The 55540-nt window shown below is 60.0% G+C and carries 55 protein-coding genes and 1 pseudogene (1 of these 56 only partly in view); 36 read left to right on the forward strand and 20 right to left on the reverse strand.

Annotated features, from left to right (window positions below; all coding sequences use genetic code 11):
• Window positions 1–13: 13 nt before the first annotated feature.
• Both AACV02_RS18805 and AACV02_RS18810 read left to right on the forward strand, forming a co-directional pair.
• A complete protein-coding gene (locus AACV02_RS18805; protein ID WP_003187305.1) occupies window positions 14–229 on the forward strand; it encodes a dodecin in 216 nt (71 codons plus the stop codon).
• Window positions 230–344: 115 nt separating this feature from the next.
• Entirely contained in the window at window positions 345–572 is a 228-nt protein-coding gene (locus AACV02_RS18810) for a DUF1161 domain-containing protein (RefSeq protein ID WP_106576003.1), read from the forward strand.
• A 61-nt stretch (window positions 573–633) separates the two neighbouring features.
• Here the strand turns inward: AACV02_RS18810 and AACV02_RS18815 are convergent, their stop codons facing one another.
• Window positions 634–1635 carry an LLM class flavin-dependent oxidoreductase gene (locus tag AACV02_RS18815; protein ID WP_106576004.1) on the reverse strand — a complete coding sequence of 334 codons (1002 nt, stop codon included), beginning with the start codon at window positions 1633–1635 and terminating at the stop codon, window positions 634–636.
• Window positions 1636–1851: 216 nt separating this feature from the next.
• Between AACV02_RS18815 and AACV02_RS18820 the strand changes: the two genes are divergently transcribed.
• Both AACV02_RS18820 and AACV02_RS18825 read left to right on the forward strand, forming a co-directional pair.
• Complete coding sequence (locus AACV02_RS18820; RefSeq protein WP_027608131.1) at window positions 1852–2283, forward strand: OsmC family protein; 432 nt, start codon at window positions 1852–1854, stop codon at window positions 2281–2283.
• A gap of 251 nt (window positions 2284–2534) precedes the next feature.
• A complete protein-coding gene (locus AACV02_RS18825) occupies window positions 2535–2774 on the forward strand; it encodes a DUF1161 domain-containing protein (protein ID WP_119741290.1) in 240 nt (79 codons plus the stop codon).
• On the opposite strand, the gene AACV02_RS18830 is transcribed toward AACV02_RS18825, so the two are convergent.
• A complete protein-coding gene (locus AACV02_RS18830) occupies window positions 2775–3197 on the reverse strand; it encodes a PA0061/PA0062 family lipoprotein (RefSeq protein ID WP_106576005.1) in 423 nt (140 codons plus the stop codon). It lies immediately after the preceding gene.
• Between the two features lie 142 nt (window positions 3198–3339).
• On the opposite strand from AACV02_RS18830, the gene AACV02_RS18835 reads away from it, so the two are divergent.
• Window positions 3340–4383: an aminopeptidase gene (locus AACV02_RS18835; protein WP_119741292.1), complete on the forward strand. Its 1044-nt coding sequence runs from the start codon at window positions 3340–3342 to the stop codon at window positions 4381–4383.
• A gap of 94 nt (window positions 4384–4477) precedes the next feature.
• Here AACV02_RS18835 and AACV02_RS18840 read toward each other — a convergent pair whose 3' ends face one another.
• Both AACV02_RS18840 and AACV02_RS18845 read right to left on the reverse strand, forming a co-directional pair.
• On the reverse strand, window positions 4478–5137 hold the full coding sequence (locus AACV02_RS18840; protein WP_119741294.1) for an HAD family hydrolase: 660 nt from the start codon (window positions 5135–5137) through the stop codon (window positions 4478–4480).
• Window positions 5134–5676 carry a gamma carbonic anhydrase family protein gene (locus AACV02_RS18845; protein WP_119741296.1) on the reverse strand — a complete coding sequence of 181 codons (543 nt, stop codon included), beginning with the start codon at window positions 5674–5676 and terminating at the stop codon, window positions 5134–5136. Before AACV02_RS18845 ends, AACV02_RS18840 begins: the two co-directional genes overlap by 4 nt.
• A gap of 54 nt (window positions 5677–5730) precedes the next feature.
• Between AACV02_RS18845 and prlC the strand changes: the two genes are divergently transcribed.
• Window positions 5731–7830, forward strand: a complete 2100-nt coding sequence (gene prlC / locus AACV02_RS18850) for an oligopeptidase A (RefSeq protein ID WP_177413704.1) — start codon at window positions 5731–5733, stop codon at window positions 7828–7830.
• A complete protein-coding gene (locus AACV02_RS18855) occupies window positions 7827–8099 on the forward strand; it encodes a YheV family putative zinc ribbon protein (RefSeq protein WP_065902760.1) in 273 nt (90 codons plus the stop codon). Before prlC ends, AACV02_RS18855 begins: the two co-directional genes overlap by 4 nt.
• Window positions 8100–8105: 6 nt before the next feature.
• Here the strand turns inward: AACV02_RS18855 and AACV02_RS18860 are convergent, their stop codons facing one another.
• The gene (locus tag AACV02_RS18860; protein WP_119741300.1) at window positions 8106–8792 is read right to left on the reverse strand and encodes a dual specificity protein phosphatase family protein; all 687 of its coding nucleotides are present in this window, start codon (window positions 8790–8792) and stop codon (window positions 8106–8108) included.
• Between the two features lie 273 nt (window positions 8793–9065).
• On the opposite strand from AACV02_RS18860, the gene AACV02_RS18865 reads away from it, so the two are divergent.
• From AACV02_RS18865 to AACV02_RS18890, 6 genes are all read left to right on the forward strand, one after another.
• Window positions 9066–9818, forward strand: a complete 753-nt coding sequence (locus AACV02_RS18865; protein ID WP_119741302.1) for a gluconate 2-dehydrogenase subunit 3 family protein — start codon at window positions 9066–9068, stop codon at window positions 9816–9818.
• A gap of 2 nt (window positions 9819–9820) precedes the next feature.
• Window positions 9821–11605, forward strand: coding sequence for a GMC family oxidoreductase (locus AACV02_RS18870; RefSeq protein ID WP_106576012.1), 1785 nt, complete (start codon window positions 9821–9823; stop codon window positions 11603–11605).
• 12 nt (window positions 11606–11617) lie between these two features.
• Window positions 11618–12916 carry a cytochrome c gene (locus tag AACV02_RS18875; RefSeq protein WP_119741304.1) on the forward strand — a complete coding sequence of 433 codons (1299 nt, stop codon included), beginning with the start codon at window positions 11618–11620 and terminating at the stop codon, window positions 12914–12916.
• A 70-nt stretch (window positions 12917–12986) separates the two neighbouring features.
• The gene (locus AACV02_RS18880; protein ID WP_119741306.1) at window positions 12987–14045 is read left to right on the forward strand and encodes a PA0069 family radical SAM protein; all 1059 of its coding nucleotides are present in this window, start codon (window positions 12987–12989) and stop codon (window positions 14043–14045) included.
• Window positions 14046–14273: 228 nt separating this feature from the next.
• Complete coding sequence (locus AACV02_RS18885; protein ID WP_106576015.1) at window positions 14274–15005, forward strand: carbonic anhydrase; 732 nt, start codon at window positions 14274–14276, stop codon at window positions 15003–15005.
• Between the two features lie 85 nt (window positions 15006–15090).
• Entirely contained in the window at window positions 15091–16632 is a 1542-nt protein-coding gene (locus AACV02_RS18890) for a SulP family inorganic anion transporter (protein ID WP_106576016.1), read from the forward strand.
• A 131-nt stretch (window positions 16633–16763) separates the two neighbouring features.
• Here AACV02_RS18890 and AACV02_RS18895 read toward each other — a convergent pair whose 3' ends face one another.
• Entirely contained in the window at window positions 16764–17411 is a 648-nt protein-coding gene (locus AACV02_RS18895; protein ID WP_106576017.1) for a hypothetical protein, read from the reverse strand.
• Window positions 17412–17780: 369 nt separating this feature from the next.
• Here AACV02_RS18895 and coxB point away from each other — a divergent pair, with 369 nt between their 5' ends.
• The 4 genes from coxB (at window position 17781) to AACV02_RS18915 (ending at window position 22178) form a co-directional block, all read left to right on the forward strand.
• Entirely contained in the window at window positions 17781–18908 is a 1128-nt protein-coding gene (coxB, locus tag AACV02_RS18900; RefSeq protein ID WP_119741308.1) for a cytochrome c oxidase subunit II, read from the forward strand.
• A gap of 58 nt (window positions 18909–18966) precedes the next feature.
• The gene (gene ctaD / locus AACV02_RS18905) at window positions 18967–20553 is read left to right on the forward strand and encodes a cytochrome c oxidase subunit I (RefSeq protein ID WP_106576019.1); all 1587 of its coding nucleotides are present in this window, start codon (window positions 18967–18969) and stop codon (window positions 20551–20553) included.
• 150 nt (window positions 20554–20703) lie between these two features.
• A complete protein-coding gene (locus AACV02_RS18910) occupies window positions 20704–21255 on the forward strand; it encodes a cytochrome c oxidase assembly protein (protein WP_106576020.1) in 552 nt (183 codons plus the stop codon).
• A gap of 35 nt (window positions 21256–21290) precedes the next feature.
• Window positions 21291–22178 carry a cytochrome c oxidase subunit 3 gene (locus AACV02_RS18915; protein ID WP_106576021.1) on the forward strand — a complete coding sequence of 296 codons (888 nt, stop codon included), beginning with the start codon at window positions 21291–21293 and terminating at the stop codon, window positions 22176–22178.
• A 6-nt stretch (window positions 22179–22184) separates the two neighbouring features.
• Here the strand turns inward: AACV02_RS18915 and AACV02_RS18920 are convergent, their stop codons facing one another.
• On the reverse strand, window positions 22185–22388 hold the full coding sequence (locus AACV02_RS18920) for a twin transmembrane helix small protein (protein ID WP_016969525.1): 204 nt from the start codon (window positions 22386–22388) through the stop codon (window positions 22185–22187).
• Window positions 22389–22416: 28 nt separating this feature from the next.
• On the opposite strand from AACV02_RS18920, the gene AACV02_RS18925 reads away from it, so the two are divergent.
• Genes AACV02_RS18925 through AACV02_RS18945 form a run of 5 tightly spaced genes read left to right on the forward strand, consistent with a single transcriptional unit; the run spans window position 22417 to window position 26340 of the window.
• A complete protein-coding gene (locus AACV02_RS18925; RefSeq protein WP_119741312.1) occupies window positions 22417–23181 on the forward strand; it encodes an SURF1 family protein in 765 nt (254 codons plus the stop codon).
• Window positions 23147–23731, forward strand: a complete 585-nt coding sequence (locus AACV02_RS18930; protein WP_119742781.1) for a hypothetical protein — start codon at window positions 23147–23149, stop codon at window positions 23729–23731. Before AACV02_RS18925 ends, AACV02_RS18930 begins: the two co-directional genes overlap by 35 nt.
• Window positions 23732–23741: 10 nt before the next feature.
• Window positions 23742–24821 (forward strand): COX15/CtaA family protein, encoded by a 1080-nt coding sequence (locus tag AACV02_RS18935; protein ID WP_106576023.1) that lies wholly within the window; start codon window positions 23742–23744, stop codon window positions 24819–24821.
• A complete protein-coding gene (gene cyoE, locus AACV02_RS18940; RefSeq protein WP_119741314.1) occupies window positions 24809–25708 on the forward strand; it encodes a heme o synthase in 900 nt (299 codons plus the stop codon). Before AACV02_RS18935 ends, cyoE begins: the two co-directional genes overlap by 13 nt.
• On the forward strand, window positions 25705–26340 hold the full coding sequence (locus AACV02_RS18945) for an SCO family protein (RefSeq protein WP_106576025.1): 636 nt from the start codon (window positions 25705–25707) through the stop codon (window positions 26338–26340). Before cyoE ends, AACV02_RS18945 begins: the two co-directional genes overlap by 4 nt.
• Window positions 26341–27319: 979 nt before the next feature.
• Here the strand turns inward: AACV02_RS18945 and AACV02_RS18950 are convergent.
• The 3 genes from AACV02_RS18950 to AACV02_RS18960 are packed head-to-tail and all read right to left on the reverse strand — an operon-like array spanning window position 27320 to window position 29825.
• Complete coding sequence (locus AACV02_RS18950; protein ID WP_106576026.1) at window positions 27320–28093, reverse strand: MetQ/NlpA family ABC transporter substrate-binding protein; 774 nt, start codon at window positions 28091–28093, stop codon at window positions 27320–27322.
• 50 nt (window positions 28094–28143) lie between these two features.
• Window positions 28144–28818 (reverse strand): methionine ABC transporter permease, encoded by a 675-nt coding sequence (locus AACV02_RS18955; RefSeq protein ID WP_106576027.1) that lies wholly within the window; start codon window positions 28816–28818, stop codon window positions 28144–28146.
• Window positions 28818–29825: a methionine ABC transporter ATP-binding protein gene (locus AACV02_RS18960; RefSeq protein ID WP_119741316.1), complete on the reverse strand. Its 1008-nt coding sequence runs from the start codon at window positions 29823–29825 to the stop codon at window positions 28818–28820. The genes AACV02_RS18955 and AACV02_RS18960 overlap by 1 nt, the downstream gene beginning before the upstream one ends.
• 264 nt (window positions 29826–30089) lie before the next feature.
• Here AACV02_RS18960 and katE point away from each other — a divergent pair, with 264 nt between their 5' ends.
• Complete coding sequence (gene katE / locus AACV02_RS18965) at window positions 30090–32231, forward strand: catalase HPII (RefSeq protein WP_119741318.1); 2142 nt, start codon at window positions 30090–30092, stop codon at window positions 32229–32231.
• 100 nt (window positions 32232–32331) lie between these two features.
• Here the strand turns inward: katE and AACV02_RS18970 are convergent, their stop codons facing one another.
• Genes AACV02_RS18970 through AACV02_RS18985 form a run of 4 tightly spaced genes read right to left on the reverse strand, consistent with a single transcriptional unit; the run spans window position 32332 to window position 35137 of the window.
• A complete protein-coding gene (locus AACV02_RS18970; RefSeq protein ID WP_119741320.1) occupies window positions 32332–33051 on the reverse strand; it encodes a PA5502 family lipoprotein in 720 nt (239 codons plus the stop codon).
• A 37-nt stretch (window positions 33052–33088) separates the two neighbouring features.
• Window positions 33089–33877, reverse strand: a complete 789-nt coding sequence (gene znuB, locus AACV02_RS18975; RefSeq protein WP_106576031.1) for a zinc ABC transporter permease subunit ZnuB — start codon at window positions 33875–33877, stop codon at window positions 33089–33091.
• A complete protein-coding gene (znuC, locus tag AACV02_RS18980) occupies window positions 33870–34655 on the reverse strand; it encodes a zinc ABC transporter ATP-binding protein ZnuC (protein ID WP_119741322.1) in 786 nt (261 codons plus the stop codon). The genes znuB and znuC overlap by 8 nt, the downstream gene beginning before the upstream one ends.
• A complete protein-coding gene (locus AACV02_RS18985; protein ID WP_106576033.1) occupies window positions 34655–35137 on the reverse strand; it encodes a Fur family transcriptional regulator in 483 nt (160 codons plus the stop codon). The genes znuC and AACV02_RS18985 overlap by 1 nt, the downstream gene beginning before the upstream one ends.
• 58 nt (window positions 35138–35195) lie before the next feature.
• On the opposite strand from AACV02_RS18985, the gene AACV02_RS18990 reads away from it, so the two are divergent.
• Entirely contained in the window at window positions 35196–36125 is a 930-nt protein-coding gene (locus AACV02_RS18990; protein ID WP_119741324.1) for a zinc ABC transporter substrate-binding protein ZnuA, read from the forward strand.
• Between the two features lie 142 nt (window positions 36126–36267).
• Here AACV02_RS18990 and AACV02_RS18995 read toward each other — a convergent pair whose 3' ends face one another.
• Together AACV02_RS18995 and AACV02_RS19000 are read right to left on the reverse strand one after the other, a co-directional pair.
• Window positions 36268–37221 carry a homoserine kinase gene (locus AACV02_RS18995; protein ID WP_106576035.1) on the reverse strand — a complete coding sequence of 318 codons (954 nt, stop codon included), beginning with the start codon at window positions 37219–37221 and terminating at the stop codon, window positions 36268–36270.
• Window positions 37222–37277: 56 nt separating this feature from the next.
• Complete coding sequence (locus tag AACV02_RS19000) at window positions 37278–37568, reverse strand: DUF2782 domain-containing protein (protein ID WP_119741326.1); 291 nt, start codon at window positions 37566–37568, stop codon at window positions 37278–37280.
• Window positions 37569–37642: 74 nt separating this feature from the next.
• Here AACV02_RS19000 and polA point away from each other — a divergent pair, with 74 nt between their 5' ends.
• On the forward strand, window positions 37643–40438 hold the full coding sequence (polA, locus tag AACV02_RS19005) for a DNA polymerase I (RefSeq protein ID WP_119741328.1): 2796 nt from the start codon (window positions 37643–37645) through the stop codon (window positions 40436–40438).
• A 269-nt stretch (window positions 40439–40707) separates the two neighbouring features.
• Here the strand turns inward: polA and yihA are convergent, their stop codons facing one another.
• Window positions 40708–41349: a ribosome biogenesis GTP-binding protein YihA/YsxC gene (gene yihA / locus AACV02_RS19010; protein WP_106576038.1), complete on the reverse strand. Its 642-nt coding sequence runs from the start codon at window positions 41347–41349 to the stop codon at window positions 40708–40710.
• A gap of 192 nt (window positions 41350–41541) precedes the next feature.
• On the opposite strand from yihA, the pseudogene AACV02_RS19015 reads away from it, so the two are divergent.
• From AACV02_RS19015 to AACV02_RS19040, 6 genes and pseudogenes are all read left to right on the forward strand, one after another.
• Window positions 41542–41843: pseudogene (locus AACV02_RS19015) on the forward strand (c-type cytochrome).
• A 33-nt stretch (window positions 41844–41876) separates the two neighbouring features.
• Complete coding sequence (locus AACV02_RS19020) at window positions 41877–42503, forward strand: c-type cytochrome (protein WP_106576039.1); 627 nt, start codon at window positions 41877–41879, stop codon at window positions 42501–42503.
• Window positions 42504–42672: 169 nt separating this feature from the next.
• Entirely contained in the window at window positions 42673–43311 is a 639-nt protein-coding gene (locus AACV02_RS19025; RefSeq protein ID WP_119741330.1) for a thiol:disulfide interchange protein DsbA/DsbL, read from the forward strand.
• Window positions 43312–43321: 10 nt separating this feature from the next.
• Window positions 43322–44200, forward strand: a complete 879-nt coding sequence (locus AACV02_RS19030) for an endonuclease/exonuclease/phosphatase family protein (protein WP_119741332.1) — start codon at window positions 43322–43324, stop codon at window positions 44198–44200.
• The gene (locus AACV02_RS19035; RefSeq protein WP_119741334.1) at window positions 44197–46242 is read left to right on the forward strand and encodes a GGDEF domain-containing protein; all 2046 of its coding nucleotides are present in this window, start codon (window positions 44197–44199) and stop codon (window positions 46240–46242) included. The genes AACV02_RS19030 and AACV02_RS19035 overlap by 4 nt, the downstream gene beginning before the upstream one ends.
• Window positions 46243–46330: 88 nt before the next feature.
• Window positions 46331–47107 (forward strand): N-acetylmuramoyl-L-alanine amidase, encoded by a 777-nt coding sequence (locus AACV02_RS19040; protein ID WP_119741336.1) that lies wholly within the window; start codon window positions 46331–46333, stop codon window positions 47105–47107.
• Between the two features lie 3 nt (window positions 47108–47110).
• Here the strand turns inward: AACV02_RS19040 and AACV02_RS19045 are convergent, their stop codons facing one another.
• Entirely contained in the window at window positions 47111–48898 is a 1788-nt protein-coding gene (locus AACV02_RS19045) for a KinB sensor domain-containing domain (RefSeq protein WP_106576044.1), read from the reverse strand.
• 10 nt (window positions 48899–48908) lie between these two features.
• On the reverse strand, window positions 48909–50255 hold the full coding sequence (gene algB / locus AACV02_RS19050) for a sigma-54-dependent response regulator transcription factor AlgB (RefSeq protein ID WP_078740007.1): 1347 nt from the start codon (window positions 50253–50255) through the stop codon (window positions 48909–48911).
• 392 nt (window positions 50256–50647) lie between these two features.
• On the opposite strand from algB, the gene AACV02_RS19055 reads away from it, so the two are divergent.
• From AACV02_RS19055 to AACV02_RS19075, 5 genes are all read left to right on the forward strand, one after another.
• Window positions 50648–50932, forward strand: coding sequence for a hypothetical protein (locus AACV02_RS19055; RefSeq protein ID WP_106576045.1), 285 nt, complete (start codon window positions 50648–50650; stop codon window positions 50930–50932).
• Window positions 50933–51010: 78 nt separating this feature from the next.
• A complete protein-coding gene (locus AACV02_RS19060; RefSeq protein WP_003170804.1) occupies window positions 51011–51175 on the forward strand; it encodes a DUF1328 domain-containing protein in 165 nt (54 codons plus the stop codon).
• 2 nt (window positions 51176–51177) lie between these two features.
• Window positions 51178–51645 (forward strand): inhibitor of vertebrate lysozyme family protein, encoded by a 468-nt coding sequence (locus tag AACV02_RS19065; protein WP_119741338.1) that lies wholly within the window; start codon window positions 51178–51180, stop codon window positions 51643–51645.
• Window positions 51646–52375: 730 nt separating this feature from the next.
• Entirely contained in the window at window positions 52376–53707 is a 1332-nt protein-coding gene (gene gltP / locus AACV02_RS19070) for a glutamate/aspartate:proton symporter GltP (protein WP_106576047.1), read from the forward strand.
• A 97-nt stretch (window positions 53708–53804) separates the two neighbouring features.
• Window positions 53805–55034 (forward strand): nucleoside recognition domain-containing protein, encoded by a 1230-nt coding sequence (locus AACV02_RS19075; RefSeq protein ID WP_106576048.1) that lies wholly within the window; start codon window positions 53805–53807, stop codon window positions 55032–55034.
• 103 nt (window positions 55035–55137) lie between these two features.
• On the opposite strand, the gene AACV02_RS19080 is transcribed toward AACV02_RS19075, so the two are convergent.
• Window positions 55138–55540: the 3' portion of an ABC-type transport auxiliary lipoprotein family protein gene (locus AACV02_RS19080; RefSeq protein WP_119741340.1), read on the reverse strand. Its footprint extends 209 nt past the window's final position; 403 of the gene's 612 nt are visible here — the last part of the coding sequence; the start codon falls outside the window, past its right edge; the stop codon is at window positions 55138–55140.

The following is a 55540-nucleotide window of genomic DNA, read 5'->3' on the forward strand; positions in this document are numbered from 1 at the left end:
CAGGAGAAACGCCATGTCTGATCATCACACGTACAAGAAAGTCGAATTGGTGGGTTCGTCGGCGACCAGCATCGAAGACGCCATCAACAATGCCCTCGCCGAAGCGAACAAAAGCATCAAGCACCTGGAATGGTTCGAAGTGACTGAAACCCGTGGGCACATCAAGGACGGCAAGGCCGCGCACTTCCAGGTCACGCTCAAGGTGGGATTCCGAATCGCCAGTAGTTGATCACGTCGGTTGAACTTTGCCGACTGGCCGATTGCCATAACCTGCGCTACAACCAATGGGTGCCGATGCGAAAGCGTCGGCACGCTCTTTTCGATCAGCGCAAGGAAAGTAACGGATGAAGAAGTTCCTGTTAGCGGTAGGTTTGTTGAGCATTGCGGGCACAGCCCTGGCGGCGGGCAAGCCTTGTGAAGAGCTGAAAGGCGAAATCGCAGCGAAAATCGACGCCAAGGGCGCCTCGGGTTACTCGCTGGAGGTGGTAGACAAAGGCGCGGCACCCAGCGACCACAAAGTCGTCGGTAGCTGCGAAGCCGGCACCAAGGAAATCGTCTACAAGCGCGGTTAATCCCTTGCTCCAGACATAAAAAACGACGCACAGGTGCGTCGTTTTTTTTTGCCTGCCGATGTTAGCCCTTCATCAACTGCGCCAGCAGCTCGTAGGAATGAATCCGATCGGCATGCTCGTACAGGTCGCAGGTAAAGATCAGCTCATCGGCACCGGTCTGCTCAACCAGCACGTCCAGTTTCGCGCGGATCTTCGCCGGGCTGCCGACCATCGCCAGGCCGAGGAAGCTGCCGACCGCGTCTTTTTCATGGGGCAGCCACAGGCCGTCCATGGTCTTGACCGGCGGACGTTGCACCAGGCTTTGCCCGCGCATCAGCGCGAGGATGCGCTGGTACACCGAGGTGGCCAGGTAATCGGCCTGCTCGTCGGTATCGGCGGCCACCAGCGGGATGCCCAGCATCACGTAGGGCTTGTCCAATACGGCTGAAGGCTTGAAGTGATTGCGGTACACGCGAATAGCTTCATGCATCAGGCGTGGTGCGAAATGCGAGGCGAACGCGTAGGGCAAACCGCGCTCACCGGCCAATTGCGCGCTGAACAAACTGGAGCCAAGCAACCACACGGGCACGTTGGTTCCGGTGCCCGGCACGGCAATAACCCGTTGATCCGGCGTGCGAGGGCCCAGGTAAGCCATCAGCTCGGCCACATCATCAGGGAAGTCGTCGGCGCTGCCCGAGCGTTCGCGGCGCAGGGCGCGGGCGGTCATCTGATCAGAACCCGGCGCGCGGCCCAGGCCCAGGTCGATCCGGCCCGGATACAGGCTTTCCAGGGTGCCGAACTGCTCAGCGATCACCAACGGTGCATGGTTGGGCAGCATTACGCCGCCGGAGCCGACACGGATGGTCGAGGTGCCACCGGCCAGGTAACCGAGCAATACCGAGGTGGCAGAGCTGGCGATGCCATCCATGTTGTGGTGTTCGGCGACCCAGAAACGGTTGTAGCCAAACTTTTCCACGTGCTGGGCCAGGTCCAGGGAATTGCGCAACGACTGCGCCGGGCTGCCGTTGGCGCGCACGGGCACCAGGTCCAGGGTCGAGAATTTCACGTCGGACAGCGATTTCATAAGCCTGCTTCTCCAATAGGTGCGCAGGCTTATAGACGAACCAAAACCTGCCGCTTCATGTGCATGTTCTATGCAATGAGGGCATATACCCGAGATTCAATAGCAGGTGGGGAAATTTCCTACTGGAATGCTAGGTTTCTCCGACAAGATGAACTTTGCCAGAGCTTCTATCCTCAGAACCTTACTGAAGCAAAACCACCGTTCGAGGAGACCGCTATGAGTATCGTTAAAAAAGCATCCGCGCATTGGGAAGGTGATCTGAAGACAGGCCTGGGTTCCATTTCCACTGAAACCGGCGTACTGCGCGAAGCGCCCTACGGCTTCAAGGCCCGTTTCGAAGGCGGCAAGGGCACAAACCCTGAGGAACTGATTGGTGCGGCGCACGCCGGCTGCTTCTCCATGGCGTTTTCGATGATTCTGGGCGACGCCGGCCTCAAGGCTGACAGCATCGACACCCAGGCCGAAGTGACGCTGGACCAGGTCGACGGTGGCTTTGCGATTACTGCCGTGCATTTGGTGTTGAAAGCCAAGATCCCGGGCGCAAGCCAGGCGCAGTTCGACGAACTGAGCAAGAAGGCGAAGGAAGGCTGCCCTGTGTCCAAGGTGCTGAATGCCAAGATCAGCCTGGATGCGACGCTCGTCAGCTAAATACGGTCTGCGTAGCAGCGTAGATCCAGTGTGGGAGTGGGTGTGTGTAAGAACCGCGCTTGCCCGCGATAGGTACACCTCGGTTTTGCAGTTGCACCGAGGCGCTGCCATCGCAGGCAAGCCAGTTCTCACACACGCCCACTCCCACATTTAGTTCTGCTTTAAATCAGAACTCGTGTTTCCCCTATGTGGTCCTATAGCCTATGCAGCTAGGTGCACACTCGTGCGCATGCATTCAGGGAGCTTCACACATGAAACGTTTTACCTTGGCGATCATCTGCGGTGTTTTGGCCACTTCGGCCGTGGCCGCTCCAAAAGATTGTGAAGAGCTTAGAAAAGAGATCGAGGTCAAGATCCAGGCTAACGCCGTGCCGTCCTACACCTTGGAAATCGTCAGCAAGGAAGAAGCTGACAAGCATGACAGCGCCATGGTCGTCGGCAGCTGTGAAAACGGCACCAAAGCCATCGTTTATCAGAAGAACAACGACTGATCAGATGCAGTTCACGCTGCGTTCCTGCGCCAGCAACTGACGCGCTGAGTTATACAGCCGAATGTTGGGCGTGAAGGCCAGCGAGCGCCCTTCCAGCACATAGCGCTGGCCTGCCTGGAAATTGTCGTACTGCAGGGTCATGAAACAGGTGCGGTCGTGCGTCTGGTCCAGCCCGCCAAAGCCTGTACCCGTGTTCACTTCGAAATCAAAGCGCACCATCAGCTCGTGGCTGCCGGGTGGCACTTGGAAAAAACGCCCGTCATTCAGATTCTTGCCGTCCAGGCGCTGGGCCATCACCAGTTTGGCGCCGGGTGTCGGGGTGGCGAAGTCGACCCAGGCTTGGTGCGGATCCACCGGAGGAATCGGCGTAGAAGCACAGGCGCTGAGAAACAGGACGGTGACAGGTAACAGGAGCTGGCGCATGGCAGGCACTCAACGGTAGGAAGGAATTGAGCCCGGCGCCGATGGCAGCAGACTCCTCTTGAGTATAAACACGCTACGCCATGGAAAAATTCCGTGCAGGCAGGATAGGCTGGCGAGCAAATTACCCAGGAGCAGTCGGAGCATGTTGAGGCGTTTTCTTCCAGGGTTGATGGTGGTGCTGCTCAGCGGCTGCTCGAGTGTCAGTTATTACAGCCAGCTCGCCAGCGGCCAATGGCAATTGCTGCGGGCCCGTGAGCCGGTTGCCGCAGTGATTGCCGACCCTTCTCGCCCACAGGTATTGCGTGAGCACTTGGTGCAGTCGCAAAAAGCCCGCACGTTCGCCAGTGAGCACCTGCACTTGCCCGACAACCAGAGTTACAGGTTGTACGCGGACATTGGCCGGCCTTACGTGGTCTGGAATGTATTCGCTACGACGGAATTTTCCCTCTCCCCCGAAACCCATTGCTTCCCGATTGCCGGATGCGTCGCCTATCGCGGTTATTACAACCAGGGCGCGGCGCGCGGTGAGGCGGCGTTGCTGCAGCAACGAGGCATGGACGTGTCGATTGGTGGCGTCGAGGCCTATTCCACCTTGGGCTGGTTCAATGACCCGATCATGAATTCGATGATGAACTGGGGCGATGAGCGTCTGGCCACACTGATTTTTCATGAGCTGGCGCACCAGCGTTTTTATGTGAAGGACGACACCGAGTTCAACGAGTCATATGCCAACTTCGTCGAGCAGGAAGGCACGCGTCAATGGCGTGCGGCGCGGGGCTTGGCGCCTCTGAGCAATGCAGCGTTGCAGCAGCGTGATCAATTTATCCGATTGGTGCTGGATACCCGTAAACGCCTCGAAAAGCTCTACGCACAGCCCTTGGCAGTTGATGTGATGCGACAGGCCAAGGCGGCGGAGTTCGAGCGTTTGCGCAGCGATTACCGGCAAATGCGCGATAGCCAGTGGGGAGGTGATAAACGTTACGACGTGTGGATCAACCAGCCGATGAACAACGCGCGGTTGCTGCCGTTTGGGCTGTATGACCAATGGGTGCCGGCGTTTGCGGCGTTGTTTGCGCAGGAAGGCGGGGACTGGGTGAAGTTCTATGCAGCGGTGGAGAAGCTGGGTGGGTTGCCGGTGGAGCAGCGGAAGGCGGCGTTGCGGCAGTTGGTGGGCGGTGGCCACTAGGGCCTCTTCGCGAGCAAGCCCGCGCCCACATTCGACCGCATGCTCATGTTGAAACTCGGTCAGTGTGGGAGCGGGCTTGCTCGCGAAAGCGGTATCAAGCGCGCTGCAAAAACGCCTGGTGCATCTCATCCAGCGTCTCAAAATGCCAAGTCGGCGCCTCAGCGCTCAACTCTTCAAAACTGCCAAACCCATACCCCACCGCCGCCGAGTCAAGCCCATTGCTGCGCGCGCCGATCAGGTCATGCTTGCGATCCCCAATCATCAACGTGGTCGCCGGGTCCAGGCCCTCTTCATTCATCAAATGCGCAATCAACTCAACTTTATTGGTGCGCGTGCCGTCCAGCTCGCTGCCGTAGATCACCTTGAAGTGCTTGGCAAAATCGAAGTGCCGGGCAATCTCGCGGGCGAATACCCAGGGCTTGGACGTGGCCACATACAGCTGGCGGCCCTGGCCATTGAGTGCTTCGAGCAGCGGCATCACGCCGTCGAACACGCGGTTTTCATACAGCCCGGTAACCTTGAAGCGCTCGCGATAGAAATTCACCGCCTCCCACGCCTTGGCCTCGTCAAAACCGTAGAACTGCATGAAGGCTTGCAGCAACGGCGGGCCGATGAAGTGTTCCAGCTGGGTCAGGTCCGGTTCGTCAATGCCGAGTTTGGCGAGGGCGTACTGGATCGAACGGGTGATGCCCTCACGCGGGTCGGTCAAGGTGCCATCCAGGTCGAACAGGACGGTTTGGTAACGCTGGGTCATTGATCGAATCCTTCAGCCAGGTGCAGGTCTTTGAGCTTCACGTAGTTCGCCGCGCTGTAGGTGAAAAAGGCGCATTCCTTGTCAGTCAGCGCGCGGACTTGTTTTACCGGACTGCCCACGTACAAAAAACCGCTGTCGAGCTTCTTGCCCGGCGGCACCAGGCTGCCGGCGCCGATGATCACGTCGTCTTCCACCACGGCGCCGTCCATCACGATGCTGCCCATGCCGATCAGGATGCGGTTGCCCACCGTGCAGCCATGCAGCATGACCTTGTGGGCGATGGTTACGTCATCGCCGATCAGCAGCGGGAAGCCGTTCGGGTTGAATGGCCCGGCATGAGTGATGTGCAACACGCAGCCGTCCTGCACGCTGGTGCGCGCACCGATACGGATGCGGTGCATGTCGCCGCGAATCACCGTCAGCGGCCAAACCGAGCTGTCGGCGCCGATTTCGACATCGCCGATCACCACCGCCGAAATATCGACAAAAGCCCCGGCGCCCAGGGTTGGCGTGTGGTTCTGATAGGTGCGAAGGGTCACGATAGCCTCTCTCTCTTCTGCTGATAGCTGCGGTGGGTGTTGATTGTAATTAAGATGGCCCCATCTTTGTTCTTACATGTTTCTTCAGCCAAGGTGCCCACCGTGAGCGCGAACAACCCTCTTCTGCAGTCCTACGACCTGCCGCCGTTCTCGGCGATCCGTGCCGAGCACGTGCAACCGGCCATCGAACAGATCCTCGCCGACAACCGTGTTGCCATCGAAGGCATCCTGCAAAGCCAGGGTAAACATCCGACATGGGCTGGCCTGGTGCTGGCAATGGACGAATTGAATGACCGCCTGGGCGCCGCCTGGAGCCCGGTCAGCCACCTCAATGCCGTGTGCAACAGCGCTGAATTGCGCGAAGCCTACGAGGCTTGCCTGCCGGCGTTGAGCGCCTACTCCACCGAGATGGGCCAGAACCGCGCACTGTTCCAGGCCTTCGAAGCCTTGGCCAACAGCCCCGAGGCTGCCGATTTTGACGTGGCGCAAAAAACTATCCTTGAGCACTCGCTGCGCGACTTCCGCCTGTCGGGTATCGATTTGCCGCCTGAGCAGCAAAAGCGCTACGCCGAAGTGCAAAGCAAGCTGTCCGAGCTGGGCAGCAAATTTTCCAACCAGCTGTTGGATGCCACCCAGGCCTGGACCAAGCACATCACCGATGAAGCCACCCTCGCCGGCCTGACCGATTCGGCCAAGGCGCAAATGGCCGCCGCCGCCCAGGCCAAAGGCCTCGATGGCTGGCTGATCACCCTGGAGTTCCCCAGCTACTACGCGGTAATGACCTACGCCCACGACCGCGCCCTGCGCGAAGAGGTTTACGCGGCCTACTGCACCCGCGCGTCGGACCAAGGCCCGAATGCCGGTAAGAATGATAACGGCCCGGTGATGGAACAGATCCTCGACCTGCGTCAGGAGCTGGCCCAACTGCTGGGCTATGCGTCGTTCTCCGAGTTGAGCCTGGCGACCAAAATGGCCGAGTCCAGCGACCAGGTGCTGAGCTTCCTGCGCGACCTGGCCAAGCGCAGCAAGCCGTTTGCCGCCCAGGACCTGCAACAGCTCAAGGCGTATGCCGCCGAACAAGGCTGTGCCGATCTGCAAAGCTGGGACAGTGGTTTCTACGGCGAAAAGCTCCGCGAGCAGCGCTATAGCGTGTCCCAGGAAGCCCTGCGCGCCTACTTCCCGATCGACAAAGTGTTGGGCGGCCTGTTTGCCATCGTTCAGCGCCTGTACGGCATCGAGATTGCCGAGCAAAAAGGTTTCGACACCTGGCATCCGGACGTTCGCCTGTTCGAAATCAAGGAAAATGGCCAGCACGTCGGCCGCTTTTTCTTCGACCTGTACGCCCGCGCCAACAAGCGTGGCGGCGCCTGGATGGACGGCGCGCGTGACCGTCGCCGCACGGTTGACGGCGTGCTGCAAAGCCCGGTGGCCAACCTGGTGTGCAACTTCACCCCGGCCGACAGCGGCAAGCCTGCCCTGCTGACCCACGATGAAGTGACCACGCTGTTCCACGAATTCGGCCACGGCCTGCATCACCTGCTTACCCGTGTCGAACACGCCGGCGTTTCCGGCATCAACGGCGTGGCCTGGGATGCGGTGGAATTGCCGAGCCAGTTCATGGAGAACTGGTGCTGGGAGCCGGAAGGCCTGGCGCTGATCTCCGGTCATTATGAAACCGGCGAGCCGCTGCCCCAGGACCTGCTGGAAAAAATGCTCGCGGCGAAGAACTTCCAGTCCGGCCTGATGATGGTGCGCCAGCTGGAATTCTCGCTGTTCGACTTCGAGCTGCATGCCACCCACGGCGATGGCCGCAGCGTTGCGCAAGTGCTTGAAGGCGTGCGCGATGAGGTCTCGGTCATGCGTCCACCGGCGTACAACCGCTTCCCTAACAGCTTCGCGCACATCTTTGCCGGCGGGTACGCGGCGGGTTACTACAGCTACAAGTGGGCGGAAGTACTGTCGGCGGATGCCTTCTCCAAGTTTGAAGAAGACGGCGTGCTGAACGCCGAGACCGGCCGCGCCTTCCGCGAAGCCATTCTGGCGCGCGGCGGTTCGCAGGCACCGATGGTGCTGTTCGTCGACTTCCGCGGACGTGCGCCGTCGATTGACGCACTCTTGCGCCACAGCGGCCTGAGTGAGGACGCGGCAGCATGAGCGAAGGGCCTGTGATTACCAAAAAGCAATTTATCGCCGGGGCGGTCTGCCCGGCGTGCAGTGAGCCAGACAAGTTGAAGATGTGGACCGAAGACAACGTGCCGCACCGCGAATGTGTGGCCTGCGGTTATACCGATACGTTGAATGACCAAGGTCTGTCGGTGCCCAAGGAGTTGGGCACGCGGGTGAATACATCGGCATTGAAAGCGCCGGACCCGAAGGTGCAGGCCGTGCAGTTTTTTCCCAATCCTAAGCTGAAAAAAGACTGACGCCCATCAGGGTGTCAGCACCAGTTCAGCGTCTTTTTTGGTGTCGACACGGCTGCTATTGGCCGTGTTGAGCCAACTGTTCATCGAGCACAGGGCAAACGCACTGGTGCTGCAATCGCCATTCGCCAAGGCCGTACGCAACTTGTCGACATCGGCTTTCATCATGTAGCGAACACTGTCCCTGAAACCGTTGCTGGTACCAAAACCGCCCAGGGTCATTTCGTTCAGCGCATCTTCCTTGCTCCAGCCCTGGATCACCACGCGGTACATCGCCGCCATCAAACCTGTGCGGTCCGAGCCGTGTTTGCAGTGCATCAGCACCGGGCCTTTGGTTTCTGCATCCTGGATGGCCCTTAATGCCGCGAGCACGTCCGAATCGTCGACGTGATTGGTGCGATAAGTCAGCTGCACCTGTTTGATATCAGATGTCTTCAGCCACGCCGCATCAGATTCCGGCAGAAAGTTGATCACCGTGGCGATCTTCAGATTTTCCAATACGGGAAGCGCATTGCTGTTGGGCAGCGCGCTGCGATACAGCGTGGGCGTCATTTGGTGCAGATTGAACTGGTCGCCCACAGGCTGGGCCCACTCCGGTGAGCGTAGGGAGGAGGCGCCGTCAGCCCGGGCGTGCGCGGTGGCGAACAAGGCCAGGAACGCCATGCCGAGGGCAGGCAGCAATCGAATCTCGAACATGCGCGTTGTAACCGAATAGGGAAATGGCTGATGGGCCAAAGATTCGCCTACGCGGGGTCAATGCGGCGTGAGGTACTCGTCAAAGAATCGTGAAGACCGATCTGATCTGCTGTTTTTCTCGCTGAACCGATTCTTCTCAATTCTTAGCCTGCTATCATTTGTAACTATTGTTTGCCACTGTGTTCTATCCCTTTGGATCCCATTTCCTGGCAAGCCTTCACGCTGCTCCCAGAAGCGGCTGATAAACCCGTGACCACATGATGAGGTGCACCCATGTCTGATCAAGATCAAGACAACCCCCGGCGTGATTTTTTGCGCAAATCCTTGACCTTGATCCCGGTGGTCACGGTTGCCAGCACCGGCTTTGGTGGTTCGATGCTGATGGCCACGCCGGAACCGGTGCAGGCTGCCGAGGCTAAACCGCCGGTCAGCGACAAAGCCTACGAACCGAGCTACTTCACCGCCGAAGAGTGGGCGTTTCTCAACGCCGCGGTCGCGCGTTTGATTCCCGCCGATGCCCAAGGCCCTGGCGCCCTGGAGGCCGGTGCGCCGGAATACATCGACCGCCAGATGAACACGCCTTACGCCGCGGGCGCGCTGTGGTTCATGCAGGGCCCGTTCAACGCCGATGCGGCCCCGGAGATGGGCTGGCAGAGCAAGCTGGTGCCCAAGGATATTTATCGCCTGGGCATTGCCGCGACGGATGCGTGGTCGAAGGCGTTCAACGGTAAGGCCTTTGCCGCGCAAGACAGCGCTACCCAAGACGATATGCTGCGCCGCCTTGAAGCAGGCGGCAGCGAAGTGACTGCGCACTTTGAGACAGTGCCCGCAAAGATGTTTTTCAACCTGCTGCTGCAAAACACCAAGGAAGGGTTCTTCTGCGACCCGATCCACGGCGGCAACAAAGGCATGGTTGGCTGGACCATGATCGGCTTCCCCGGCGCCCGCGCCGACTTTATGGACTGGGTTGAACGCAACGAGCAATACCCCTTCCCGGCTGTTTCCATTCGCGGCGAGAGGGCATAAACGTGGCGACCATCATGAAGAAAGTGGACGCGGTGATCGTGGGCTTCGGCTGGACCGGCGCGATCATGGCCAAGGAACTCACGGAAGCTGGCCTCAACGTGGTAGCGCTGGAGCGCGGCCCGATGCAGGACACCTACCCGGACGGCAACTATCCGCAGGTCATCGACGAATTGACCTACAGCGTGCGTAAAAAACTCTTCCAGGACATCTCCAAAGAAACGGTGACCATTCGCCATAGCGTGAATGACGTCGCCCTGCCCAACCGCCAGCTGGGTGCGTTTCTGCCGGGCAATGGCGTGGGCGGCGCGGGCCTGCACTGGTCGGGCGTGCACTTTCGTGTCGACCCTATCGAGTTGCGCATGCGCAGCCACTACGAAGAGCGCTACGGCAAAAACTTCATTCCCAAGGACATGACCATCCAGGACTTCGGCGTCAGCTATGAAGAGCTGGAACCGTTTTTCGACTACGCGGAAAAAGTCTTCGGCACCTCCGGCCAGGCCTGGACCGTAAAAGGTCAGGTGGTGGGCGAAGGCCGTGGTGGCAACCCGTATGCGCCGGATCGCTCCAACCCGTTCCCGTTGGAGTCGCAGAAAAACACCGTCTCCGCACAGCTGTTTCAGAAAGCGGCCGCCGAGGTTGGTTACAAACCCTACAACCTGCCGTCTGCCAATACGTCGGGGCCGTACACCAACCCCTACGGCGCACAGATGGGCCCGTGCAACTTCTGCGGTTTCTGCAGCGGCTACGTGTGCTACATGTACTCCAAGGCTTCGCCGAATGTGAACATCCTGCCGGCGCTGCGTCAGGTACCGAACTTTGAGCTGCGGGCCAATTCCCACGTGCTCAAGGTCAACCTCGACAGCACCAAGAGCAAGGCCACCGGCGTGACCTATATCGACGCCCAGGGGCGCGAATGCGAGCAGCCGGCTGACCTGGTGATCATCGGCTCTTTCCAGTTCAACAATGTGCGCCTCATGTTGCTCTCGGGTATCGGCAAACCCTACGACCCGATTACCAATGAGGGCGTGGTGGGCCGCAACTTCGCCTACCAGAACATGGGCACCATCAAAGCCTTCTTCGACAAGGACACCCACACCAATAACTTCATCGGTGCGGGCGGCAACGGCGTGGCCCTTGATGACTTCAACGCGGATAACTTCGACCACGGGCCACACGGTTTCGTCGGCGGTTCGCCGATGTGGGTCAACCAGGCAGGCAGCCGGCCGATTGCCGGTACGTCCAACCCACCCGGTACGCCGGCCTGGGGCAGTGCGTGGAAACGCGCCACCGCCGATTACTACACCCACCAGGTGTCGATGGACGCCCACGGCGCGCACCAATCCTACCGGGGCAACTACCTGGATCTGGACCCGGTGTACCGCGATGCCTACGGCCTCCCATTGCTGCGGATGACGTTTGACTGGCAGGAAAACGACATCAAGATGAACCGCTTCATGATGGAGAAAATGGGCAAGGTCGCCGAAGCGATGAACCCCAAGGCCATTGCTGTGCTCGGCAAAAAGGTCGGTGAGCACTTCAACACAGCGGCCTACCAGACCACTCACCTCAACGGTGGCGCGATCATGGGCACCGACCCGAAAACCAGTGCGTTGAACCGCTACCTGCAGAGCTGGGACGTACACAACGTGTTTGTCCCAGGCGCGTCAGCTTTCCCACAGGGCTTGGGCTACAACCCTACCGGCCTGGTGGCGGCACTGACGTATTGGTCGGCGCGGGCGATCCGCGAGCAGTACCTGAAAAACCCCGGCCCACTGGTTCAGGCATAAGGAGCGATGACCATGAAAGCATTTGTTATCGCCTCCCTGGCCCTCTTGAGCAGCTGTTCGGTAAGCGCCGCTGAAACCGACCTGGTCAAGCAGGGCGAATACCTGGCCCGCGCCGGTGACTGCGTGGCCTGCCACACCGCCAAGGGTGGCAAACCCTTTGCCGGCGGGCTGCCGATGGAAACTCCGATCGGCGTGATCTACTCCACCAACATCACCCCGGACAAGACCGGCCTGGGCGACTACAGCTTCGAAGATTTCGACAAGGCCGTGCGCCATGGCGTCGCCAAGAACGGTAGTACGCTTTACCCGGCGATGCCCTACCCGTCTTACGCGCGTGTCAGCGACAGCGACATGCAGGCGTTGTATGCCTACTTCATGAAGGGTGTGGAGCCGGTCGCCCAAGAGAACAAGGACAGCGATATTCCCTGGCCCTTGAGCATGCGCTGGCCGTTGGCGGCCTGGCGCTGGATGTTTGCGCCGGCCGTTGAGGAGCATCCGGCACAGCCGGCCGCCGATCCGGTGGTCAGCCGGGGCGCGTATCTGGTTGAAGGCTTGGGACACTGCGGTGCCTGCCATACGCCGCGCGCCCTGACCATGCAGGAAAAAGCCCTCAGCGCCACTGACGGCAACGCCTTCCTGTCCGGCAGCGCGCCGTTGGAAGGCTGGATCGCGAAAAGCCTGCGTGGCGATCACAAGGACGGGCTCGGCAGCTGGAGCGAAGAGCAACTGGTGCAATTCCTCAAGACCGGCCGCAGTGATCGCAGTGCCGTGTTTGGCGGCATGAGCGATGTGGTGGTGCACAGCATGCAGTACATGTCGCAGGACGACCTGACCGCTATCGCCCGCTACCTCAAGAGCCTGCCGGCGGTGGATCCCAAGGATCAGCCGCATCAGTACGACAAACAGGTCGCCGAGGCGTTATGGAAAGGTGACGACAGCAAGCCGGGCGCGTCGGTGTACATCGACAATTGCGCGGCGTGCCACCGTACCGATGGCCATGGCTATACGCGGGTGTTCCCGGCGCTGGCGGGTAACCCGGTGTTGCAGACAGCGGATGCCACGTCGCTGATCAACATTGTGTTGAACGGCGGCACCTTGCCGGCTACGCACACGGCGCCTTCGACGTTCACCATGCCGGCGTTTGCCTGGCGGTTGTCGGACCAGGAAGTGGCGGATGTAGTCAGTTTCGTCCGCGGCAGCTGGGGAAACAAAGGCGAGCCAGTAAAAGCCAGCAACGTGGCGGACCTGCGCAAGAGCGATATGCGCACCACCTCGGGCGATGACCTGGGGCAAGTGACGCAAAAGCACTGACCGCCAGACGGCACTGGTCATAACCATCACGCCCCTTTACTGTATATAAAAACAGTATCGGGGCGTTTTCATGTCTACACCTTTACCGCCCCGTGGCCGGGGCACGGCCACCAACCTGCACAATCGCTTTGCACCTACCGTCAGTGTGGCCGAGGATGACGGCTGGTTTCAGGAAGTGCCGCCCACCCAAGGCACCGAAGTGCGCATCGAAACGGCCAAAAGCATCATCACCCGCAATAACTCGCCCGACCTGCCGTTCGATCGCTCGATCAACCCCTATCGCGGCTGCGAGCACGGTTGCATCTACTGCTACGCGCGGCCCAGTCACGCCTACTGGGACATGTCGCCGGGGCTGGATTTCGAAACCAAGCTGATCGCCAAGACCAATGCCGCCCAGGTGCTGGAGCAACAGCTGTCGAAGCCAGGCTATGTGTGCGCGCCGATCAATCTGGGCTCCAATACCGACCCTTACCAGCCCATCGAGCGCGAGTACACGATTACCCGGCAGACCCTCGAAGTGCTGCTGCGCTACCGCCACCCGGTGACCATCATCACCAAGGGCTCGCTGATTTTGCGTGACCTCGACCTGCTGACCGAGCTGGCCCGGCAGCGACTGGTGGCAGTCATGATCAGCCTCACGAGCCTGGACGATGAGCTCAAGCGCATTCTGGAACCGCGCACGGCTGCGCCCAAGGCACGGTTGCGGGCGATTCGGGTAATGCGTGAGGCCGGCATTCCGGTGGGCGTGTTGTGTTCACCGATGATTCCGATGATCAACGACAGCGAGCTCGAAAGTCTGCTGACCGAAGCTCACGCGGCGGGTGCCCAAAGTGCGGCCTACATGATGCTGCGCCTGCCGCTGGAGGTGGCGCCGCTGTTCGAGGAGTGGCTGGCGGCGCATTACCCGCAGCGGGCGGCCCATGTGATGAGCCTGGTGCGCCAGGTGCGCGGGGGTGAGGTGTATGACAGCCGCTTTGGTGTGCGCATGCGGGGTGAGGGGCCGTTCGCCGATCTGCTGGCGCAGCGCTTCAGCAAGGCGATCAAGCGCCTGGGGCTTAATCGTCGGGAAGGGTTTAATCTGGATTGCACGGCGTTCTGCCCACCGGGCAGGCAGATAGCATTGTTGTAAACTGACGACGAAGAGCGCGATAGGTCTGTAGGAATAGTCGCGTTTTGATATCACTGAAACCCGCGATCTAGAGCGGTTCATTCAGTTTGAGTTAAGTTTCGACGGTTACCTTGTTCAGCGAGTGACGGGTGGGTCGAAACCGTGGTCTTCAGCGTTTTACAACTAATCCACTGGCCCAGCGTCGAAATGACCTGAACACTCTCCCTGCATTAATCAAGAGGATGAATCATGAGTGACAAGGATAAACAGCCGTTGGCTGCGTCGGCTTCAGCCCCTCAGGTGGCCGAATCCGCCGATGCAGCGCTAAAGCACATCGTTGACGGCTTTTTGCATTTCCATCACGACGTCTTCCCCCAGCAGGAAGAACTCTTCAAAAAACTCGCCACGGCCCAGAGCCCACGGGCGATGTTTATCACCTGTGCCGATTCGCGGATCGTGCCTGAGCTGATCACCCAAAGCTCCCCTGGCGACCTGTTTGTCACGCGTAACGTCGGCAACGTGGTGCCACCCTACGGACAGATGAACGGCGGCGTTTCCACGGCCATCGAGTACGCGGTTCTCGCCCTGGGCGTGCAGCACATTATCGTGTGCGGGCATTCCGACTGTGGCGCCATGCGCGCGGTACTCAACCCCCAAAGCCTGGAAAAAATGCCGACAGTCCGGGCTTGGCTGCGTCATGCCGAGGTCGCCAAGTCGATGGTCGAGGACAACTGCGACTGCGCCAATGAAGGCGAAAGCATGAAGGTGCTGACCGAAGAAAACGTCATCGCCCAGTTGCAGCATTTGCGCACCCACCCTTCCGTGGCCTCACGCATGGCCAATGGTCATTTGTTTATCCATGGCTGGATCTACAACATCGAGACCAGCGAAATTCGAGCCTACGATGCAGATCAGGCGGCATTTCGACCGCTGAGCGGCGACGGCCCCATCCCTTGCGCGACGCCTAAAGCGCGCTTCTAAAACACTTCCCTGCCGGGTAATGCGGTGGCTGCCATGGATGCAGCCAGGCATTGCCGCGCCCGGCGAATGCCTTGGGAGAGTCATTATGCGTGCTGCTCAATTGAAAGCTGTATTACCTCGGGAGCTGCTCGCGTCCGTGGTTGTGTTTCTGGTCGCCCTGCCCTTGTGCATGGGCATCGCGATTGCGTCTGGCATGCCGCCGGCCAAAGGGCTGATCACCGGGATCATCGGTGGCCTGGTGGTGGGTTGGCTGGCTGGGTCGCCGCTGCAAGTCAGCGGGCCCGCCGCAGGTTTGGCAGTGTTGGTGTTCGAACTGGTGCGCCAGCACGGCATGATGATGCTCGGCCCTATTCTATTGCTGGCGGGGTTCCTGCAATTGGTAGCCGGGCGATTGCGTCTGGGCTGCTGGTTCCGTGTCACGGCGCCGGCGGTGGTGTACGGCATGCTGGCGGGGATCGGCGTGCTGATTGTGCTCTCGCAGGTCCATGTGATGCTCGACGGCGCGCCGAAGCCTTCCGGGCTGGATAACCTGGCGGGCTTCCCGGCCGCCGTGGTTGAGGCGATGCCGACCCTGGGCGGTGGCCTTGGCTGGCAAGCGGGTTTGCTGGGTCTGTCGACGATGCTGGTGATGTACCTGTGGGATAAATTACGCCCGCAAAAACTGCGATTTGTGCCAGGCGCGTTGTTGGGCGTGGGCTTGGCGACGGTCACCAGCCTGGTACTGGCGTTGCAGGTCAAGCGTGTGGAAGTCCCGGAAAACCTTGCCGATGCCATTGACTGGCTACGCCCCAGCGACTTGCTGAACCTGGCTGATCCGCAGCTGTTGATCGCCGCGTTCGCCGTGGCCTTTATCGCCAGTGCCGAAACCCTGCTGTCGGCTGCTGCGGTTGACCGCATGCACAGCGGTCAGCGCTCCGATTTCGACAAGGAATTGTCCGCACAAGGTGTAGGCAACATGCTTTGTGGCCTGGTCGGCGCGCTGCCGATGACCGGCGTGATCGTGCGCAGCTCGGCCAACGTGCAGGCCGGTGCGACCACGCGCTTGTCGGCGATGTTCCACGGTGTATGGCTGCTGGGGTTCGTGCTGCTGCTGTCGAGCGTGCTGCAAAGCATCCCGGTGGCGAGCTTGGCGGGCGTGCTGGTGTACACCGGGATCAAGCTGGTGGACGTGAAAGCGTTTCGCGCCTTGGGCCGATACGGGCGGATGCCGATGTTCACCTATGCCGCGACGGCGCTGGCGATCATCTTTACCGATTTGCTGACCGGTGTACTGGTGGGCTTCGGGCTCACGTTGGTCAAGTTGGCCTTCAAGGCGTCGCGACTGAAAATCAGCCTGATCGACCTGCCTCAGGACGGTGAGATGGAGTTGCGCCTGACCGGTGCGGCGACCTTCCTGAAAGTGCCGGCACTGACCCAAGTGCTGTCGACGGTGCCTGCGGGGACCGCGTTGCACGTGCCGCTGAGCAACTTGAGTTACATCGACCATTCCTGCCTGGAATTACTCGAGGAATGGGGCCGGGCCAATGCGGCCAAGGGCTCACAACTGGTAATCGAGGCGCGCGGCTTGAAGCGCAGGCTTGAAGGCCGGGTGCGCACGACCGTGGGGATAGGTTCGGCGCCCGTCTGAACACCACAAACCAATGTGGGAGCCGGGCTTGCCCGCGATTAAAGGCGTGTCAGTCAACCCATTAGCTGACTGATCCACCGCCATCGCGGGCAAGCCCGGCTCCCACAGTGATTGCTGTGCAGTCCGCACGTTTACGCCGGCTGATCCAACGCCAGCTCAACCCCCAACTGACGCGACAGGCACGGCCAGCGCTTCCACGCCGCTTCCGTGTTCGGGCTCTTGAGCGTCTCACGGTAAGCCTCGACCGACTCCAGCGCAAAGCTGTCTTCGTTGAGCATTTCATCCACCGCCAAATGCACGGCTTCGTCCAACTGGTTGGCAAATGCTTCGCCGATCAGCTGATGAGCGATCAAGTTGGCCACGGTGGTGTCCGCCGGAATCAACGGCTGACCAAAGTGCTTGATGTACAGATCGTTGACTTCTTCTACCAGGCGATGGGCCAGGTAGGCCTCGTCCAGCAGGCCGTCGAGGCCTTCGTGGCCAGCAAGAATCGCGGGCGGTTGCAGGAAGAAATGCTCGGCGATTTTCAGCACCGGCTTGATCTGGCTTTCGATGCCAGCTTCGCGGGCCACGTCATTGGCGGCTTCCAGCAAGTCAGGGACAAGCTCGATGTAGGCGGTAACAAAACGGGTCATGACAATGTTGCGATCACCGTCAGCCAGGGAAATGGCCGAATGCAGGTGCGGCAATTGTTTTTCCAGTTGCTGGGCAAGCTGGCCAGTGCTGGCTTCGTGTTGATGGGCACGGGAAATCTGCTCGCGCAATGCGGCGGTGTTCATGAAAGCTCCAGTGAAACAGGCGTAGGAAAAGGGAAAGAACAAGGTAGCTCGTTTATACGAGGGCCTAAGACGCGTTTGTCATAATTATTTCATGGTTATGCGCATGCGTTATATCGAATCGCCATCGTTCGTCGGATAAACGTTTGCGCTCCCGTATTTATTGGGCCCGCCCGTCTGTTTGTGCTCATTTGCCCCTACACATTGCGGGGTTGCCCCGGCTGTCTATACTCGATTTTGTACGCAATTAGCTGATGACGCCCAACTGCATGAAGCAGGCAAGGCTTGGCGGTTGTAAGCAGTATGGAAGCCGCTCCCTTCGCCGCAGGTGCAAACCGGCGGGATAACAAGAAACATAAAGGGGAACCCGCAATGACGCGACATCCACACGTTTGGATGGGCCTACTGTTGTGGTCGGTATTCGGCCAGGCGCACGCCGCCTGGACAACGAATATGGCGCCAGGGGCTACTGAAGTCAGTCACGCCGTGTTTGACCTGCACATGACCATCTTCTGGATTTGTGTGGTGATCGGCATTGTCGTGTTTGGCGCGATGTTCTGGTCGATGATCCTGCACCGCCGGTCCACGGGCCAGGTGGCTGCCAAATTTCACGAGAGCACGACCGTGGAAATCCTCTGGACCGTGGTGCCCCTGCTGATCCTGGTAGCGATGGCCATTCCGGCGACCAAGACCCTGATCAACATCTACGACAGCACCGAGTCGGATATCGATATCCAGGTCACCGGTTACCAGTGGAAGTGGCATTACAAATACCTGGGCCAGGACGTGGAATTCTTCAGCAACCTGGCCACGCCCGCCGAGCAAATCCATAACCAGGCCACCAAGGGCGAGCACTATCTGCTCGAAGTCGATCAGCCTTTGGTGCTGCCGGTGGGCGCCAAAGTGCGCTTTCTGGTGACTGCCGCCGACGTGATCCATTCGTGGTGGGTGCCGGCCTTTGCGGTCAAGCGCGACGCCATTCCCGGCTTCGTCAACGAGGCCTGGACGCGCATCGAGAAGCCCGGCATCTACCGTGGCCAGTGCGCAGAATTGTGCGGTAAGGACCACGGCTTCATGCCGATTGTGGTCGAGGTCAAATCCCAGGCCGACTACGACACTTGGCTCGGCGAGCGCAAGGCAGAAGCGGCCAAGCTTAAAGAGCTGACCTCCAAAGAATGGACGCTCGAGGAGCTGGTGGCGCGTGGCGACAAGGTCTACCACACCACCTGCGTGGCCTGTCACCAGGCTGAGGGCCAAGGCCTGCCGCCGATGTTCCCGGCGCTCAAAGGCTCGCCGATCGCCACCGGGCCTAAGGAAGATCACCTGCACCGCGTGTACTTCGGCAAGCCCGGCACCGCCATGGCCGCCTTCGGCAAACAGCTGTCGGAAGTGGACATCGCCGCCGTGGTGACCTACGAACGCAACGCCTGGGGCAACAACAAAGGCGACATGGTCACGCCCAAAGACGTGCTGGCTTTGAAACAGGCGGAAAGCAAATGATGGCCTCAACTGCGTATGCCCTGAACCGCACAGCCCATTCCTTTGCAGGAGAACGGCCATGAGCACTGTGATCGATGACCATGGTCACGCCGACCATGCCCATGGCCCCGCCAAAGGCCTGATGCGCTGGGTGCTGACCACCAACCACAAAGACATCGGCACGATGTACCTGTGGTTCGCCTTCACCATGTTCCTGCTTGGCGGCTCGTTCGCCATGGTGATCCGCGCCGAGCTGTTCCAGCCCGGCCTGCAGATCGTGCAGCCGGCGTTCTTCAATCAGATGACCACCATGCACGGCCTGATCATGGTGTTTGGCGCGGTGATGCCGGCCTTTGTCGGGCTGGCCAACTGGATGATCCCGCTGATGATCGGCGCGCCGGACATGGCCCTGCCGCGCATGAACAACTTCAGTTTCTGGCTGCTGCCAGCGGCGTTTCTGCTGCTGGTTTCCACGTTGTTCACACCCGGCGGCGGGCCGAATTTCGGCTGGACCTTCTACGCCCCGCTGTCCACCACCTACGCGCCCGAAAGTGTGACGTTCTTTATCTTTGCCATCCACCTGATGGGCATCAGCTCGATCATGGGCGCGATCAACGTGGTCGCGACCATTCTCAACCTGCGCGCGCCGGGCATGACCCTGATGAAAATGCCACTGTTCGTGTGGACCTGGTTGATCACCGCGTTCCTGTTGATCGCGGTGATGCCGGTGCTGGCCGGCTGCGTGACCATGATGCTGATGGACATCCACTTCGGCACCAGCTTCTTCAGCGCCGCCGGTGGCGGTGACCCGGTGCTGTTCCAGCATGTGTTCTGGTTCTTCGGCCACCCCGAGGTGTACATCATGATCCTGCCGGCCTTCGGCGCCGTCAGCTCGATCATCCCGACCTTCTCGCGCAAGCCGCTGTTCGGCTACACCTCGATGGTCTACGCCACGGCGAGCATCGCGTTCCTGTCGTTCATTGTGTGGGCGCACCACATGTTCGTGGTCGGCATCCCGCTGGTGGGCGAGCTGTTCTTCATGTACGCCACGCTGCTGATCGCCGTACCGACGGGCGTGAAGGTGTTCAACTGGGTCAGCACCATGTGGCAAGGCTCGCTGACCTTCGAAACGCCGATGCTGTTCGCCGTGGCCTTCGTGATCCTGTTCACCATTGGCGGCTTTTCGGGGCTGATGCTGGCGATTGCTCCAGCGGACTTCCAGTACCACGACACCTACTTTGTGGTGGCGCATTTCCATTACGTACTGGTGCCTGGCGCGATCTTCGGCATCTTCGCTTCGGCCTACTACTGGCTGCCCAAGTGGACTGGGCACATGTACGACGAAACCCTGGGCAAGCTGCACTTCTGGCTGTCCTTCATCGGCATGAACATGGCGTTCTTCCCGATGCACTTCGTGGGGCTGGCCGGCATGCCGCGCCGGGTACCGGACTACAACCTGCAGTTTGCCGACTTCAACATGGTCTCCTCGATTGGTGCATTCATGTTTGGCGCCACGCAGATCTTCTTCTTGTTCATCGTCATCAAGTGCATCCGCGGCGGCCCGCCGGCGCCCGCCAAGCCGTGGGATGGTGCCGAAGGTTTGGAATGGAGCATCCCCTCGCCCGCGCCGTATCACACGTTCACCACGCCGCCGGAGGTCAAGTGAATACCCGGTTCGCCATGCCTGTACAAATCCCCTGTGGGAGCGGGCCTGCTCGCGAAAGCGGTGTTTCAGTCGCCGCAAATGGGGCCTGGCCTGCCGCATTCGCGAGCAAGCCCGTTCCCACGTTGACCGTGTTCGGTTCAGGTGATCGCCATGCTTGAGTCCATCCCCATCAAGCGCCTCGTCACCCGCCTGCTGATTCTGGTGGTGGCGATGTTCGCCTTCGGCTTCGCCCTGGTGCCGATTTACGACGTGATGTGCAAGGCGTTCGGCATCAACGGCAAGACCGCCGGGCAGTACGAAGGTGAGCAAATCGTCGACCCCACGCGCCAGGTGCGAGTGCAGTTTCTGTCGACCAATGCCATCGACATGGTCTGGGAGTTTCATTCCAAGGCTGACGAAGTGGTGGTCAACCCCGGCGCGGTCACCGAGATGCTGTTCGTCGCCTACAACCCCACCGACAAGGTCATGAAAGCCCAGGCAGTGCCGAGCATTTCCCCGGCCGAAGCGGCGATGTACTTCCACAAGACCGAGTGCTTTTGCTTCACCCAGCAAGTGCTGCAGCCCGGTCAGCGGATTGAAATGCCGGTGCGTTTTATCGTCGACCGCGACATGCCCAAGGATGTGAAGCATTTGACCCTGGCGTACACGCTGTTTGACATCACTGCGCGCCAACCGCCGGTGGCCGTCCATACCGGCGGCTAGCTACTGTTTGCCCCCTCAATCAGGAGAGCGAATACATGTCGTCTCATGATACGTACTACGTACCAGCGCAAAGCAAATGGCCAATAATTGCCACCTTGGGCATGCTCACCACCGTGTACGGTTTGGCTGTGTGGTTCAACGATCTGAAGGCGGCGCGCCCGGAATCCCACGGGCCGTGGATCTTTTTCGTCGGTGGGCTGCTGCTGGCCTACATGCTGTTCGGCTGGTTTGGCGCGGTGATCAAGGAAAGTCGCGCCGGTTTGTACAGCCCGCAGATGGACCGCTCGTTTCGCTGGGGCATGACCTGGTTCATCTTTTCCGAAGTGATGTTCTTCGTCGCGTTCTTTGGCGCACTGTTCTATGTGCGACACATGTCGGGGCCATGGCTGGGCGGTGAAGGGCACAAGGGCATCGCGCACATGCTGTGGCCGAACTTTCAGTTCACCTGGCCGCTGCTCAATAACCCTGACCCAAAAATGTACCCGCCACCGGAGGGCACCATCAGCCCCTGGGGCTTGCCGCTGATCAACACGGTCTTGCTGGTCAGCTCCAGCGTGACCATCACCCTCGCCCACCATGCCTTGCGCAAGGGCCATCGCGGCGCACTGAAAATCTGGCTGGCGCTGACCGTGCTGCTGGGCTGGGCGTTCCTGGCCTTCCAGGCCGAGGAGTACATGCATGCCTACAAAGAACTGGGCCTGACCCTCGGCTCGGGCGTGTACGGCGCAACCTTCTTCATGCTCACGGGCTTTCACGGCGCCCACGTGACCATCGGCACCATCATTCTGTTCGTGATGCTGATGCGCATCCTGCGCGGGCATTTCAATGCCGAGCACCAGTTTGGTTTCGAGGCAGCCAGTTGGTATTGGCACTTTGTGGATGTGGTGTGGATCGGCCTGTTCTTCTTCGTTTATGTGCTGTAAAGCGCCTTACCACGGCGCATGAGACACCAGCTGGCCGCTGAAAAAGCCCCAGGCGATCAAGCCCACGGTGATCGCGGCCAGTACGACACGCACGGTCAAGGCAGTGACGAGGCGGTTGGAGTTGCCCTCGTCCTTGACCAGAAAGAACAAGCCACTGAACAGGCTCACGACAGTCGCGATCAGCATCAGGGCAATGGCTGCTTTGAGCATGGTCAGGTTCCCTTCGGATGGGCGGGCAATGAAAACAAGTATAGCCAGCGCCATAAAAGACTTTCGCCCAGGACTCGCACCCACGCTGGTGGTGCTGGTGCTGCTGCCGTTGATGGTAGGCCTGGGGTTCTGGCAACTGGCGCGCGGCCATGAAAAACAGTTGCTGGTGGACAGTTACGCCGAACGGCGCGTGGCCGACCCCATCAGCAGTGTCCAGCTCAATGAGATGCCCGACCCCGCCTTTCGCCGCGTGCGCCTGCGCGGCCAGTTCGACGCCGAGCACAGCGTGTTGCTCGACAACCGCATGCGCGACGGCAAGGCCGGCGTCGAGTTGCTGCAACCCTTTCACGATCAGGCCAGCGGCCAGTGGCTGTTGCTCAATCGCGGCTGGCTGCCGTGGCCAGACCGGCGTACGCCACCAGTCTTCACTACACCCGATCAGCCGTTGAACCTCGACGCGTGGGTCTACGTCGCCCCCGGCGAAACCTTCCAACTGCACGCCGACCCGGCCACCACGCAATGGCCGCGCCTGCTCACCGCGCTGCATCCCGCCGCACTGTGGGCTGAGTTAGGGCGTGGCGGCTTTGCCTACGAACTGCGCGCCGAACCCGGCCCGGGCACGTACGACACCACGTGGCCGGTGGTCGCCATGGGCCCGGAAAAACATTTGGGGTACGCCGTGCAGTGGTTCGCCATGGCCTTGGCGCTGCTGGCGCTTTACCTCTACCTCGGATGGCACAACAAAAAGGAGAAGTCCCATGGGAGCGGCCATGAATCCACCCAGCACGTCTGAGGCGCCCGACCGGCGCAAAGGCCGCTGGCAGCTGATTCTGATCCTGATGATGGTGATCGGCCCGATGGCGCTGGCCACCTTTATGTACAAGTTGCAGTTCTGGGTGCCCGACAGCCGCAGCTACCACGGCGAGATGATCGGCAACGGCCAGACCCGCGCCGACATTGGCGTACAGGCCGACGAAGACCGTTGGCAACTGTTGGTCACCGCACCCACCGCGTGTACTGCCGAGTGCCAGCAACTGGTGTACCTGGCGCGCCAGCTGCAAATCAGCCTGGGCCGTGATGCCTCGCGCGCCAGCCATGCCTTGGCCAGCGCGCAGCCAGTGAGCACCGCCTACGAGGCCAAGCTCAAGGCCGAATACCCGCAACTGCAACGCTACCCGCTGGACCTGTCGACCTTCACCAGGGACGCCGCCGCACCCGGCGATGCGCAACTGTGGATCGTCGACCCACACGGCAATCTGGTGCTGCGCTACGACGCCAAGGTCAAGGGCAAGGACCTGCTCAACGACCTGCGCTTGCTGCTGAAACTGTCGAACATCGGATAAGGGCATCGTCATGGCCAAACCTGGATTTCGCCTCGCGTTGTTTGCCACCTTGCTGGCGCTGATCGTTGTGCTGCTCGGCGCCTATACGCGCCTGACCCACGCCGGCCTCGGTTGCCCGGACTGGCCCGGCTGCTACGGTTTTATCAGCGTGCCGCAGAGCGAAGCCCAGCTGGCGCATGCCGAGCTGCATTTTCCCGACACGCCGGTGCAGGCCGACAAGGGCTGGGCCGAGATGACCCATCGCTACTTTGCCGGCACCTTGGGTTTGCTCATCGTGCTGTTGGCGGCGCGTTCGTGGAGCCATCGGCGTGATCCGGGCCAGCCGGTGAAGTTGCCGCTGTTTGTGCTGGCGGTGGTGTTCGCCCAGGCCGCGTTTGGCATGTGGACGGTGACATTGAAGTTGTGGCCGCAAGTTGTAACGGGCCATCTGCTCGGCGGTTTTGCCACCTTGAGCTTATTGTTTCTGCTGACGCTGAGACTGTCTGGCGTGCTGCCCGCGTTGATCGTGCCCAAGCGCCTGCAATATTGGGCCACGGCCGGGCTGGTGTTGGTGATCGGCCAGATTGCGCTGGGCGGCTGGGTGAGTTCCAACTATGCGGCGGTGGCCTGTGTCGACCTGCCCACCTGCCATGGTGAGTGGTGGCCGGCGGCGGACTTTGCCAACGGGTTTCACCTCACCCAGCATATCGGCCCCAATTACCTCGGCGGCCAGCTCGACAGTGAAGCGCGTACCGCCATCCACCTGACCCACCGCCTTGGCGCGATGCTGGTGACACTGGTGCTGTTGGGGCTGGCGTGGCAATTGCGCGCAGTGGGCATGACGCGACTGGCGGGTTTGTTGCTGATCGCCCTGGCGGTGCAAATCAGCCTGGGGGTGAGCAATGTGGCGTTCGGCTTGCCGCTGCCGGTGGCGGTCGGCCATAACGCAGGCGGCGCAGCGTTGCTGCTGACATTGGTGCTGGTCAATTACCACGCGCGTACCAGCCTGGTCCGGGTGCGCCATCAGTTGCCGTTCGGCTGGCGCTTTATTCCACGCAAACACGTTTCGGGCCTCATCACCCTTAAAGGAGAGACGCCATGGCGACCTTGATCGACGCGCGCCGCGATCGGGCGATCTGGCGAGACTATTTGGAACTGACCAAGCCAAAAGTGGTGGTGCTGATGCTCATCACCTCCTTGGTGGGCATGTTCCTCGCCACCCGCGCCGGGGTGCCATGGGCGGTGCTGGTTTTTGGCAACCTGGGCATTGCGCTGTGTGCCGGCGGTGCGGCGGCGGTCAACCATGTGGTGGATCGGCGCATCGATGCGGTGATGGCGCGCACACATAAGCGGCCGATGGCCGAAGGGCGGGTGTCGCCGGTGGCCGCCCTGGCCTTTGCTTTGTTTCTGGCTGTTGCAGGTTTGGCCCTGTTGCTGGCGTTTACCAACCCTTTGGCGGCGTGGCTGACGCTGGCCTCGCTGCTCGGTTATGCGGTGATCTACACCGGCTTTCTCAAGCGCGCCACGCCACAAAATATCGTCATCGGTGGCCTCGCTGGCGCGGCGCCGCCGCTGCTGGGCTGGGTTGCCGTTACCGGGCATGTCAGCGCCGAGCCGCTGCTGCTGGTGCTGATCATCTTCGCCTGGACCCCGCCGCACTTCTGGGCCCTGGCCATTCACCGCAAGGAGGAATACGCCAAGGCCGACATCCCGATGCTGCCGGTCACCCACGGCGAGCACTACACCAAGGTGCACATCCTGCTCTACACCTTCGCCCTGCTGGCAGTAAGCCTGATGCCGTATGTGATTCACATGAGCGGCCTGCTGTACCTGGCGTGTGCGCTGGTGTTGGGCGCGCGCTTTCTGCAATGGGCCTGGGTGCTGTACCGTGGCAGCCAGCCGCACGCGGCGATCAACACCTTCAAGTACTCTATCGGGTACCTGTTTGTGCTGTTTATCGCCCTGCTCGTAGACCACTACTTACTGTTGAACCTATGACTCGAACTCAAAAAACCGTCTTTATCCTGGTGGCCATCGTCGCGTTGATCATGGGCCTGACCGTCAACAAAGTGCTGAACAGCAAGGGCCAGGGCGACCCTACTGCGCTGATCGACGCGGGCATCATCCTGCTGCCGCAAAGCCGCCAGCTGCCGCCGGTGACCATGACAGACCAGAACGGCCAGCCGGTGGTGGTCAACGAGTTGAAAGGCAAATGGAGCCTGCTGTTTTTCGGCTATACCTTCTGCCCCGACATCTGCCCCACCACCCTCGCCCAGCTGCGCCAGATCAAGAGCGAGCTGCCCAAAGAGGCGGTGGATAAGTTGCAGGTGATTCTGGTCAGCGTCGACCCGAACCGCGACACCCCGGCTCAGCTCAAGCAATACCTGGGTTACTTCGATCCGCAGTTCGAAGGCCTGACCGGCGCGAATGTGGACGATGTGCAGAAGGTCTCGAATGCGGTGAGCATCCCGTTTATTCCAGCGGATACCAGCAAGCCCAACTACACCGTCGACCACAGCGGCAACCTGGCGCTGATCGGACCGGACGGCACGCAGCGCGGGTTTATTCGTGCGCCGCTGAACAATCAAAAGCTGGTGGCGCAGTTGCCGGGGTTGCTGCAGCGGAAATAACAGGCACCGCACCATACATGTGGGAGCTGGCGTGCCGGCGATGGCGGTGGTTCAGGGGCTAATAGGCTGACTGACCTACCGTCATCGCAGGCAAGCCAGCTCCCACAGTGCTTTGTGCAAGGTTTGAACAATGCGTAAGCAGGCAAGTGTGCTGGCCTGATCTTCCAAGCAACGCAAAAACAAATGTGGGAGGGGGCTTGCCCCTGAAGACGGTGGTTCAGTCAATAAATTCGGTGACTGACACAGCGCTTTCGCGGGCAAGCCCGCTCCCACAGGGGGTTTGTGCAAGGTTTGAGCGATGCGTAAGCAGTTAAGAGTGCGGGCCTGGTCTTTCAAGCAGCACACAACAAATGTGGGAGGGGGCTTGCCCCTGAAGACGGTGGTTCAGTCGATAAATTCGGTGACTGACACAGCGCTTTCGCGGGCAAGCCCGCTCCCACAGGGGGTTAGTGCAAGGTTTGAGCGATGCGTAAGCAGTTAAGAGTGGGAACCTGGTCTTTCAAGCAGCACACAACAAATGTGGGAGGGGGCTTGCCCCTGAAGACGGTGGTTCAGTCGATAAATTCGGTGACTGACACAGCGCTTTCGCGAGCAAGCCCGCTCCCACAGGGGGGGTGTGCAAGGTTTGAGCGATGCGTAAGCAGGCAATTGTGCTGGCCTGATCTTCCAGGCAACGCAAAAACAAATGTGGGAGGGGGCTTGCCCCCGAAGGCGGTGGTTCAGTCGATAAATTCAGTGACTGACACAGCGCTTTCGCGAGCAAGCCCGCTCCCACAGGGGGTTAATGCAAGGTTTGAGCGATGCGTAAGCAGTTAAGAGTGCGAGCCTGGTATTTCAAGCAGCACACAACAAATGTGGGAGGGGGCTTGCCCCCGAAGGCGGTGGTTCAGTCGATAAACCCGGTGACTGACACAGCGCTTACGCGAGCAAGCCCGCTCCCCCATTTTTTGATCTTCAGTGTGTTGGAGATCGGGTCAGATCAGAACGCCGGCAGAATCGCGCCTTTGTACTTTTCAAGAATGAACGCTTTCACTTCCGGCGTGTGCAGGGCTGCAACCAGTTTCTTCACGGCGTCCGAGTCTTTGTTGTCTTCGCGGGTCACCAGGATGTTCACGTAAGGCGAGTCGTTGCCTTCGATCACCAGGGCGTCCTTGGATGGGTCCAGTTTGGCTTCCAGGGCGTAGTTGGTGTTGATCAGCGCCAGGTCGACCTGGGTCAGCACGCGCGGCAGTGTGGCGGCTTCCAGTTCGCGGAATTTCAGGTTTTTCGGGTTACCGGAGATGTCCTTGATGGTCGACAGGATGTTGGTCGGGTCCTTCAAGGTGATCAGGTTGTGCTTGGCCAGCAGCAGCAACGCGCGGCCACCGTTGGTGGCGTCGTTCGGGATTACGACATTGGCGCCATCCGGCAGGTCTTCGAGTTTTTTGTACTTGCTGGAGTAGGCGCCCAGGGGCTCCAGGTGCACGGCGCCGACGCTCACCAGGTGAGTGCCCTTGGCCTTGTTGAACTCATCCAGGTACGGCTGGTGCTGGAAGAAGTTGGCGTCCAGGCGCTTTTCAGCCACCTGTACGTTCGGCTGCACGTAGTCGGTGAAAACCTTGACCTGCAGGTCGACGCCTTCTTTGGCGAGCGCGGGCTTCACAAACTCCAGGATTTCCGCGTGCGGCACTGGCGACGCGGCGACCGTGAGGGTCTCGGCAGCGTGGGCGGAAAACGCGGCAACGGCGGCGAAAGCAACCAGTAGTTTTTTCATCCAGCAAGCTCCTTGTTCGGGCATGCGCCGGCGGGGGCCGGCCATGGCCGTTATTTTCGAGAAAAGTGCACCACCAGCTTATCGCCGACGGTTTGCAGAATTTGCACCAGGATCAACAGCATCACCACGGTGACAACCATCACGTCGGTCTGGAAGCGCTGGTAACCAAAGCGGATCGCCAGGTCGCCCAAGCCGCCGGCACCGACTACACCGGCCATGGCCGTGTAGGAAACCAGTGTAATGGCCGTCACCGTAATCGCAGCGAAAATACCGGGGCGGGCTTCGGGCAGCAGTGCATTGATGATGATCTGACGCGTGCTGGCCCCCATGGACTGCGTGGCTTCGATGATGCCGCGGTCCACTTCACGCAGGGCGGTTTCCACCAGGCGCGCGAAGAACGGCGTCGCGCCTACGACCAGTGGCGGAATCGCACCGGCCACGCCCAGCGAGGTGCCGGTGATCAATATGGTGAACGGGATCATCACGATCAGCAGAATGATGAACGGCAGCGAACGCAGGATGTTCACGATCAGCGACAGCAGCGCGTACAGGCCTTTTTGTTCGAACAGTTGGCGCGGGCTGGTAAGAAACAGCAGCACACCCAGTGGCAGGCCGAGCAGGATGGTGAAGAACAGCGAACCGAGCAGCATGGTCATGGTGTCGCCGGTGGCGAGCCAGATCTCGGACCAGTCGATATTGGCGAAGAAACTCAACAGGATTTCCATTAGCGCAGAACCTCCATGTGGACGTCTGCCGCGGTAAAGCGGGCGAAGGCGGCGTCCATGTCTCCACCGGTCACGGCGAGGGTCAGTTGGCCGTAGGGAATGTCTTTGATGCGGTCAATACGACCGGCGAGGATGCTGTAGTCCACGCCTGTTTCGCGGGCGACGGTACCCAGCAGCGGCGCGTAGGTTGCTTCGCCCTGGAACGTCAGGCGCACGATACGGCCTGGTACGTTAGCGAAGTCATCGCGCTGCTCGCCTTCGTCGACCTGCTCGGCTTCTTGCACGAAGCGCTTGGTGGTCGGGTGCTTGGGGTGCAGGAACACATCGGCCACGGAGCCTTGCTCGACGATCACGCCAGCATCCATCACCGCCACTTGGTCGCACACGCGGCGGATCACGTCCATTTCATGGGTGATCAGCACGATGGTCAGCTTCAACTCGCGGTTGATCTCAGCCAGCAGTTGCAGCACCGAGGCGGTGGTTTGCGGGTCGAGGGCGCTGGTGGCTTCGTCGCACAGCAGGATCTTTGGCTTGGTTGCCAGGGCGCGGGCGATGCCGACGCGCTGCTTCTGGCCGCCGGACAACTGCGCCGGGTATTTCTTGGCGTGGTCGGACAGGCCAACACGGGCGAGCAACTCAGCCACGCGCTGGTCGATTTCCTTGCGCGACAGTTCGCCAGCCAGCGTCAGCGGCAGCGCCACGTTGTCGGCGACGGTCTTGGAGGCAAGCAGGTTGAAGTGCTGGAAGATCATCCCGACTTGCTGGCGGAAACGGCGCAGGCCGTTGGCGTCCAAGGCGGTGACTTCTTCGCCGTCGACATTGATCTGGCCACCGCTGGGTTGCTCCAGGCGGTTGATCAGACGCAACAGGGTACTTTTTCCCGCACCGGAGTGGCCAATCAGGCCGAACACCTGGCCGTTTTCGACACGCAGGCTGGTGGGGTGCAGCGCGGGGATTTCCTTACCGGCGACGCGGTAGGTTTTATGGACGTTATGAAACTCGATCACGTAGCGAACCTTGTGGGGCGCATGGAAAAGGGATCAGCGGTTAGCCGGGCGCGCATTTTAGCCTGTCCGTATAGTGTTTCTTAGCATTTATTTCGCATTCAACCAGCGATTTGGCAATAACGCGATCAAAGGTCATAAAAAAGGAACGGTGCAAAACCGTGTCAGTCACTACTTAAGCAACTCAATTTCCCGGGTGCCGTGCCTGGGGGTTTGCTCAAACGAGCCGGGGACCGCTCTGGCCAATTTGATAAGGAGTTTTGACTGATGAGTACCAAGAAGCCAGCTACCCCGCCGAAGAGTGAACTCGCGGGCACCGACACCCTGGACCGTGGCAACACCAACGCCAAGCTGCAGGCCCTGGAAGAGTTCCGTTCCGACGCAACCGGCCAGGCGCTGCGCACCAATCAAGGCGTAAAGATTTCTGACAACCAGAACACCCTGAAAGTCGGCGCCCGTGGCCCATCGCTGCTGGAAGACTTCATCATGCGTGAAAAAATCACGCACTTTGACCATGAGCGTATCCCGGAGCGCATCGTGCATGCTCGCGGTACTGGCGCCCACGGCTACTTCCAGACGTATGAAAACCATTCGGCGCTGAGCAAGGCCGGTTTCCTGCGCAACCCCGAGCATAAAACGCCGGTGTTTGTGCGTTTCTCCACCGTGCAGGGCCCGCGCGGCTCGGGCGACACGGTGCGTGACGTGCGCGGTTTTGCGGTGAAGTTCTTCACCGACGAAGGTAACTTCGACCTGGTGGGCAACAACATGCCGGTGTTCTTCATTCAGGACGCGATCAAGTTTCCCGACTTTGTGCACGCGGTCAAACCTGAGCCGCATAACGAGATTCCTACCGGCGGTTCTGCCCACGACACGTTCTGGGATTTCGTCTCGCTGCAGCCAGAATCGGCGCACATGGTGCTGTGGGCCATGTCCGACCGTGCCATCCCCAAAAGCCTGCGCGCCATGCAGGGCTTTGGCATTCACACCTTCCGCTTGATCAATACCGAAGGTAAGTCGAGCTTTGTGAAGTTCCACTGGCATCCAAAAGTGGGCACCTGCTCGCTGGTGTGGGACGAAGCGCAAAAGCTTGCCGGTAAAGATACCGATTACCACCGTCGCGACCTGTGGGAAGCGATCGAGAGCGGCGACTACCCTGAGTGGGAATTGGGCGTGCAAATCGTTGCGGAAGAAGACGAGCACAAGTTCGACTTCGACCTGCTCGACCCGACCAAGATCATCCCTGAAGAGCTGGTGCCGATTACGCCGCTGGGCAAGATGGTGCTTAACCGTAACCCGGATAACTTCTTCGCTGAGGTTGAACAGGTCGCTTTTTGCCCAGGCCATATTGTGCCGGGTATCGACTTCACCAACGACCCGCTGCTGCAAGGCCGTCTGTTTTCCTACACGGATACGCAGATCAGCCGTCTCGGTGGCCCGAACTTTCATGAGCTGCCGATCAATCGGCCGGTCACGCCGTTCCATAACGGCCAGCGTGACGCTCAGCATCGCACTGTGATCGACAAAGGCCGCGCTGCCTACGAGCCGAACTCGATTGATGGCGGCTGGCCGAAAGAAACGCCACCGGCTGCGCAGGATGGCGGTTTCGAGACCTATTACGAACGTGTCGACGCCAATAAAGTGCGTGAGCGCAGCGAGTCGTTTGGCGATCACTTCTCACAAGCCACGCTGTTTTTCCACAGCATGAGCCACCACGAGAAAGAGCACATCATCGCGGCGTACAGCTTCGAGTTGGGCAAGGTGGAGCGTGAGTTTATCCGCGCCCGTCAGGTCAACGAGATTCTGGCCAATATCGACCTGGAGCTGGCCAAGCGCGTAGCACAGAACCTCGGTTTGCCAGCGCCAACCAAAGGCACCGTGCCACCGCGTGAATCGTCGCTCAAAGAGTCGCCGGCGTTGAGCCAGGTGAACCTGCTGTCGGGCGATATCAAAACGCGCAAAGTCGCGATCCTCGCGGCTAACGGTGTGGACGGCGCGGCAATTGCTGCGTTGAAGAAAGCGCTGGAGGCTGAGGGCGCGCACGCCAAGTTGCTGGGGCCGACTTCGGCGCCGGTGACCACCGCCGATGGCAAGAGCCTGAAGGTGGATGCGTCGATGGAAGGCATGCCGTCGGTTGCCTTTGACGCGGTGTTTGTGCCGGGCGGCGCCAAGTCGGTGCAGGCATTGAGCGGCGATGGGGTGGCGTTGCACTTCCTGCTGGAGGCGTACAAGCACCTGAAGGCGATCACGGTTGCCAATGATGCCAAGCCGTTGCTGGATCTGCTGAAGCTTGAGGTGGATGCGGGGCTGATCGTGGGGTCGGATGCGAAAGCGTTCAAGGCGTTCTTCGCCGCGATTGCACAGCACCGGGTTTGGGATCGTGAGCCGAAGGCCAAGGCGATTCCGGCTTAATTCATTGGTTGTGTGTTAGACAGCTATCGCGGGCGAGCCCGCTCCCACAGTTGAAGTGTGAATACACTCAACTAGGGGAGCGGGCTTGCCTGCGATGCTTTTATTGCGCCTTGCGCGGAATCAGCACTACCTGCGCCGGAATGTGTTTCACAATCTGCCGGTGTATCTTCAGGTCATACCCCGAATCAATTCGCTTCACCCGTTTGGTCAGCAATGTGGCCAGCCATGGGTAGTCCTGCGTGCGCGGCGCCTGAATGGTCACGTCACACTGGTAATTCACCACGTCGGTGGCGATCGCGTCCAATTGATGGCGAAGTTCTTCGATATCGACGAGGTTCAGCGCCACTGTGGTGCTTTCAGCGGCCGGGTCGATGACCTTGGCGGGCGGCTTGGCTTCAGCGGCTTTCAAGGCGGCTTCGGCTTTATCCAGCTCGGCTTTGCGCGCATGGCTGATGGCGCTGTTGACGCCACCGGTGAGCGCCGGGGCCTTGGGCATCAGCGCACGGGCACGGCTCAGGGCCGTGGCGGCGGCGTTGACATCGCCTTTTTGCAGCACAATCTGGCTGCGCTGCAGGTAGGCTTCGGCCAATTGACGCTGGTAAGGCTCAAGGGCCGGGTCGTTGGGCGACTGGGCCTGTAACGCGGCCAGTTCGTCTTCGGCGGTGGCAAGCTCACTGCTGGCCAGGTTTTGCTCCAGCTGCGCGATGGCCGCAGCGCGTGCGTCCGGTACCTCGGGGGCGGCGGGCGGCGTACTTTGACAGGCGCCCAGCAGCAGGGAAAATGCGGCAAGGAGCAGATAACGGGCGTTGAACAGCTTCATTCCTGCGACTCTCTATTTGCGCAAAAAGCGAGCAAGTCTACACCCCTCGACGGGGCAGGACAAAACTCAGCAGAAAGAGGGCGGCCGCCGTGACGACAATCGACGGGCCGGCTGGCGTGTCCTTGAACCACGACAGCGCCAGGCCCCCGCACACTGCAAGCATGCCCAACAGGCTGGCGCCGACGGCCATTTGCTCGGGTGAGCGCGCATGGCGTTGGGCGGCGGCTGCGGGAATGATCAGCAGCGAGGTGATCAACAATACGCCGACAATCTTCATCGCGACAGCAATCACCACCGCGATCAACAGCATCAGGGTCATGCGCAGCGCCGGCACGGGCAAACCTTCCACCGTGGCCAGTTCTTCATGCACGGTGATTGCCAGCAGTGGGCGCCACAGGGCCACCAGCAAGAGCAGCACCGCAGCGCTGCCACCGAGTATCCACGCAAGGTCTGTAGGGCTGATCGCCAGCAGGTCGCCGAACAGGTAGGCCATCAAGTCGATGCGCACTTCATGCATAAAGCTCAGCACCACCAGGCCCAGGGACAGCGTGCTCGGCGCCAGGATTCCCAGCAGTGTGTCGGAGGCCAGCGGTTGGCGCTGTTGCAGGGTCACCAGCAGCACGGCCAGCAGCAGGCAGCCCACGGTGACGGCGATGGTCGGGCTCACGTCCAGCAAAAAGCCCATGGCCACGCCCAACAGCGCGGCATGCGACAACGTGTCGCCAAAATAGGCCATGCGCCGCCACACCACAAACGAGCCCAACGGGCCCGCCACCAGCGCCAGAGCCAAGCCTGCCAGCAGGGCGTAGAGCAGAAAATCAGCCATGCTTGCAGCTATCTCCATGAACGTGTGTATGAGGGGTGGCGGGGTCGTCAACCACGGCGCCGTGCAAATCATGGGCGTGGTCGTGATGGTGGTGGTAGATCGCCAGGCTCGGGGCATTTTTGCCGAACAACTCGACAAACGCCGGGTCGCTACTGACTTGTTCCGGGTGGCCGGAGCAGCAAACGTGGCGGTTGAGGCATACCACCTGATCGGTGGTGCTCATGACCAGGTGCAGGTCGTGGGAGACCATCAATACGCCGCAGCCGTGGCGGTCACGCAGGCGGGTAATCAGGCTGTACAGCTCGGCCTGGCCGGCAACGTCAACGCCTTGCACGGGTTCATCGAGCACCAGCAGTTCAGGCTCGCGCAGCAAGGCGCGGGCCAGCAGCACGCGCTGCATTTCGCCGCCGGAGATGCTTTGCACCGGGCTGTCGATCACCTGTTCGGCACCGACTTCCTTGAGCGCAGCCTGCGCGCGGGTGCGGTCTACACCGGGCACCAGGCGCAAAAAACGCAGCACGGACAGCGGCAGTGTCGGGTCGACGTGCAATTTTTGCGGCATGTAACCGACGCGCAGCTTGGGCTTGCGCCATACGCTGCCACTGTCCGGCTTCAATAAACCGAGTACTGCGCGCACCAGCGTAGTCTTGCCGGCGCCATTGGGGCCGATCAGCGTGACGATCTGGCCCGGCTCGACGCTCAGCGCGATGTTATCCAGCACGTTTTGCCCGGCGAACGTGACACCGACCCCTTCGAGGCGGATTAACGCAGTGCTCATCAAGCCCCCTGGCAACCCGAGCAGAGCCCGACCACTTCGACCGTTTGCCCTTCTACCCTGAAGCCGACATCGGCCGAGCTTTTGATGATGGCGTCGCTGATGCTTTTTTGTTCAAGCTCGATGGCGGCATGGCACTCGCGGCAAATCAGGAACTGGCCCTGATGCGCGTGTTCCGGGTGGTTGCAGCCAACAAAGGCATTGAGCGAGGCGATGCGGTGCACCAGGCCGTTTTCCAGCAGGAAATCCAGCGCGCGGTACACCGTCGGCGGCGCGGCGCGGCGGCCGTCCTGCTCGCTGAGCACGCCAAGAATGTCGTAGGCGCCCAGCGGCTTGTGGCTTTGCCACACCAGTTCCAGCACCCGGCGACGCAGCGCGGTCAGGCGCAGGCCCTTCTGTGCGCACAGGGTATCGGCCTCCGACAGCGCGGTGTGCACGCAGTGAGAGTGGTCGTGGGGGCGGCTGGCAATGGGTGTTTTAGGCATGAGCGGCGACAGACATTTGATAGAGACGTTATTATGTTACCCGTTCCTACGTCATTGAGTGGTCATCGTGTCCCGACTTTTTCCCGTTTTTGTCGTATTTGTCACCAGTTTGTTCATTGCTGGGGCCGCTCAGGCCGAGGTCAAGGTACTGACGAGCATCAAGCCGTTGCAGTTGATTGCCGCGGCTGTGCAGGACGGTGTGGCCATTCCCGAGGTGTTGTTGCCGCCCGGGGCATCTCCGCACAACTACGCCTTGCGTCCATCCGACGTACGGCGCGTGCAGTCGGTGGACCTGCTTTATTGGATCGGCCCGGACATGGAAAGCTTTCTGCCACGCGTGCTTAAAGGCCGAAGCCTGCCGACCGTGGCGGTGCAGGATCTTGCGGGGATGAAATTGCGGCGTTTCGCCGAAGATAGTCACTCGCACGCCGATGATGCAGATGAACATGACCATGATCACCGCCCAGGCAGCCTGGATGCGCACTTGTGGTTGTCGACGGTCAATGCTCGGGTGATTGCGGCGCGCATGGCGGCTGATCTGAGCGCTGCCGACCCGGCCAATGCTGCGCGTTACCAGAGCAACGTGCAGGCATTCGATGAGCGTCTGGATGCGTTGGATGCCCGTTTGAAAGCGCGCTTGGCGAGTGTGGGCGACAAACCTTACTTCGTGTTCCACGAGGCCTTTGATTATTTCGAAGACGCTTACGGGCTAAAGCACACTGGTGTGTTCAGCGTGGCCGCCGAAGTGCAGCCAGGCGCCCAGCACGTGGCAGCAATGCGTACACGGCTGCAGGAAGTCGGCAAGACCTGTGTATTCAGCGAACCGCCGTTGCGTCCGCGATTGGCTGAGACGTTGGTGGCTGGGTTGCCGGTGAAGTTGGCGGAATTGGATGCATTGGGTGGTTACACCCCGGCCACGGCGCAGGGTTACGAGCAGGTATTGGAGAAATTGGGGAATGACCTGGCTGGGTGCCTGGAGTCGTTGTAATAGCCGACACAGAACCACTGTGGGAGCGGGCATGTGTGGGAGCGGGCTTGCTCGCGAATGGGAGTGTCAGTCAATACCTCTGTTACTGATCCACCGCATTCGCGAGCAAGCCCGCTCCCACAATTTCTGACCACGTGCAGCTTTAGAGCGCGAACGGCAGGTGGACGCTGACTTGCTGGCGCTGCGCCAGCCGGTGCTCGAACTCCGCAGGGTCATGAATCAACACGTCCTGCCCGGCAAATGACTCCGCCGCGATCAGGCGTGACAGCCAGAAGCGCACACACGCTACCCGCAGCATCGTTGGCCACAACTCCGCTTCCTTGGCCGTGAACGGCCGCAGGCCCGCGTAGGCACCTAGCAGCGCACGGGCGCGTTGCCCATCAATCACGCCGTCGGCGTCCGAACACCAGTCATTCAAGGCGATCGCCACGTCGTACAGCATCGGGCCTGAGCAAGCGTTGTAAAAGTCGATCAGCCCGGTCAGGTGCGTGCCTTCGAACATCGCATTATCGCGGAACAGATCGGCGTGAACGTTGGCGCGTGGCAGTGCGAGGATTTGAGCCTTGTGGGCTTCGATCTCGCTCAGCGCCTCTTTCAGCAGGCGCTGCTGCGCGTCGTTAAGGTGCGAAATCAGCTGCGCACCCTCGGTGAGCATCCAGTCCAGCCCTCGATCGGTCTTGCGCTCCAGCACTTTCTCGCCTTGAGTGGCCAGGTGCAAATGGCCGAGCAGGTCGCCAACCTGGGCGCAATGCTGTGCGTTGGCTTCCTTGATGTGTTTGCCGGCCAGACGGGGTTGCAGCAGCGCCGGTTTGCCCTTCAATTCGCGCAAGGCCACGCCGTCGGTGGTGCGCAGCGCATAGGGTACGGGCAAGTCAGCGTCATGGAGCACGTCGAGCAGTTCGATGAAAAACGGCATTTCTGCGACTGGGCCGCGCTCAACCAGGGTCAGGACGAATTCGCCCTGTTCCAGGCTGATGAAGAAGTTGGTGTTTTCGCTACCGGCGGCAATCCCCTGGAAATCAAGCAGGCGGCCGAGCCCGTAAGGGGCGAGAAAGGTTTCCAGCTCGGGCCGAGCCAGCGGGGTGAACACAGACATGGTTAAAACTGCCAGTACGGGCGCCGCGAGGGGCGGCGCCAATTTAAGTTAAGAAATCATTTCCATTCGAAGATCTTCCATGACGGGATCAGCATATCCGGCTGGTCAGAACGGATGAAGTTTGCATCGGATCCGTCCGCGCGCACCAGGAAATACGGCGGCGCGCCCTTCACGGTGACCTTGATCGCGTACAGGAAACCGTTTTGGCGGTACTCCTGGATGGTTCTGTCACCTTCGGTACGGATCGTGACTTCCGGGTCTCCCGAGGGTGCGCTGTCAGCTGCCGTGGCGGCCAGCGGCAAGAACGCAATCAAGCCGGTCAACAACAGGCGATTTACTGTACGCATGATAACCTTGTCCCTTTGTCGTCATTGGTCCGGCTATTCTAGCGCCTGACCCGCCGAAAAGGTTGATCCTGCTCATGAGCCAAGCCCCCCTCGTCCTGGTGGACGGTTCTTCTTATCTGTACCGCGCCTTTCACGCGCTGCCACCGCTGACCACCTCCAAAGGCCTGCCAACCGGTGCGGTCAAGGGCGTGTTGAACATGCTCAAAAGCCTGCGCAGGCAGTACCCGGACAGCCCGTTCGCCGTTGTGTTCGACGCCAAGGGTGGGACCTTCCGCGATGAGATGTTCGCCGAATACAAGGCCAACCGCCCGAGCATGCCCGATGACATGCGCCTGCAAATCGAGCCGCTGCACCAAAGCGTCATCGCGCTGGGCTTCCCGCTGCTGTGCGTCGAAGGCGTCGAGGCTGATGACGTCATCGGCACTTTGGCCCGCAGCAGTGCGGCGGCAGACCGCCCGGTGGTGATTTCTACTGGCGACAAGGACATGGCGCAGTTGGTCGACGGGCACATTACCTTGGTCAACACCATGACCGGTAGCGCGATGGACATTGAGGGCGTAAAGGAGAAATTCGGTGTCGCTCCCGAGCAGATCATCGATTACCTGGCGCTGATGGGCGATTCGTCCGACAACATCCCGGGCGTTCCGGGCATTGGCCCGAAGACCGCGTCCGGCTTGCTCGTAGGCGTGAATGGCGGCCTCAAAGAGCTTTATGAACAGCTGGATATCGTGCCGACCCTGCCGATTCGTGGGGCCAAGAATCTGCCGGCCAAGCTGGAAGAGCACAAGGAGATGGCGTTTCTGTCCTATCAACTGGCGACGATCAAAATCGACGTACCGCTGGATGTAGGCCTGGAAGATCTGCACCTGATCGAGCCTGACCGCGAAAAGCTGCTGGAGCTGTACACGCTGCTGGAGTTCAAGAGCTGGATTGATGAGATTCAGCGCGACGCCAAGCGTGTCGAGCTGAAGGCCTCGACCGAGGCGGCGCCGTCTGCCGAAGCCGTTGTTGAGGTGGTAGCGGCCGCGCCGGTGGAGGCGTCCTACACGACCATCCTGGACCAGGCGACATTCGATAGCTGGCTGAAGAAACTCAACGACGCCAAGCTGTTCGCATTCGATACCGAAACCACCGGGATCGACGCGCAAAAAGCGCAGTTGGTCGGTGTTTCCTTCGCCGTGCAGCCCCATGAAGCCGCCTACATCCCGTTGACCCATTCCTACGTCGGTGCGCCCGAACAGTTGGATCGCGACACGGTTCTGTTGGCGTTGAAGCCTCTGCTCGAAGACCCGACCAAACTCAAGGTCGGCCAGCACGCCAAGTTCGACATGAACATCCTGGCCAATTGCGCCATCGGTGGTGACCCCGCGCACGGCATCACCGTGCGCGGCATCGCCTTCGACACCATGCTTGAATCCTACGTGTTGAATTCCACCGCAACCCGGCACGACATGGACAGCCTGGCCAAGAAGTATCTGGACTACGACACTGTCAGCTTCCAGGACATCGCCGGCAGAGGCGCCAAGCAACTGACATTCGACCAGATCGCGCTTGAGCAGGCTGGCCCGTACGCGGCTGAAGATGCGGATATAACGCTGCGCCTGCACCAGGCGTTGCATGCACAGCTGGCAGCCATACCGAGCCTGGCCAGTGTGCTGACGGATATCGAAATCCCATTGGTGCCGGTGCTGGCGCGTATCGAGCGCCAGGGCGCGTTTGTGGACAAGGAACTGCTGGGCATCCAGAGCATCGAGCTGGGTAACAAGATGGTTGAGCTGGAGCGCCAGGCGTTCGAGATCGCCGGTGAAGAATTCAACCTGGGTTCGCCCAAGCAGCTCGGGGCGATTCTCTACGAAAAGCTCGGCTTGCCGGTGCTGAAAAAGACGGGCAAGGGGCAGGCGTCCACGGCCGAGGAAGTGCTGGCCAAGTTGGCCGAAGACGATTTCCTGCTGCCAAAAGTGCTGATGCAGTATCGCAGCATGAGTAAGCTGAAAAGCACCTACACCGATCGGCTGCCCGAGCAGATCAACCCGCGTACCGGACGTATTCACACCTCTTATCATCAGGCTGTGGCGGCGACTGGACGCTTGTCTTCGAGCGATCCGAACCTGCAGAACATTCCGGTGCGAACCGCTGAAGGGCGGCGAATTCGCCAGGCGTTTGTCGCGCCCAAGGGCTACAAGCTGCTGGCGGCGGACTATTCGCAGATCGAGCTGCGGATCATGGCGCACTTGTCCAAGGACGAGGGCTTGATGAACGCGTTCCGTAACGATTTGGACGTGCACACCGCTACAGCGGCTGAGGTGTTCAAGGTTGAGTTGGCTGAGGTCAGTTCCAACCAGCGTCGCAGTGCCAAGGCGATCAACTTTGGCCTGATCTACGGCATGGGCGCGCAGAAGCTGGGCAAGGATATCGGCGTCGATACCAAGACCGCCAAGGCGTATATCGACGTGTATTTCGCGCGCTACCCTGGCGTTCGCGAGTACATGGAGCGCACGCGGGCCCAAGCGGCCGACCAAGGCTATGTAGAAACCTTCTTCGGGCGTCGGCTGTACTTGCCGGATATCAATTCCAACAAGCCTCAGGAGCGCGCGGCGGCCGAGCGCACGGCCATCAACGCGCCGATGCAGGGCACCGCGGCTGACATCATCAAGAAGGCCATGGTGTTGGTGGATAACTGGCTGACCGAGTCGGGCCTGGATGCCAAGGTCATCCTGCAAGTGCACGATGAACTGGTGCTTGAGGTGCGCGAGGACTTGGTTGCGCAAGTCAGCGAGAAGATCCGCGAGCACATGAGCGCAGCGGCCAAGCTGGATGTACCGTTGGTCGTGGACGTAGGCGTGGGCGATAACTGGGACGAGGCGCACTGATTTCGCGGCTCTGCCACTGCCGGGGGTGGTGGCAGAGCGCTTTAGATCGGAAAGCGGTGTCAGTTATTTCCAATAGTTTTTTTAAGCTGCCGGAACTTAACCTGTGAACTGCTACTCAGAGTTACTGAATGGGTGGTGAAGCCCTTCAATGCTCCTATGTTGTGTTAAGTGTTGGCAGATATCTGGACCCCGCCCTAGCGGTCCGGAACTTGGACCCCGAACTTCCCCTCCCCATACGAAGTCCGGGGTTTTTTTTGCCCGCAGAAAAGTTATTCCGCGACTTCAGCGCCCTTGTCCGCCAATTCCATCCAACCGGCCAACACCGTGTAGGCGTCTTCCAGGCCCATGCGCTTGGGCGCCGAGAACAGCTGGATGGTGATTGCATCACCCCAACCCTTACGGATGTCGGACTGCACTTTGAGCAGGGTGTTCTTGGCTGCTCCGTAGGTCAGCTTGTCTGCCTTGGTCAGCAGGATATGCATCGGCATGCCGCTGGCGACGGCCCAATCGAGCATCAGCAGGTCGAAGTCGGTCATTGGATGACGGATGTCCATCATCAAAATCAAACCCTTCAAACTCTCCCGGCCACCCAGGTAAGCCTCCAGGTGACGCTGCCAGTGCAGCTTCAACGGAATAGGTACTTTTGCGTAACCGTAGCCCGGCAGGTCGACCAGACGCCGATCATCGTCTAGCTTGAAGAAATTGAGAAGTTGCGTGCGGCCCGGGGTTTTCGAGGTGCGTGCCAGGCTGGCGTGGGTCAGGGTGTTCAGCGCGCTGGACTTGCCGGCGTTGGAACGACCGGCAAAGGCGACTTCAAAGCCTTCGTCATCGGGGCATTGGTCTACTTTGGCGGCGCTGAGCATGAACGTGGACTGTTGGCACAGGCCGAGGATGGGATTCTTGAGTTGCATGAGATTTCCGATGTGGGCGGTGCCGAAAAAGGGTGCGGCAAGCGGTGTCGTTTCCGTTTCAGTAGCGCCAGTATATAATGCCGCAGATTTTGTGTGTGCTTTGTCCCAGCGAAGGATGAGGTTCACGGGAGCGAAAGACCTTCATTGCGCATTAGAACGCAAAACGCTCTCAAACCCTGAAAAGGTCGATGTATGACCCGACGGTTGCTCGCTTTTGGTGTCCTGATTCCGCTTTACGGCGCTCAGGCTACACAGGATCCGGAGGCGGTGTACAACCGAGTTTGCGTAGCTTGCCATGCCGGCCAGCTGCCTAATGCCCCTAAACGGGGTGACCAGGCAGCCTGGCAGCCAAGACTGGCCAAGGGGATGGACACGTTGGTGCAACACGTAACCAGGGTTTCAAGGCGATGCCGCCGCGTGGTTTGTGCATGGACTGCAGTACTGAGGATTACCAGGCCATCATTGAATTGATGGTGAGTAAACCCGGTAGATAACTCTTAAACCCTTAGCCGTAGTTGGATTAGCTGATGAACAAACTGATCGTGAGTCTGCTGTTGACCTTGGGCATCACCGGTGTTGCCCATGCTGCAGGCGACGCTACAGCGGGTCAGGCGAAAGCCGCCGTGTGTGGTGCTTGCCATGGACCGGATGGCAATAGCCCGGCACCAAACTTCCCCAAACTCGCCGGCCAGGGTGAACGTTACCTGACCAAGCAGATGCACGACATCAAGGACGGCAAGCGCACGGTGCTGGAAATGACCGGCCTGCTGACCAACCTCAGTGATCAAGACCTGGCGGACATCGCGGCGTATTTTGCCAGCCAGAAAGGCAGTGTGGGAGCTGCCGATCCGAAACTGGTGGAAAAAGGCCAAGCGTTGTTCCGCGGTGGCAAGCTCGCCGAAGACCAGCCTATCGGCGGCATGCCGGCGTGCAAGGCTTGCCATATTCCGGACGGCGGCGGTGTCGCAGCGGCGGGCTTCCCTCACCTGAGTGGTCAACATGCTCAGTACACGGCCAAGCAATTGAAGGATTTTCGCGAGAAGGTTCGCTATATCGATGGCGACGCGGGTAACAAAATGATGACTGATATTGCGGCCAAGCTTTCGGATAAAGACATCGAAGCGCTGTCCAGCTACATCCAAGGCCTGCACTGATCCGGGCAGGACGTTAACGCTCGATTAATCCGTCGATGCAAGCATAAAAAGGGTGGCTTAGGCCGCCCTTTTTTGTGGCCGGTGCCGTTACACTAACGAACTCATGCCCGCGTAGACCTGTCACACCTAAAGGTCGCGTGAGGCGACTTTATTTGTCCAGGAGTAAAGCATGCGTAATCTGATCCTCAGCGCCGCTCTCGTCACTGCCAGCCTCTTCGGCATGACCGCACAAGCTGCCGATAATGTGCCGCTTGAAGCCGGTAAAACCTACGTTGAATTGGCCAACCCGGTGCCGGTTTCGGTGCCAGGCAAGATCGAAGTCGTGGAACTGTTCTGGTATGGCTGCCCGCATTGCTATGCTTTTGAGCCGGTCATCAATCCGTGGGTCGAGAAGCTGCCTGAGGATGTGAATTTCAAACGCGTCCCAGCGTTGTTCGGCGGCCCATGGGATGCTCATGGTCAACTCTTCATCACGCTGGACACCATGGGTGTAGAGCACAAAGTGCACGCAGCGGTGTTCAATGCCATTCAGAAAGAAGGCAAGCGCCTGGTCAAACCTGAAGACATGGCTGATTTCGTCGCCACTCAGGGCGTCGATAAAACCAAATTCCTTGAAACGTTCAACTCGTTCGCTGTGAAGGGCAAGATGGCCCAATACAAAGAGCTCGCCCAGAAGTACGGCGTACAAGGCGTACCTACGCTGATCGTCAACGGTAAATACCGTTTCGACATCGGCAGTGCTGGTGGCGAAGAGCAAGCGCTGAACGTTGCCGACCAACTGATCGCCAAAGAGCGCGCAGCCAAGTAAGGGGCCTACCATGCGCCGCTGGGGTACTGAACGTGTCGTTGGCCTGCATGATGCGAAGGTCAACGAGCATCACCTGGAATCCACAGGCCTTCCGGCAGATAGCCGCTTGCGCTTGCTCAGCTTCAATATTCAGGTGGGCATCAGCACTGAAAAGTATCGGCACTACCTCACCCGTGGCTGGCAGCATTTGCTGCCCCACAATGGGCGTGCCGTTAACCTGCAAAAAATCGGCAACCTGCTGAACGACTTCGATTTGGTCGCCCTGCAGGAAGCTGACGGCGGCAGCATACGCTCCGGCTACATCAACCAGGTGGAACACCTGGCGCAGCTCGGTGCGTTCCCGTACTGGTATCAGCAACTCAACCGCAACCTCGGGCGTCTGGCGCAGCATAGCAATGGCGTGCTCAGCCGCTTGAAGCCGACTGCCATCGAAGATCACCCCTTGCCAGGCCCCAAAGGGCGCGGGGCGATCCTCGTGCGTTTCGGCGAAGGCCCCGAAGCCTTGGTGGTGGTGATGATGCACCTGGCACTCGGGGGGCGTACGCGCAACCTGCAGCTCGCTTATATTCGTGAATTAATTGGCAACTACAAGCACCAGGTACTGATGGGTGACATGAATACCCATGCCAACGACCTGCTGCAGAATTCCCCCTTGAGGGACCTCGGGTTGCTGGCGCCGCAAGTCGAAGCCACGTTCCCCAGTTGGCGCCCGCAACGCTGTCTCGACCACATCCTGCTCAGTCCGACACTCACACTCGAAAGTGTTCAAGTACTGGCGCAGCCCATCTCCGATCACCTGCCCGTCGCGGTAGAGATTCGTCTGCCGGGTTCGCTTACGGCTGATGCATTACCCGCGTTGAGCCCAGGCCCTCGCGGACCCCTTGCATGAGCGACGACGCCCAGCGCTGGAAAGAGAAATACCTGAAAAGCGTCGAGCAGCAAGACAAGCTCGAACGTCGCTGGGCTGCCCGCCTCGACTTGTTACGTCGAGGCCTGGTGCGCAGCACGCTGGCGGCTGAGGGCACCGATCGCGCGGTTGACCAATGCATGAAAGAGATGCGCGACGTCGTGCGTACCGACGACATGGACGCCGCCCTCGCAGCCCTGCTGCCGCGCCTGGAAAAGGCCGTGCTGGATTCAGAACAGCGCCGCGAAACCCGGGTCGACCAGATCAGCACTGCGCTCACGGCCCTGGTCGCGCAGTTGCAAAAGCTGCCGCTGCCGCGTGAAGTCGCGCGCCCGCTGAAAACCTTTGCCAAGCAACTGGAGGGGCGAGTCGGCCAGGCACGCGAGATTCCATTGTTGCTCAGCGAGCTGAGCAGCCTGCAAGGGCAGGCGCTGAATAACCTGGATTCGGATGGCGAAACCCCGCGCCCTGGACCGGGTCTGCTGCAACGTCTGTTTGGCGCGAAAGAGGGTTCAAATGAAGCGCCGGTGGTTGAAGCTACACCAGCGCCGGCTGCGCCAAAATCCACGGCGCCCAAGCTCGCCCCTGAGCCTCAGGAACCGGACCAATCCGAAGAACTGACCCAAGCCTTGCGCGCCTTTGCGCCACTGCCGAAAACGCCGGCAGCGTCACAACCCGAACACGTTGTGCCTGTCAAAGTGGCGGAGGTTGCCGGCGAAACCTTTGCCTTCGAGGCACCGGCTGCAGAGGGGCCTGTCGAGGTGCCTGAACCTGAAGCGGTGGAGGTGCTGATAGAAGAAACCGCCCCAGAAAGCGCACTTGCTGCCTTTATCGAAGAGGCGCAGGTCGAGCTCGACACTCCAAACGAAACCGCCATTGGCAGCTTGTCGCTCCCGCCTGTGCTGGAAGGTCTGGAGCCTGACCCGGATGCGTTGGAATCGGATGGCGTCTACGCACTGCCCGACTCGCCCGAACCTTCGTACAGCTCGGTTGCCAAGCACATCGAAGACACCTTGCTTGGCCTGTTGGAAGACCTGTCACTGCCCGAGCGTCACCGTCCCCAGGCTGAGGCCATGCGCGAACGCCTGGCTCATGGCTTGAACTGGTACGAACTGCTGCCGATTCTCGATGACTTGGCGGTGTTGATGCTGGCGATCACCGACAGTGGCCAGCACGAGTTCGAGGCTTACCTCAAACAGCTCAATGAGCGCCTCGAAGCGTTCCAGGGCCATCTGCAAGTAGCCAGTGATGGTCACGCTGACAGCCGCTCGGCCGCGCGCGAGCTGGACACGCAGATTCGTGAACAAGTCGACGGCCTGCAAAGCAGCGTGCAGGAGGCAGCCGACCTTGACAGCCTCAAGCAGGTGCTAGAGAGCCACCTTGAAGGCCTGCTCGGCACCATGGATCAACATCAGCAGCAGCGTGATCAGCGAGAGCAGGAAGTGGCGGCGCGCCTCAAGGGGCTGGCTGAACGGGTGGCGAATATGGAGCAGGAAGCCCAAGGGTATCGCGAGCATCTGGAAGTCCAGCGCCAGAAGGCGTTGATCGATCCGCTCACCGGCCTGCCCAACCGGGCAGCCTGGAGCGAGCGTCTGGACCACGAAGTCAACGCCTGGCACCAGCGCGGCAACAGCCTGTCGCTGGCCATGCTGGACCTTGATCACTTCAAGCGCGTCAACGACGGCTACGGACACTTGGCGGGCGACAAAGTGTTGAAGATCATCGCCAATGTGTTGCGCAAGTGCCTGCGCCCGACTGACTTTATCGCGCGGTTTGGCGGTGAAGAGTTTGTATTGCTGATGCCTGACTCCGCTTTGTCGGATGCCTTGGGCGTGGGTGAGGTGTTGCGCGCGGCTATCGAGGCCTGCCCTTTCCATTTCAAGGGCGAACCGGTGACGATAACGGTGTCCATGGGTGTGGCGCAGTTCCAGCCGGGTGAGCGCAGTGACTTGGCGCTAAAGCGTGCCGACGAAGCGCTCTATCGAGCGAAGGCGGCGGGACGTAATCAGGTGCAGGCGGCGTAAAAGATGTTCCATTTTGTAATTTGACCGCTCAGGCACAATCCGTACGTTACACTGTTGCATTATCGTCTTCAGCGTAATGTCTTCTGCCATGAAATCCTTTTACCTTGCCTTCGTATTGCTCCTGCTCGCCGGCTGCGCGAGCGGCCCTCGCCTGGACACCAACCATCCTTCGCTCAATCACGACAATCGTGTGCAGTTCGTTGTCGTCCATTACACCTCCACCAACCTTGAACGCTCCCTGGCGCTATTGACGCATGGCCAGGTCAGCAGTCATTACCTGATCGGCGACGATGCTTCAGGCACCATCTATAAGCTGGTGGATGAGAGCCAACGCGCCTGGCACGCCGGAGAAAGCGAGTGGATGGGCCGTACGTGGCTCAACTCCAGCTCCATTGGTATCGAGATCGTCAACCCGGGTTATCGCGACACACCGACTGGCCGCGTCTGGTACCCGTATTCCGAGGCGCAGGTGCAGTCGTTGGTGGTGTTGCTCAAGGACATCAGCAAGCGTAATGGCATCGACCCCAAGAACATCATTGGTCATAGCGATATCGCGCCGTTGCGCAAGCTCGATCCGGGCCCGTTGTTCCCGTGGAAGCGCTTGGCAGCTGAGGGGCTGGGAGCTTGGCCGAATGCGCAGGCCGTCGCTCGATTCCAGATGCAGTACGCCGCTAACCTGCCGAGCATCACCTGGTTCCAGGAAGAGTTGGCGCGGTTGGGCTATCAGACACCACAGACCGGCGAGCTGGATGTTGCCACGCGGCATGTGATCGCGGCGTTCCAGATGCATTTCCGGCCATCGCTGTTTGATGGCACGCCGGATGCAGAAAGCGCTGCGATCCTGCGCGCACTGAATCGGAGTTAGGTGCTAAAGCGGCAGCGCCATGTAGAACTGCGTGCCCTGCCCCGGCCGCGAGTAGACGCCCATGCGCCCGCCGTGCAGTTGCACAATTTCCTTGCACAGCGCCAGCCCCAGGCCGGCGCCGCCTTTCTTGCGTCCAACCTGCACGAAAGGTTCGAAGATACGTCCTTGCTGGCCATAGGCGATACCTTCGCCGTTATCCTCGACGCTGATAATCACCCGTTCGCCATGACGGCGCGCCTGCAGGCGAATTTGCCCGCCATCGGCGGTATGTCGCAATGCATTGCCTAAAAGGTTGTCGAGTACGCGCTCAAGCTGGGCCTGGTCTGCGTACAGCCTGGGCAAGTCAGATTGGGCTTCCACCAGCAGTTCGATGTGCTGAGCATTTGCCAGCTCGGTAAATCGGGCTCGTGCATGCTCCAGCAGATCGGTGACATCGCACGGCCCTAGCGTGAGTTTTTGCAGGCCATTCTGGTAGCGCGAGAAGTTGAGCAAGTCGTTGATCAACTGCATCAAGCGCTGCATTTCTTCATTAACCGTATCCAGCAGGTCCGCTTCACGGGACTCTGCGGGAAACTTCGCGCGCTCGCGAAACAGCCCGAAGGCCATGTGCATACCGGTGACGGGCGTACGCAGTTCGTGGGAGGCCCGCAAGACGAATTCGCTACGCACGCGCTCGAAAGCGCGCTGCTCGGTCACATCGTGCAGCACCATCACCGCCCCAAGAATATGCCCCTGGGTATGACTGACTGGCGTCAGGCTGTAGGTCAGCAGGCGCAATTCGCCCTCGACCTCCACTTCCAAGTCCTCAGGTGCCCGCTCCAGGTTGCCGCCGCGCAGCACCAGTTGCAGCTGCTCATCCATTTCCGGGCGACCCAATGCTTCGCCCAAGCCCTGCCCCAACCGTGCCTCGTCCCAGCCCAGCTGGCGCTGTGCTACGGGGTTGAGGTGTTCGAGGCGGCCTTGGCGGTCGATCATCAGCAGGCCATCGTCGATGCTGTCGAGCACCGCTTGCAGACGCTGCTGGCCGGCCAGCAGTTCGTCGACATTGGTTGCCTGATGCTGGCGCAACGCTTCGGCCATGATGCCGAAGCGGCGGGTCAACTGGTTCATCTCCGCGGCCGACGAGATAGGCAGCGTCACTTCGAAATCACCCTGCCCGATCTTGTCGGCGGCTTTGGCCAAGGCTTCGATGGGGCCACCAAAACGTCGGGCGATACCGTGTGCAGTGATGAAGCCGATGATCAACACTGCCAGCCCGACCAGGCCCAAAAGACCGGCAATCAGCAGCGCCCGGTCGCGGGATTTGTGTTCACTCTCGTTGATATTCTCCAGCGCGTGCTTGTGCTCGGCGATCAGGCCATTGCGCAAGGCGTTGAAGGTTTCGGTCAGCTTCGGGTCTTTGCTATTTGCCAGTGGGCTTTGCTGGGCTTCGTCAAATGCCTTGAGGAAGTTCAGGTAGTCAATGCGTGCCTGACTGAACCCGCTGAGCTTGCCGTCTTGCTGTTCATGGGCGATGCCCTCATCCAGCAAGGCGAAATATTGCTCTTTTGAAGTTTTCAGTACCTCGGGGTCCGGTTGCTCCTGCAGCATCAGGATCAACTGGTCACCCAGGGTCTGACGCAGCTTGAGGCCAAGGTCCAGGGTGATGAAGTTGCTGCGGATCAGCGACTCCTGGCTCTTGGCCATTTGCATGACACTGACCAGTCCCAAGACCAGTCCCAGCAGGGCGACGGTGATCAGCGCTGAGATACTCAGGAACAAACGAGTGCGCAGTTTCATCGCTAGCTTCATAGGGTACAGCTCACAAGTTGTACTGTTTACGTTTGCGGTACAGGGTCGACGCGTCGATACCGAGAGTGCGGGCCGCCTGGTCCAGCGTGTCACTGGTGGCGAGTACCGCGCCGATGTGGGCTTTCTCCAGCTCATCCAGGCTCAGCGCCGCACCAATGCGCGGCGCATTGTTGGTCGGCTGCTCGGCCATCCCGAGGTGGCTGATTTCAACCTTTTCCTGAGGGCAGATGATGCTGGCTCGCTCCACAACGTTTCGCAGTTCTCGGATATTCCCCGGCCAGCGGTAGTTGAGCAGTGCTTCGCGCGCTTCATCGCTGAAGCCGCGTGCCGGTCGGGCGTATTCCTTAACGAAGCGCGCCAGGAAGCGGTCGGCCAACGTCAAAATGTCTTCACTGCGCTCACGCAGCGGTGGCAAGTGCAAGGTGATGACATTCAGGCGGTAGAGCAAATCTTCACGGAAGCGGCCGTCGCGCACCATGTCTTCCAGGTTGAGGTTGGTCGCCGCGAGAATGCGTACATCGGCGCGTCGGGTGACCGGGTCGCCCACGCGTTCGTATTCCTTGTCTTGAATGAAGCGCAGCAACTTTGGTTGCAAGGTGAGGGGAAAATCGCCGATTTCATCGAGAAACAGCGTGCCGCCATCCGCCTGGTTGACTCGGCCCAAGGTGCTTTCGCTGGCACCGGTAAAGGCGCCGCGGCTGTGACCGAACAGTTCGCTTTCCATCAGCTCTGCCGTCAGTGAGGGGCAGTTGATGGTCACGCAGGACTTCTTCGAGCGCTTACTCCAGCCGTGAATGGCGCGGGCCAATTCACCCTTACCTGTGCCTGATTCACCAAGGATCAAGATGTTGGCGTCGGTGCCCGCGACCTGGCGCGCGGTTTCCAGCACTACCATCATGGCCGGGCTGTGGGAGTCGAGGCCATCCTTTGGCTGGCGAACTTCGCCTTCCAGTGCTTCGAGGCGAGCGGAGAGTTGGCGCACTTCCAATTGCTTGGCGGTAGCGAGGCGCAGTTGGTCCGGGCTGCAGGGCTTGACCAGATAATCGGCGGCGCCAGCCTGGATCGCGTCTACTGCGGTATCCACGGCCGAGTGTGCGGTCACAATCACCACGCGCATCCACGGCGCCTGGATGCGCATCTGCGCCAACACGTCCAGGCCATTGTCCTCGCCCAGGCGCAGGTCCAGGAAGCACAGGTCGAACACCTGGCGCTGCATCAGCGCATCCGCCTGCGCAGCGCTGTTGGCGGTGGCTACGGTGTAGCCTTCATCTTCCAGGCAGTAACGGAAGGTGCGAAGGATCGCGGATTCGTCATCCACTAAAAGAATGCGGCCTTGAAGTTCCTTGGCTGATTCCATCTGTCCCGCGCTCCCCTTAACTATGAATGATGGTGTTTAGTCCCGGAATAATCGGGCAAGTTGCATGGTTTATTCTGATCGATAAAAGCCATCTTCGCGCAGGTATCTGCACAACCTCCTACAAACGCGCGATTTGATGGCCTTTTCATGCCTAGTAGCCACTTCGGCAACGCTATTTCTCTTTTCGATCCCTTGACCCGACCACTGACCATCGTGCATTTCGCACGGCCTGGATAGGGGTATCGTGCAGGATGCTGGGCTGTCGATCCGAGATGTATTGTTAACCTATTGATTTTATTGAGTTTTATTTTGTAAAAAAACTGGCACGCGCCCTGCAATATCCCTCTCAACAGTGTCATGACCGAATAATCAGAATGCGGGAGAAATGCAGCATGACTCGCCAAAGCCTCAGCCAATTGCGTGTATCGCCACTGCGCTTGCAGCAAGGTCTGTTTGCCAGCCTGGCCTTGATGGTCACGTTGATTGCGGGCCAGCAGTTCCAGCATTGGCAGCAGAGTCAGCAGCAAACCCTGCAATTCGAACGTCCGGTAATGACCCAGCACCATTTCAGTTCCGTCAGCAGCGTGGCTGCCGACGTTACCGCCCCGCAATTGAGAGTGGCAGACCAGGATTCGACTCTTGGCGAGTTGCCTGCTCAAGAACGTTGGGTGTTCTAGGCAACAAAAGGTCGCTTGTGTTGAGCGGCTGCACGGCACTACCGCTGTTACCCCTATAAAAGCGTAAGGAGAATCACCATGTTGAGTTGGGCAATCACATTTCTGATCATCGCCATTGTGGCTGCAGTCCTGGGCTTCGGTGGTATCGCGGGCACCGCCACGGGTATCGCAAAAATTCTGTTTGTGGTCTTCCTGGTGATGTTCATCGCTTCGTTCTTCTTTGGTCGTCGCGGCCGAGGCTGAATATGACCACTTTGTTTATCAAAGCCTGTGCTGCCGCCCTGATTCTGGGCGGTAGCGGCTTGGCGATGGCCGCCAATGACGGCCAGTCCCGGGCTAACGAATTGCTCAGTGCGGACAAGCAGTACCGCGAAACCTGGCAAAGCGTGGTCAAGAAAGAACAGCGCCTGCCGGAATGGGTGATGAACCTGTCCGGTACGGCCGAACAAATGAATGCCGTGGAAGAAGATGGCGACAAATACCTGGTCGGGCCACTCTGCGAGACCGCAGACACGTGCCTGAACAAGCGCCTGATCGTCGCCTTCAGCTACGACAAGGAAGACGCCTACGCCATGTTGGTTGAAGTCCCGGCCGGTTTGCCGGCAGACAAATCCCCGACGCGGCACGCCGATTACCGTTTTATCGGTAAACCGAACGAAGGCATGAAACAACTGCTGATGGAACAGCTTAAGAAAGATCCGAATTGGTACTAGGTTCCATCTGACGCATCTGTCGTCAACGGAGCCGGCGTCCATAGAAAGAAGCCTCTTTGCTTCTTTCTGTCTGCACCACTCGCCAAGAGTGATGCATGACCAGGGGGCCGGGTTGCTCTGATCGATTCGGATCGGCGTGACCTACGGGTACAGGGAGTGCCTGCGCAAGGGCCGGGTCAGGCGAAAAGCTGCGACGCAAGTTCACAAGTCCTCAAGCTTGATGAACTTGCGGCGGGCTTATCGCGCGCATTAACCCTCTTGTATGTCGCCCATAGCCGCTATTTTCTATCTCGCCTCCTCCCAACCGTTACTTGGTGTGTCGGTGCGACCTTCTATCTAGAAAATTATGCTCGCGCTATAGGACTTTTCGGACGCCAACCCCATCTAATTCCAGGCATTTTTGCCAGTAGCTCACAGACGTCCAACATCTCTGAGCGAGCCGCTAGTGGCCGGTTCACGGCATATTCACCGGGTTGAATGGCGGAATCGAACTGACCATTCAGACAACTATTTTCAAAAAAAGCCATGCCGATTCGGCATAGGGTAGGCGTTTACGGCATTAGACGTCGCCCCCTTGCATGGGAATAGTTGCGCCTTTTTTCGCCTGCCAGTAAGCCATTTCGGCCACGCTGCGGTGACCTTCTACGGAGGCAGATGCACACACTTTTTCGCTTCCGAGCGTTCCAGATGGCGCATTTGCCTTAAGTCCACTTGAAGTAAGGGTAATGACATGAAGAAGGCAAAGCTAAGCCTCGCCTGGCAGATCCTCATCGGTTTGGTGCTGGGGATCGCAATCGGTGCAGTGCTCAACCATTTCAGTGCTGAAAAAGCCTGGTGGATCAGCAATGTGTTGCAGCCGGCGGGCGATATCTTTATCCGCCTGATCAAGATGATCGTGATCCCGATTGTGATTTCCTCACTGATCGTTGGCATCGCCGGCGTGGGTGACGCGAAGAAGCTCGGTCGCATCGGCGTCAAAACCATCCTTTACTTCGAAGTGGTCACCACCATCGCCATCGTGGTCGGCCTGTTGTTGGCCAACCTGTTCCACCCAGGCGCTGGCATCGACATGAGTACCCTGGGTACCGTCGATATCTCCAAGTACACCGCCACCGCTGCCGAAGTGCAGCATGAGCATGCGTTCATCGAGACCATCCTCAACCTGATTCCTTCGAATATCTTCGCCGCCGTCGCCCGTGGCGACATGCTGCCGATCATCTTCTTCTCGGTGCTGTTCGGCCTCGGCTTGTCGAGCCTCAAGCCGGAACTGCGCGAGCCTCTGGTCACAATGTTCCAGGGCGTCTCCGAGAGCATGTTCAAAGTCACCCACATGATCATGAAGTACGCCCCGATCGGCGTATTTGCCTTGATCGCGGTGACCGTCGCCAACTTCGGCTTCGCCTCGTTGCTGCCGCTGGCCAAGCTGGTGATTCTGGTTTACGTCGCCATTCTGTTCTTCGCCTTCGTGGTGCTGGGCCTGATCGCTCGCCTGTTCGGCTTCTCGGTGATCAAGCTGATGCGCATCTTCAAGGATGAGCTGGTACTGGCCTACTCCACCGCCAGTTCCGAAACCGTGCTGCCGCGCGTCATCGAGAAGATGGAAGCTTACGGCGCGCCGAAGGCCATCTGCAGCTTTGTGGTACCGACCGGCTACTCGTTCAACCTCGACGGTTCGACCCTGTATCAGAGCATCGCGGCGATCTTTATCGCCCAGCTGTACGGCATTGACCTGTCGATCGGCCAGCAACTGATGCTGGTGCTGACCCTGATGGTGACCTCCAAAGGTATCGCCGGTGTGCCGGGTGTGTCCTTCGTCGTCTTGCTGGCTACCCTGGGCAGCGTGGGCATTCCGCTGGAAGGCCTGGCGTTCATCGCCGGTGTCGACCGTGTGATGGACATGGCGCGCACCGCACTCAACGTGATCGGCAACGCTTTGGCCGTATTGGTCATCTCCCGTTGGGAAGGCATGTACGACGACGCCAAAGGCGAGCGCTACTGGAACTCCCTGCCGCACTGGCGCAGCAAAGAGGCCTCGCCAGCCACCCAAGCCACCCGCGGCTGATAGCCCGCGGCGTGAACACAAACCCCGGAAAATTCCGGGGTTTGTCGTTTCTGCCAGCCCCGCTATCATTCGCCCCATCTTTCGGGGGATTCAACAGATGCTTAATGGCCTGTGGCTTGGCTTCTTTGTCGTGGCAATGGTGTCAGCACTGGCGCAATGGCTGATTGGCGGTAATGCCGGGATTTTTGCGGCGATGGTGGAAAGCATTTTCGCCATGGCCAAATTGTCGGTGGAAGTCATGGTGCTGCTGTTCGGCACCCTGACCTTATGGCTGGGCTTTTTGCGCATCGCCGAAAAAGCCGGGATTGTCGACTGGTTGGCCAAGGCCCTCGGCCCGCTGTTTCGCCGCCTGATGCCGGAAGTGCCGGCCGGCCACCCCGCCATCGGCTTGATCACCCTCAACTTCGCCGCCAATGGCCTTGGACTGGACAACGCCGCCACGCCGATTGGCCTGAAAGCCATGAAGGCGCTGCAGGAACTCAACCCGATCCCCAACACCGCCAGTAACGCGCAGATTCTGTTCCTTGTGCTGAATGCGTCTTCGCTGACGCTGTTGCCGGTGACCATCTTCATGTACCGCGCCCAGCAAGGCGCAGCGGACCCGACGCTGGTGTTTCTGCCGATCCTGCTGGCAACCAGCGCCTCGACCCTGGTCGGCCTATTGTCGGTGGCGGTGATGCAGCGCCTGCGGCTGTGGGATCCGGTGGTGCTGGCCTACCTGGTGCCCGGCGCATTGATCCTCGGTGGCTTTATGGCGTTGCTGGCGACCTTGTCCGCCACGGCGCTGGCCGGTTTGTCATCGATCCTTGGCAACCTGACGCTGTTCGGGTTGATCATGCTGTTTTTGCTGATCGGTGCGCTGCGCAAGGTCAAGGTATACGAGGCGTTCGTCGAAGGCGCCAAAGAGGGCTTCGACGTTGCCAAGAACCTGCTGCCGTATCTGGTGGCGATGCTGTGCGCGGTGGGCGTGTTACGCGCCTCGGGTGCGTTGGACTTCGGCCTTGAAGGCATTCGCCACCTGGTGGCGTGGACGGGTATGGACACGCGTTTTGTCGACGCGTTGCCGACCGCCATGGTCAAGCCCTTTTCCGGCAGTGCCGCGCGGGCGCTGCTGATCGAGACCATGCAAACCAAGGGCGTGGACAGCTTCCCGGCGTTGGTGGCGGCGACGATTCAGGGCAGTACCGAAACCACCTTCTACGTGTTGGCGGTGTACTTCGGCTCGGTGGGGATCCAGCGGGCGCGGCATGCGGTGGGGTGTGCGTTGCTGGCAGAGTTTGCCGGTGTCGTGGCGGCGATTGCGGTGTGCTATTGGTTCTTCGGTTAAGGCTCACACCGCTTTCGCGAGCCAGCCCGCTCCCACATTCGAACGCGTTTCGTCAGAATAAACGCGGTCAAATGTGGGAGCGGGCTTGCTCGCGAAGAGGCCCTCAGCGTTTCGCAGCACTTTGGCCCTGCTGCACCACCCAATCCACCACCTGCCTATTCAACTGATCCCCCGCCTGCCCAAACGCGGCAACCACCGCCGGCACTTTGGTGTCACCCACCGGCTGTCTCACCTCAAACCGCCGGCTGGCAATAATCCGTTGATCACTTCCGCGCACCAACCGCGCATCCAGGCGGATCAGCACTTCCACCGCGCTGCCATGGTACTCACTCTGAAATGCCTGCAATTGCCCGCCCAGCTCATAATCGGCCTGCAAGTTGGTCTCGTCGGTACTCAACAGCGTCACCCGCCCATCGCGCTGGAAACCGTCCATGAACCGGTTGCGCAGCAACACCGGCGTCGGGTCGCTCCAGCGTGAGTTCGCATAGCTGCTGATCAGGTCACCG

The organism is Pseudomonas sp. Larv2_ips, from assembly GCF_963879675.1.
GTDB lineage: Bacteria > Pseudomonadota > Gammaproteobacteria > Pseudomonadales > Pseudomonadaceae > Aquipseudomonas.

Coding starts and splice junctions, on each gene's coding strand:
- AACV02_RS18805 (WP_003187305.1), top strand. CDS start 14: ATGTCTGATCATCACACGTACAAGAAAGTCGAATTGGTGGGTTCGTCG.
- polA (WP_119741328.1), top strand. CDS start 37,643: ATGAGCCAAGCCCCCCTCGTCCTGGTGGACGGTTCTTCTTATCTGTAC.
- AACV02_RS18930 (WP_119742781.1), top strand. CDS start 23,147: ATGGGAGCGGCCATGAATCCACCCAGCACGTCTGAGGCGCCCGACCGG.
- AACV02_RS19040 (WP_119741336.1), top strand. CDS start 46,331: ATGAAATCCTTTTACCTTGCCTTCGTATTGCTCCTGCTCGCCGGCTGC.
- AACV02_RS19000 (WP_119741326.1), bottom strand. CDS start 37,568: ATGCGTACAGTAAATCGCCTGTTGTTGACCGGCTTGATTGCGTTCTTG.
- prlC (WP_177413704.1), top strand. CDS start 5,731: ATGGCCCCATCTTTGTTCTTACATGTTTCTTCAGCCAAGGTGCCCACC.
- znuB (WP_106576031.1), bottom strand. CDS start 33,877: ATGGCTGATTTTCTGCTCTACGCCCTGCTGGCAGGCTTGGCTCTGGCG.
- AACV02_RS18855 (WP_065902760.1), top strand. CDS start 7,827: ATGAGCGAAGGGCCTGTGATTACCAAAAAGCAATTTATCGCCGGGGCG.
- AACV02_RS18985 (WP_106576033.1), bottom strand. CDS start 35,137: ATGCCTAAAACACCCATTGCCAGCCGCCCCCACGACCACTCTCACTGC.
- AACV02_RS18950 (WP_106576026.1), bottom strand. CDS start 28,093: ATGAAAAAACTACTGGTTGCTTTCGCCGCCGTTGCCGCGTTTTCCGCC.
- AACV02_RS19055 (WP_106576045.1), top strand. CDS start 50,648: ATGACTCGCCAAAGCCTCAGCCAATTGCGTGTATCGCCACTGCGCTTG.
- AACV02_RS18955 (WP_106576027.1), bottom strand. CDS start 28,818: ATGGAAATCCTGTTGAGTTTCTTCGCCAATATCGACTGGTCCGAGATC.
- AACV02_RS18840 (WP_119741294.1), bottom strand. CDS start 5,137: ATGACCCAGCGTTACCAAACCGTCCTGTTCGACCTGGATGGCACCTTG.
- yihA (WP_106576038.1), bottom strand. CDS start 41,349: ATGCAACTCAAGAATCCCATCCTCGGCCTGTGCCAACAGTCCACGTTC.
- AACV02_RS18915 (WP_106576021.1), top strand. CDS start 21,291: ATGTCGTCTCATGATACGTACTACGTACCAGCGCAAAGCAAATGGCCA.
- AACV02_RS18810 (WP_106576003.1), top strand. CDS start 345: ATGAAGAAGTTCCTGTTAGCGGTAGGTTTGTTGAGCATTGCGGGCACA.
- AACV02_RS19060 (WP_003170804.1), top strand. CDS start 51,011: ATGTTGAGTTGGGCAATCACATTTCTGATCATCGCCATTGTGGCTGCA.
- AACV02_RS19045 (WP_106576044.1), bottom strand. CDS start 48,898: ATGAAGCTAGCGATGAAACTGCGCACTCGTTTGTTCCTGAGTATCTCA.
- AACV02_RS18825 (WP_119741290.1), top strand. CDS start 2,535: ATGAAACGTTTTACCTTGGCGATCATCTGCGGTGTTTTGGCCACTTCG.
- AACV02_RS18920 (WP_016969525.1), bottom strand. CDS start 22,388: ATGCTCAAAGCAGCCATTGCCCTGATGCTGATCGCGACTGTCGTGAGC.
- AACV02_RS18865 (WP_119741302.1), top strand. CDS start 9,066: ATGTCTGATCAAGATCAAGACAACCCCCGGCGTGATTTTTTGCGCAAA.
- AACV02_RS19065 (WP_119741338.1), top strand. CDS start 51,178: ATGACCACTTTGTTTATCAAAGCCTGTGCTGCCGCCCTGATTCTGGGC.
- ctaD (WP_106576019.1), top strand. CDS start 18,967: ATGAGCACTGTGATCGATGACCATGGTCACGCCGACCATGCCCATGGC.
- katE (WP_119741318.1), top strand. CDS start 30,090: ATGAGTACCAAGAAGCCAGCTACCCCGCCGAAGAGTGAACTCGCGGGC.
- coxB (WP_119741308.1), top strand. CDS start 17,781: ATGACGCGACATCCACACGTTTGGATGGGCCTACTGTTGTGGTCGGTA.
- AACV02_RS19035 (WP_119741334.1), top strand. CDS start 44,197: ATGAGCGACGACGCCCAGCGCTGGAAAGAGAAATACCTGAAAAGCGTC.
- AACV02_RS18875 (WP_119741304.1), top strand. CDS start 11,618: ATGAAAGCATTTGTTATCGCCTCCCTGGCCCTCTTGAGCAGCTGTTCG.
- AACV02_RS18945 (WP_106576025.1), top strand. CDS start 25,705: ATGACTCGAACTCAAAAAACCGTCTTTATCCTGGTGGCCATCGTCGCG.
- AACV02_RS18890 (WP_106576016.1), top strand. CDS start 15,091: ATGCGTGCTGCTCAATTGAAAGCTGTATTACCTCGGGAGCTGCTCGCG.
- AACV02_RS18860 (WP_119741300.1), bottom strand. CDS start 8,792: ATGTTCGAGATTCGATTGCTGCCTGCCCTCGGCATGGCGTTCCTGGCC.
- cyoE (WP_119741314.1), top strand. CDS start 24,809: ATGGCGACCTTGATCGACGCGCGCCGCGATCGGGCGATCTGGCGAGAC.
- AACV02_RS19020 (WP_106576039.1), top strand. CDS start 41,877: ATGAACAAACTGATCGTGAGTCTGCTGTTGACCTTGGGCATCACCGGT.
- AACV02_RS18885 (WP_106576015.1), top strand. CDS start 14,274: ATGAGTGACAAGGATAAACAGCCGTTGGCTGCGTCGGCTTCAGCCCCT.
- AACV02_RS18935 (WP_106576023.1), top strand. CDS start 23,742: ATGGCCAAACCTGGATTTCGCCTCGCGTTGTTTGCCACCTTGCTGGCG.
- AACV02_RS18925 (WP_119741312.1), top strand. CDS start 22,417: ATGAAAACAAGTATAGCCAGCGCCATAAAAGACTTTCGCCCAGGACTC.
- gltP (WP_106576047.1), top strand. CDS start 52,376: ATGAAGAAGGCAAAGCTAAGCCTCGCCTGGCAGATCCTCATCGGTTTG.
- algB (WP_078740007.1), bottom strand. CDS start 50,255: ATGGAATCAGCCAAGGAACTTCAAGGCCGCATTCTTTTAGTGGATGAC.
- AACV02_RS18880 (WP_119741306.1), top strand. CDS start 12,987: ATGTCTACACCTTTACCGCCCCGTGGCCGGGGCACGGCCACCAACCTG.
- AACV02_RS18970 (WP_119741320.1), bottom strand. CDS start 33,051: ATGAAGCTGTTCAACGCCCGTTATCTGCTCCTTGCCGCATTTTCCCTG.
- AACV02_RS18895 (WP_106576017.1), bottom strand. CDS start 17,411: ATGAACACCGCCGCATTGCGCGAGCAGATTTCCCGTGCCCATCAACAC.
- AACV02_RS19030 (WP_119741332.1), top strand. CDS start 43,322: ATGCGCCGCTGGGGTACTGAACGTGTCGTTGGCCTGCATGATGCGAAG.
- AACV02_RS18815 (WP_106576004.1), bottom strand. CDS start 1,635: ATGAAATCGCTGTCCGACGTGAAATTCTCGACCCTGGACCTGGTGCCC.
- znuC (WP_119741322.1), bottom strand. CDS start 34,655: ATGAGCACTGCGTTAATCCGCCTCGAAGGGGTCGGTGTCACGTTCGCC.
- AACV02_RS18830 (WP_106576005.1), bottom strand. CDS start 3,197: ATGCGCCAGCTCCTGTTACCTGTCACCGTCCTGTTTCTCAGCGCCTGT.
- AACV02_RS19075 (WP_106576048.1), top strand. CDS start 53,805: ATGCTTAATGGCCTGTGGCTTGGCTTCTTTGTCGTGGCAATGGTGTCA.
- AACV02_RS18995 (WP_106576035.1), bottom strand. CDS start 37,221: ATGTCTGTGTTCACCCCGCTGGCTCGGCCCGAGCTGGAAACCTTTCTC.
- AACV02_RS18910 (WP_106576020.1), top strand. CDS start 20,704: ATGCTTGAGTCCATCCCCATCAAGCGCCTCGTCACCCGCCTGCTGATT.
- AACV02_RS19025 (WP_119741330.1), top strand. CDS start 42,673: ATGCGTAATCTGATCCTCAGCGCCGCTCTCGTCACTGCCAGCCTCTTC.
- AACV02_RS18820 (WP_027608131.1), top strand. CDS start 1,852: ATGAGTATCGTTAAAAAAGCATCCGCGCATTGGGAAGGTGATCTGAAG.
- AACV02_RS18835 (WP_119741292.1), top strand. CDS start 3,340: ATGTTGAGGCGTTTTCTTCCAGGGTTGATGGTGGTGCTGCTCAGCGGC.